50 protein-coding genes, 1 pseudogene and 1 riboswitch (2 of these 52 running past the window's edge) are annotated in these 56897 nt (G+C 73.2%); of the genes and pseudogenes, 34 read left to right on the top strand and 17 right to left on the bottom strand.

Features of this window, described 5'->3' with window-relative positions; all coding sequences use genetic code 11:
• The 20 genes from AB0M79_RS00840 to AB0M79_RS00745 form a co-directional block, all read left to right on the top strand.
• Positions 1-293, top strand: the end of a protein-coding gene (locus AB0M79_RS00840) for an ATP-grasp domain-containing protein (protein ID WP_364206458.1). The gene continues 850 nt to the left of window position 1, outside the view; the window shows 293 of its 1143 coding nt (coding positions 851-1143); the start codon falls outside the window, past its left edge; the stop codon is at positions 291-293.
• Positions 277-1179 (top strand): CoA-binding protein, encoded by a 903-nt coding sequence (locus AB0M79_RS00835; RefSeq protein ID WP_364206456.1) that lies wholly within the window; start codon positions 277-279, stop codon positions 1177-1179. The genes AB0M79_RS00840 and AB0M79_RS00835 overlap by 17 nt, the downstream gene beginning before the upstream one ends.
• Positions 1180-1202: 23 nt before the next feature.
• Complete coding sequence (locus tag AB0M79_RS00830) at positions 1203-2027, top strand: ABC transporter ATP-binding protein (RefSeq protein ID WP_364206454.1); 825 nt, start codon at positions 1203-1205, stop codon at positions 2025-2027.
• Entirely contained in the window at positions 2024-2866 is an 843-nt protein-coding gene (locus tag AB0M79_RS00825; RefSeq protein WP_364206453.1) for an ABC transporter permease, read from the top strand. Before AB0M79_RS00830 ends, AB0M79_RS00825 begins: the two co-directional genes overlap by 4 nt.
• A gap of 91 nt (positions 2867-2957) precedes the next feature.
• Positions 2958-4055, top strand: a complete 1098-nt coding sequence (locus AB0M79_RS00820; protein WP_364206451.1) for an ABC transporter substrate-binding protein — start codon at positions 2958-2960, stop codon at positions 4053-4055.
• Between the two features lie 87 nt (positions 4056-4142).
• Positions 4143-5342 (top strand): acyl-CoA dehydrogenase family protein, encoded by a 1200-nt coding sequence (locus AB0M79_RS00815; protein ID WP_364206449.1) that lies wholly within the window; start codon positions 4143-4145, stop codon positions 5340-5342.
• A complete protein-coding gene (locus AB0M79_RS00810; RefSeq protein ID WP_364206447.1) occupies positions 5339-6241 on the top strand; it encodes an SDR family NAD(P)-dependent oxidoreductase in 903 nt (300 codons plus the stop codon). The genes AB0M79_RS00815 and AB0M79_RS00810 overlap by 4 nt, the downstream gene beginning before the upstream one ends.
• A gap of 6 nt (positions 6242-6247) precedes the next feature.
• Complete coding sequence (locus AB0M79_RS00805) at positions 6248-7141, top strand: MaoC/PaaZ C-terminal domain-containing protein (RefSeq protein ID WP_364206445.1); 894 nt, start codon at positions 6248-6250, stop codon at positions 7139-7141.
• Positions 7138-7929 carry an enoyl-CoA hydratase-related protein gene (locus AB0M79_RS00800; protein ID WP_364206443.1) on the top strand — a complete coding sequence of 264 codons (792 nt, stop codon included), beginning with the start codon at positions 7138-7140 and terminating at the stop codon, positions 7927-7929. Before AB0M79_RS00805 ends, AB0M79_RS00800 begins: the two co-directional genes overlap by 4 nt.
• Positions 7930-8721 (top strand): enoyl-CoA hydratase-related protein, encoded by a 792-nt coding sequence (locus AB0M79_RS00795; RefSeq protein WP_364206441.1) that lies wholly within the window; start codon positions 7930-7932, stop codon positions 8719-8721. It abuts the gene before it with no gap.
• On the top strand, positions 8718-9914 hold the full coding sequence (locus tag AB0M79_RS00790) for a CoA transferase (RefSeq protein ID WP_364206439.1): 1197 nt from the start codon (positions 8718-8720) through the stop codon (positions 9912-9914). Before AB0M79_RS00795 ends, AB0M79_RS00790 begins: the two co-directional genes overlap by 4 nt.
• Positions 9911-11284, top strand: a complete 1374-nt coding sequence (locus AB0M79_RS00785; protein WP_364206437.1) for an OB-fold domain-containing protein — start codon at positions 9911-9913, stop codon at positions 11282-11284. Before AB0M79_RS00790 ends, AB0M79_RS00785 begins: the two co-directional genes overlap by 4 nt.
• Entirely contained in the window at positions 11277-12461 is a 1185-nt protein-coding gene (locus AB0M79_RS00780) for an acetyl-CoA acetyltransferase (RefSeq protein WP_364206435.1), read from the top strand. The genes AB0M79_RS00785 and AB0M79_RS00780 overlap by 8 nt, the downstream gene beginning before the upstream one ends.
• Positions 12458-13357 (top strand): SDR family NAD(P)-dependent oxidoreductase, encoded by a 900-nt coding sequence (locus AB0M79_RS00775; protein WP_357537435.1) that lies wholly within the window; start codon positions 12458-12460, stop codon positions 13355-13357. Before AB0M79_RS00780 ends, AB0M79_RS00775 begins: the two co-directional genes overlap by 4 nt.
• Entirely contained in the window at positions 13357-14547 is a 1191-nt protein-coding gene (locus tag AB0M79_RS00770; protein WP_364206433.1) for a thiolase, read from the top strand. The genes AB0M79_RS00775 and AB0M79_RS00770 overlap by 1 nt, the downstream gene beginning before the upstream one ends.
• Positions 14544-15059, top strand: a complete 516-nt coding sequence (locus AB0M79_RS00765) for an OB-fold domain-containing protein (protein WP_364206431.1) — start codon at positions 14544-14546, stop codon at positions 15057-15059. The genes AB0M79_RS00770 and AB0M79_RS00765 overlap by 4 nt, the downstream gene beginning before the upstream one ends.
• On the top strand, positions 15052-15909 hold the full coding sequence (locus AB0M79_RS00760; protein WP_364206429.1) for a MaoC family dehydratase N-terminal domain-containing protein: 858 nt from the start codon (positions 15052-15054) through the stop codon (positions 15907-15909). The genes AB0M79_RS00765 and AB0M79_RS00760 overlap by 8 nt, the downstream gene beginning before the upstream one ends.
• Entirely contained in the window at positions 15909-17069 is a 1161-nt protein-coding gene (locus tag AB0M79_RS00755) for an acyl-CoA dehydrogenase family protein (protein WP_364206427.1), read from the top strand. The genes AB0M79_RS00760 and AB0M79_RS00755 overlap by 1 nt, the downstream gene beginning before the upstream one ends.
• Positions 17066-18043 carry a hypothetical protein gene (locus AB0M79_RS00750; protein ID WP_357537425.1) on the top strand — a complete coding sequence of 326 codons (978 nt, stop codon included), beginning with the start codon at positions 17066-17068 and terminating at the stop codon, positions 18041-18043. The genes AB0M79_RS00755 and AB0M79_RS00750 overlap by 4 nt, the downstream gene beginning before the upstream one ends.
• Before the next feature lie 13 nt (positions 18044-18056).
• The gene (locus AB0M79_RS00745) at positions 18057-18869 is read left to right on the top strand and encodes an FCD domain-containing protein (RefSeq protein ID WP_364206424.1); all 813 of its coding nucleotides are present in this window, start codon (positions 18057-18059) and stop codon (positions 18867-18869) included.
• Positions 18870-19055: 186 nt separating this feature from the next.
• On the opposite strand, the gene AB0M79_RS00740 is transcribed toward AB0M79_RS00745, so the two are convergent.
• Positions 19056-22211: a hypothetical protein gene (locus tag AB0M79_RS00740; RefSeq protein ID WP_364206422.1), complete on the bottom strand. Its 3156-nt coding sequence runs from the start codon at positions 22209-22211 to the stop codon at positions 19056-19058.
• A gap of 165 nt (positions 22212-22376) precedes the next feature.
• On the opposite strand from AB0M79_RS00740, the gene AB0M79_RS00735 reads away from it, so the two are divergent.
• Positions 22377-22706, top strand: coding sequence for a PadR family transcriptional regulator (locus AB0M79_RS00735; RefSeq protein WP_364206420.1), 330 nt, complete (start codon positions 22377-22379; stop codon positions 22704-22706).
• 71 nt (positions 22707-22777) lie between these two features.
• Positions 22778-23764 carry a permease prefix domain 1-containing protein gene (locus AB0M79_RS00730; protein ID WP_364206418.1) on the top strand — a complete coding sequence of 329 codons (987 nt, stop codon included), beginning with the start codon at positions 22778-22780 and terminating at the stop codon, positions 23762-23764.
• 51 nt (positions 23765-23815) lie between these two features.
• Here the strand turns inward: AB0M79_RS00730 and AB0M79_RS00725 are convergent, their stop codons facing one another.
• From AB0M79_RS00725 to AB0M79_RS00715, 3 genes are all read right to left on the bottom strand, one after another.
• Complete coding sequence (locus AB0M79_RS00725; RefSeq protein ID WP_364207584.1) at positions 23816-25429, bottom strand: right-handed parallel beta-helix repeat-containing protein; 1614 nt, start codon at positions 25427-25429, stop codon at positions 23816-23818.
• Positions 25430-25521: 92 nt separating this feature from the next.
• Entirely contained in the window at positions 25522-26451 is a 930-nt protein-coding gene (locus tag AB0M79_RS00720; protein ID WP_364206416.1) for an LLM class F420-dependent oxidoreductase, read from the bottom strand.
• Between the two features lie 59 nt (positions 26452-26510).
• Positions 26511-26966, bottom strand: coding sequence for a PRC-barrel domain containing protein (locus tag AB0M79_RS00715; RefSeq protein WP_364206414.1), 456 nt, complete (start codon positions 26964-26966; stop codon positions 26511-26513).
• A 244-nt stretch (positions 26967-27210) separates the two neighbouring features.
• On the opposite strand from AB0M79_RS00715, the gene AB0M79_RS00710 reads away from it, so the two are divergent.
• The gene (locus AB0M79_RS00710; RefSeq protein WP_364206412.1) at positions 27211-28437 is read left to right on the top strand and encodes a HEAT repeat domain-containing protein; all 1227 of its coding nucleotides are present in this window, start codon (positions 27211-27213) and stop codon (positions 28435-28437) included.
• Positions 28438-28615: 178 nt separating this feature from the next.
• Here the strand turns inward: AB0M79_RS00710 and AB0M79_RS00705 are convergent, their stop codons facing one another.
• The gene (locus AB0M79_RS00705) at positions 28616-29665 is read right to left on the bottom strand and encodes a hypothetical protein (protein WP_364206410.1); all 1050 of its coding nucleotides are present in this window, start codon (positions 29663-29665) and stop codon (positions 28616-28618) included.
• Positions 29666-29938: 273 nt separating this feature from the next.
• Entirely contained in the window at positions 29939-30592 is a 654-nt protein-coding gene (locus AB0M79_RS00700) for a hypothetical protein (RefSeq protein WP_364206408.1), read from the bottom strand.
• A 206-nt stretch (positions 30593-30798) separates the two neighbouring features.
• Between AB0M79_RS00700 and AB0M79_RS00695 the strand changes: the two genes are divergently transcribed.
• Positions 30799-32142, top strand: a complete 1344-nt coding sequence (locus tag AB0M79_RS00695; RefSeq protein WP_364206406.1) for an FAD-dependent monooxygenase — start codon at positions 30799-30801, stop codon at positions 32140-32142.
• 58 nt (positions 32143-32200) lie between these two features.
• On the opposite strand, the gene AB0M79_RS00690 is transcribed toward AB0M79_RS00695, so the two are convergent.
• The 3 genes from AB0M79_RS00690 to AB0M79_RS00680 all read right to left on the bottom strand — a co-directional run bounded on the left by AB0M79_RS00690 (position 32201) and on the right by AB0M79_RS00680 (position 36804).
• Positions 32201-34171 carry a glycosyl hydrolase family 28-related protein gene (locus AB0M79_RS00690; protein WP_364206404.1) on the bottom strand — a complete coding sequence of 657 codons (1971 nt, stop codon included), beginning with the start codon at positions 34169-34171 and terminating at the stop codon, positions 32201-32203.
• A 508-nt stretch (positions 34172-34679) separates the two neighbouring features.
• A complete protein-coding gene (locus AB0M79_RS00685) occupies positions 34680-36119 on the bottom strand; it encodes a glycine hydroxymethyltransferase (protein WP_364206402.1) in 1440 nt (479 codons plus the stop codon).
• 16 nt (positions 36120-36135) lie between these two features.
• Positions 36136-36228, bottom strand: a riboswitch (ZMP/ZTP riboswitch).
• A gap of 138 nt (positions 36229-36366) precedes the next feature.
• Positions 36367-36804 (bottom strand): DoxX family protein, encoded by a 438-nt coding sequence (locus tag AB0M79_RS00680; protein WP_364206400.1) that lies wholly within the window; start codon positions 36802-36804, stop codon positions 36367-36369.
• Between the two features lie 204 nt (positions 36805-37008).
• On the opposite strand from AB0M79_RS00680, the gene AB0M79_RS00675 reads away from it, so the two are divergent.
• From AB0M79_RS00675 to AB0M79_RS00665, 3 genes are all read left to right on the top strand, one after another.
• Positions 37009-37923, top strand: a complete 915-nt coding sequence (locus tag AB0M79_RS00675; RefSeq protein WP_364206398.1) for a helix-turn-helix domain-containing protein — start codon at positions 37009-37011, stop codon at positions 37921-37923.
• Positions 37920-38702 carry a helix-turn-helix domain-containing protein gene (locus tag AB0M79_RS00670; RefSeq protein WP_364206395.1) on the top strand — a complete coding sequence of 261 codons (783 nt, stop codon included), beginning with the start codon at positions 37920-37922 and terminating at the stop codon, positions 38700-38702. Before AB0M79_RS00675 ends, AB0M79_RS00670 begins: the two co-directional genes overlap by 4 nt.
• Before the next feature lie 572 nt (positions 38703-39274).
• Positions 39275-39898, top strand: coding sequence for a helix-turn-helix domain-containing protein (locus AB0M79_RS00665; RefSeq protein WP_364206393.1), 624 nt, complete (start codon positions 39275-39277; stop codon positions 39896-39898).
• A gap of 13 nt (positions 39899-39911) precedes the next feature.
• On the opposite strand, the gene AB0M79_RS00660 is transcribed toward AB0M79_RS00665, so the two are convergent.
• The 7 genes from AB0M79_RS00660 to AB0M79_RS00630 are packed head-to-tail and all read right to left on the bottom strand — an operon-like array spanning position 39912 to position 46865.
• A complete protein-coding gene (locus tag AB0M79_RS00660; RefSeq protein WP_364206391.1) occupies positions 39912-40598 on the bottom strand; it encodes a S1 family peptidase in 687 nt (228 codons plus the stop codon).
• Positions 40599-40643: 45 nt separating this feature from the next.
• Positions 40644-41825, bottom strand: a complete 1182-nt coding sequence (locus AB0M79_RS00655) for an MFS transporter (RefSeq protein ID WP_364206389.1) — start codon at positions 41823-41825, stop codon at positions 40644-40646.
• A 9-nt stretch (positions 41826-41834) separates the two neighbouring features.
• On the bottom strand, positions 41835-42995 hold the full coding sequence (locus AB0M79_RS00650; RefSeq protein WP_364206387.1) for an MFS transporter: 1161 nt from the start codon (positions 42993-42995) through the stop codon (positions 41835-41837).
• On the bottom strand, positions 42992-43762 hold the full coding sequence (locus AB0M79_RS00645; protein ID WP_364206385.1) for an SDR family oxidoreductase: 771 nt from the start codon (positions 43760-43762) through the stop codon (positions 42992-42994). Before AB0M79_RS00645 ends, AB0M79_RS00650 begins: the two co-directional genes overlap by 4 nt.
• Positions 43747-44712, bottom strand: a complete 966-nt coding sequence (locus AB0M79_RS00640; RefSeq protein ID WP_364206383.1) for a sulfotransferase — start codon at positions 44710-44712, stop codon at positions 43747-43749. Before AB0M79_RS00640 ends, AB0M79_RS00645 begins: the two co-directional genes overlap by 16 nt.
• Positions 44709-45563 (bottom strand): family 3 encapsulin nanocompartment shell protein, encoded by an 855-nt coding sequence (locus AB0M79_RS00635; protein WP_364206381.1) that lies wholly within the window; start codon positions 45561-45563, stop codon positions 44709-44711. Before AB0M79_RS00635 ends, AB0M79_RS00640 begins: the two co-directional genes overlap by 4 nt.
• Before the next feature lie 12 nt (positions 45564-45575).
• Positions 45576-46865, bottom strand: a complete 1290-nt coding sequence (locus AB0M79_RS00630) for an aminotransferase class I/II-fold pyridoxal phosphate-dependent enzyme (protein WP_364206379.1) — start codon at positions 46863-46865, stop codon at positions 45576-45578.
• A 290-nt stretch (positions 46866-47155) separates the two neighbouring features.
• Between AB0M79_RS00630 and AB0M79_RS00625 the strand changes: the two genes are divergently transcribed.
• The 6 genes and pseudogenes from AB0M79_RS00625 (at position 47156) to AB0M79_RS00600 (ending at position 54466) form a co-directional block, all read left to right on the top strand.
• Positions 47156-48844: an AMP-binding protein gene (locus tag AB0M79_RS00625; protein WP_364206377.1), complete on the top strand. Its 1689-nt coding sequence runs from the start codon at positions 47156-47158 to the stop codon at positions 48842-48844.
• Positions 48841-49989, top strand: a complete 1149-nt coding sequence (locus tag AB0M79_RS00620; protein ID WP_364206375.1) for an acyl-CoA dehydrogenase family protein — start codon at positions 48841-48843, stop codon at positions 49987-49989. Before AB0M79_RS00625 ends, AB0M79_RS00620 begins: the two co-directional genes overlap by 4 nt.
• A gap of 72 nt (positions 49990-50061) precedes the next feature.
• Positions 50062-50597, top strand: a pseudogene (locus tag AB0M79_RS00615) (PadR family transcriptional regulator).
• Complete coding sequence (locus tag AB0M79_RS00610) at positions 50594-51292, top strand: ABC transporter ATP-binding protein (protein WP_364206373.1); 699 nt, start codon at positions 50594-50596, stop codon at positions 51290-51292. Before AB0M79_RS00615 ends, AB0M79_RS00610 begins: the two are co-directional and overlap by 4 nt.
• Positions 51289-52791, top strand: a complete 1503-nt coding sequence (locus tag AB0M79_RS00605; protein WP_364206371.1) for an FtsX-like permease family protein — start codon at positions 51289-51291, stop codon at positions 52789-52791. The genes AB0M79_RS00610 and AB0M79_RS00605 overlap by 4 nt, the downstream gene beginning before the upstream one ends.
• Positions 52792-53050: 259 nt before the next feature.
• Positions 53051-54466 (top strand): DUF1996 domain-containing protein, encoded by a 1416-nt coding sequence (locus AB0M79_RS00600; protein WP_364206369.1) that lies wholly within the window; start codon positions 53051-53053, stop codon positions 54464-54466.
• 130 nt (positions 54467-54596) lie between these two features.
• On the opposite strand, the gene AB0M79_RS00595 is transcribed toward AB0M79_RS00600, so the two are convergent.
• A complete protein-coding gene (locus AB0M79_RS00595) occupies positions 54597-55181 on the bottom strand; it encodes a DUF305 domain-containing protein (protein WP_364206367.1) in 585 nt (194 codons plus the stop codon).
• A gap of 256 nt (positions 55182-55437) precedes the next feature.
• Here AB0M79_RS00595 and AB0M79_RS00590 point away from each other — a divergent pair, with 256 nt between their 5' ends.
• Positions 55438-56897: the 5' portion of a discoidin domain-containing protein gene (locus AB0M79_RS00590; RefSeq protein WP_364206365.1), read on the top strand. Its footprint extends 1189 nt past the window's final position; only the first 1460 of its 2649 coding nucleotides appear in the window; the start codon lies at positions 55438-55440; its stop codon lies off the right edge, out of view.

The following is a 56897-nucleotide window of genomic DNA, read 5'->3' as shown; positions in this document are numbered from 1 at the left end:
TCGCGCTGCGGCCGGAGGGCATCCTCATCGTCACCGGGATCACCTCCAGCATCTCGGTGACCGGGTTCGCCGAGGCGATGGTGGCGGCGCTGGCGCCGCTGCGGGACCGCCCCGACGACGAGCGACCGGTGATCGTCGCCCGGATGGCCGGCCCGGACGAGGCGGACGCGGCGCGGATCATGGGCGCCCTCCCGCACTGCGTCGCCGTCGGCCGGGACACCGCCGTGGACAGTGCGGTCGCGCTGCTGGCCGACCGGATCGTGGCGAGGAGGGGCGATGGGAATCCTGCTTGACGCCGAAACCAGGGTCTGTGTCGTCGGCATCACCGGGGGACGGGCCCGCGCGGACACCGAGCGGAACCTCGCGTACGGCACCCGGATCGTGTGCGGGGTCGCGCCGGGCCGGCGCGGCCAGCGGGTCGCCGGGGTGCCGGTCTACGACAGTTGCGCCGAGGCCGCCGCCGACCACCGGATCGACGCGGTGATCGCCTACCTGCCGCCCCGGGTCTACCGGTCTGCGCTCGACGACATCCTGGCCGTCGGTCCGGCGTGGGTGCACGTGGTCACCGAGGGCATCCCGCTGCACGACAACGTGGCCGGGCTGGCCGCGGCCCGCGCGGCCGGGGTCCGGCTGATCGGGCCCAACACCAGCGGCATCATCACCCCGGGCCAGGCCAAGGTCGGCTTCCTCGGCCACGCCACCTGGCTGATGAGCCCCGGTCGGGTCGCCGTGCTGTCCCGCTCCGGCGGCTTCACCCACGACCTGGCCTACCTGGTCAGCCAGGCGGGCTACGGGGTGTCGACCGCGGTCGCGATCGGCGGTGACGCGGTCGTCGGACAGTCCTTCGCCGACCTGATCGAGCTGTGCGAGGCCGATCCCGGCACCGACGCCGTGGTGATGTACGGCGAGGCCGGCCCCGCACTGGAGCACCAGGTGGCCGACGCGATCGCCGCCGGCCGGTTCGGCAAACCCGTCGTCGCGCTGATCGCCGGCGACTTCCTCGACGACCACGAGCGGGGCAGCGTCTTCGGCCACGCCGGCGCCTTCCTGGAGGGACCGGACACCCGCGCCGCCGCGAAACGCGACGTGCTGCGCGCCGCCGGGGCGTACGTGGCCACGTCCGTCGACGACATCCCCGGCCTGCTGCGGGCAGCCGGAGTTCCGAGAAACCAGCAGTGACGACCGGAGGTGACGACATTCCCATGCATACAACGACCGCGTCCGACGCGGCTGCGCGCGGCTCCGCGCGGAGCGGCGATGACGCGCACATCTCGTTCCAGGACATCGGCATCGTCTTCCCGACCGGGACCCGGGCGCTGGCCGGCGTCACCCTCGACGTGTACGAGGGCGAGTTCCTGGCCATCGTCGGGCCCAGCGGCTGCGGCAAGTCCACCCTGCTCAACATGGCCGCCGGCCTGATGACGCCGACGGTGGGCCGGGTCGAGTACCGGGGCCGGCAGGTCCGCGGCCCGAACCGGCAGGTCGGCTACGTCACCCAGAAGGACCAGTTGCTGCCCTGGCGGACCGTCGAGAAGAACGTGATGCTGCCGCTGGAGTTCCGGGGTGTGACGGCGGCCGAGGCGAAGCGTCGGGCCGGTGCGGTCATCGAGCAGGTGGGCCTGCGCGGGTTCGAGAACAGCTATCCCGGCCAGCTCTCCGGCGGAATGCTCAAGCGGGCGTCGCTGGCCCGCACCATGGTCTACGCGCCGGACACCTACCTGATGGACGAGCCGTTCGCGAGCCTGGACGCCCAGCTGCGCATGGTGATGCAGGACGAGCTGTTGCGGATCTGGCGGGAGACGAAGAGCACCTTCGTCTTCGTCACCCACGACCTGGCCGAGGCGATCAGCCTGGCGGACCGGGTCGTGGTGATCAGTGCCCGGCCCGGCGTGGTCAAGATGACGGCGGAGGTCCACCTCGGCCGGCCGCGCAGCGCGATCACCGCGCACGAGTCTCCCGAGTTCGCCGGCCTGCTGTCGCGGCTGTGGAAGGCGCTCGACCAGCCGAGCGAGGAGGCCCGTTCATGACGACCGTCACCGAGGCCCGGCGTACCGGCGGCCTGGAGGCCGAGATCGCGGCGGTGGAGACCCGGGTCAAGCGCAACGCCCGGCGGCGCTCCCGGCTGATCCTGCTGATCCAGGTCGTGATCGTGGCGACCGGTCTGACCCTGTGGGAGGTGCTGTCCCGTGCCTTCGGGTGGGAGTTCTGGGTCTCCAGCCCGTCGGCGGTCTGGGAGCAGCTGACCACCTGGGCGCGCACCGACGAACTGTGGAGCGGCCTGCGGGCCACACTGCTGGTCACGGTGCTCGGCTTCGTTCCGGGGGCGTTGATCGGGGCGCTGACCGGCTTCCTGTTCGGTTGGTTCCGGACGCTCGGCCGGATCTGCGAGCCGTTCGTGCTGGCGCTGTACACGCTGCCGAAGATCGCGCTGGCGCCGCTGTTCGTCCTGTGGTTCGGCATCGACCTGCTGCCGAAGGTCGTCCTGGCCGCGGTGCTGGTGTTCTTCCTGGTCTTCTTCACCACCTTCCAGGGCGCCAAGAGCGTCGACCGGTCGCTGCTGGAGATGGGCTACCTGATGGGCGGCGGCAAGCTCGCCGTCTTTCGCAAGATCGTCATCCCGACCTCCGCGGTCTGGGTCTTCTCCGGCTTCAAGATCTCCCTGCCGTACGCGCTCATCGGGGCCGTGGTGGGTGAGTTCATCGCGGCCACCGAGGGCATCGGGTTCATGATCAAAAACGCGACGAACGAGTTCAACACCGCCGGCGTCTTCGCCGGACTGGTGATCCTCATGGTCGTCGCGACGGCGCTGACCCAGGCGCTCCGTCTCACCGAACACAAGCTCCTGCACTGGAACGAGGGGAGCTGAGCGCCACCCGCGATCCGCGGGCGGCGCACGGGGGCACCGATCTGTCTCACCATCACTCAGGCGACCGCAGCGTCGCCCGGGAGGCCGCTCCATGACACACACGACAACCACCGTTCCCGCCAGATCCCGTCGACTCCGGGCCGTCGCCCTGGCCGCGGCCGTACTGCTCGGCGCCGGCGGCCTCGCCGCCTGCGGCTCCGACGAGGCGGCCGGCCCGGACGGCAGCCTCAAGAAGCTCGACATGACCTTCACGATCTCGTCGACCAGTCTCGCCCACCAGCTCGTCTTCGCCGCGCGCGACGGCGGTTACCTGGAGAAGTACGGGATCGACGCCCGGTTCGTGACCGCCGAGTCGTCGTCGGTGGCGATCGCCGCGCTGGCCTCGAACTCCGCGCAGGTCGCGTTCGTCGGGCGTACCGACGCCCTGCTCACCACCGCTCAGGGCAAGCAGATGGTGTACGCGTACAAGCAGTCCACCGGCTTCCTCACCAACGTCACCGTCGCCAAGGCGTTCGCCGACCGTAACCCGGGCTGGGAGTCGAAGTCGGTCGAGGACCGGCTGCGCCTGCTCAACGGCGCGACGATGGCACAGGCCTCGGCGAACGGCGTACTGACCCGGGTCTTCGACGACGCCATGTCGTCCGTCGGCGGCAAGGTCACCAACACCTACATCGCCGTCAACACCATGCCGACCGCGCTGACCCGCGGCTCGGTCGACGCCTACATGGCCCCGTCGCCGTTCCAGGAGACCTCGGTGCAGCGGGGTGAGGGTGTCATGTTCATCAAGGGCACCGACCTGCCGGCCTCCGGTGGCGAGACGATCGTGCAGGGCGCCACCGTGGTCAGCAAGAGCTTCCTCGACTCCGACCGGGAGAGCGTCGTGCGGGTCATGGCGGCGTTGCAGGCCACCGCGGAGGCGATGAAGGCCGACCCGGACAGGGCCAAGCAACTGGCCAAGGAACGGCTCAACACCATCGACGCGTCGATCTTCGACGTCATGTGGCCGGACGCGTACAAGGTGATCATCGGCCCGCTGGAGCACCCGATCTCGGCCGAGGACATCACTTTCATGATCGAGCACGACGCCGCGGGCGTACCGGAGGCACAGAGTCTCGACCCGGCGGCGCAGATCGTGCCGGCGGACCTGCTTACCGACGCCAAGGCGCTGGTCAGCGAGGTCGGCTTCTAGGTCGTCGTCCGGCCGGAGCGGACCCGCGCCACCGCTGCGGCCGGACGCCCCGACGACCACCGACCCGCCCGACACCACAGGGGAACCATGAATCTCGATGACGCGCCCGCCCAGGCCGAGCTGCGGGCCCGGGCCCGCGCCTGGCTCGCCGCGCACGCGGCACCCCGTACCCCGGCCAGCGTCGACCGGGCCGACGACGACGCGGCGGTGGCCCGCGGCCGGGCCTGGCAACGGACCAAGTTCGAGGCCGGCTGGGCCGGCCTGACCTGGCCCCGGCCCTTCGGCGGGGCGGGTCGGCCGCTGATCGACCAGATCGTCTGGGACCAGGAGGCGGCCCGGTTCGACGTGCCCGAGGAGACGTTCATCGTCTCCACCATGCTGGCCGGCCCCACCATCATCGACGCCGGCACCGACGAACAGCGGGCCCGGCACCTCCCGCCGATGCTCGACGGCCGCGCCGTGTGGTGCCAGCTGTTCAGCGAGCCGGCGGCCGGCTCCGACCTGGCCGGGGTGACCACCCGGGCGGTCCGCGCCGGCGACGGCTGGGTGGTCACCGGGCAGAAGGTGTGGAACTCCGGCGCGCACTACGCCGACTGGGGACTGCTGCTGGTCCGCACCGATCCGGCCGCCCCCAAGCACGCCGGCATGAGCTACCTGCTGCTGGACATGCGCAGCCCTGGCATCACCGTCCGGCCGATCCGGCAGATCACCGGCGCCGAGCACTTCAACGAGGTGTTCCTCGACGAGGTGTACGTGCCGGACTCGGAACTGCTCGGCGCGCCCGGGGACGGCTGGCGGATCGCCCGGCTGACCCTCGCCCACGAACGCGAGGGGCTGGTCGTGCGGCGCCGGGTCGACGTCGACGCCTTCCTGGAACTCGTCCGCTCGGCCCGGATCGACGGCGAGCCGGCCGCCGGCCGCGCCGACGTCCGACAGCAGGTCGCCGAGATCTGGATGCGGGCCCAGGCCTTGGAACTGCTCAGCAACCGGGTCACGACCTCCATTGCCCGGGGTCGTGCACCGGGGGCCGAGGGCTCGGTGGGCAAGCTGCTCGGCGCCGCGCTCGTCAACCGGGTCGGCCGCCTCTCCCTGTCGTTGCAGGGCGCCGACGGTCTGCTCGACGGCCCGGAGGCCCTCGACGGCGGCAGGTGGCAGCACGCCTTCCTGGACGCCGCCGCCCGCCGGATCGCCGGCGGGAGCGACGAGATCCAGCGGGACATCATCAGCGAACGTGTGCTCGGCCTGCCCCGGGAGCCGCGTGTGACCAAGGATGCGAGGACGTCATGAAGGACTCCGTGGTACTCGTGACCGGAGCCGGCCGGGGCATCGGCCGGGGCGTCGCGGTCGAACTGGCCGCCGCCGGGGCCCGGGTCGTGGTCAACGACCTCGGCACCGACGCGGCCGGCGGCGGCAACGACGACACACCAGCGTCCTCCACAGTGGACGAGATAGTCGCCGCCGGCGGCGAGGCGGTCCTCAACGGTGCCGACGTGGGCGACTGGGCGGCCGCCCGGGCCGCCGTCGACCAGGCGATCAGCACGTACGGGCGGCTGGACGCGGTGGTCAACTGCGCCGGCTTCCTGCGCGACCGGATCTTCCACCGGATGAGCGAACAGGAGTGGGACGACGTCATCCGGGTCCACCTCAAGGGCTCGTTCAACATCAGCCGGGCCGCCGCCGAACGGTTCCGCGAACAGGGCTCGGGCGCGTTCGTGCACATGACGTCCACCGCCGGGCTGATCGGCAACTTCGGCCAGGCCAACTACTCGGCGGCGAAGATGGGCATCGTCGGGCTGTCCCGGTCGATCGCGCTGGACATGGCCCGCTTCGGCGTACGCTCCAACGCCATCGCGCCGTTCGCCTGGAGCCGGCTCATCGGCACCCTGCCCGAGGAGACGCCGGAGCAGCGGGTCCGGGTGGCGAAGTTCCGCGAGATGCGCGCCGAGATGGTCGCCCCGCTGGTGCACTTCCTGCTCAGCGCCGACGCCGCCGACGTGACCGGCCAGGTCTTCGTGGTACGGCGCAACGAGATCTTCCTGATGAGCCAGCCCCGCCCGATCCGGTCCATCCACCACGGCGACGGGTGGGACGTCGAATCGCTCCGCGAGCGCCTGGTGCCGTCGTTCCGCACCGGCTTCACCCCACTGGAGCGCTCGGGCGACGTCTTCTCCTGGGATCCGATCTAGGACGGGATGACCATGACCATCGACCTCGACACGCTCCTGGGCTGGCAGTTCCCGGTCATCGAGCAGTCGTACGACGAACGTGACGCGATCCTCTACGCGCTCGGCGTCGGGCTCGGCACGGACCCGACCGACGAACGGCAACTCCGCTTCCTCTACGAGGAGGGCATGGTCGCCTTCCCGACCCTGGCCCTGGTGCTCGGCCACCCCGGTCCCTGGTACAGCGACCCGGCCACCGGCATCGACTGGATCCGGGTGGTGCACGGCGAACAGGACCTGCGCATCCACCAGCCGCTGCGGCCCCGTGACGACATCGTCTGCCACACCCGGGTCACCGACGTGATCGACAAGGGCCCCGGGCGGCCCGCCCTGGTCTACTGGGAACGCCGGGTGAGCCGGCGGGACACCGGCGAGCCGCTGTGCACGCTCTCCTCCACCCTGGTCTGCCGCAACGACGGCGGGTTCGGTGGCCCGCCCGGACCGGCCCGGCCCCGTGCCGCCGTACCCGACCGGCCGGCCACCACCTGGTGCGACCTGCCGACCTCGCCGCGCGCCGGGTTGATCTACCGGCTCAGCGGCGACCGCAACCCGCTGCACGTCGACCCCAGGGTGGCCCGGGAGGCCGGCTTCGAACGGCCGATCCTGCACGGGCTGTGCACGCTCGGCGTGGCCGCCCACGCGATCCTGCGCAGCGTCCTCGACTACGAGGCCGGGCGGCTGGTCGGGCTCTCCGGGCGGTTCTCCGCGCCGATGCTGCCCGGTGAGACGGTCCGCACCCACCTGTGGCTGGAGGACGGGAACGTCGCTTTCCGGTGCGTCAGCCTGGACCGGGACCTGACCGTCATCGACGGCGGCCTGGCCGTCCTGGCCGGCGCCGCCGAGACCGTCGGGGCGACGGCATGACCGGCTACCGGCATATGCACTACACCGTCGCCGACGGGATCGCCCGGATCCGCCTCGACCGGCCGGGCCGGCTCAACGCGCTCACCTCGGTGATGGCCGACGTCGAACTGCCCGAGCTGTGCCGGCGGGCCAGCGCCGACCCGGCGGTGCGGGTGGTGGTGCTCACCGGTACGGGCCGCGGCTTCTGCTCCGGCGCCGACCTCGGCGAACGCATCGACGCGGTCACCACCGGCGCCGACCCGACCCGGCTCCAGCAGCCGCTGGGCAGCTTCGTCCGGGCGGTGTGGGACATCCCCAAGCCGGTCGTCGCCGCGGTGAACGGGGTCGCCGCCGGCGGCGGCATGTCCCTGGCGACCGCCGCCGACTTCCGCGTCGTCGCCGAGTCGGCCCGGTTCGAGCCCGCGTTCGTACGGCGGGGACTGATGCCCGACGGCGGTTTGACGTACACGCTGCCGGCGCTCGTCGGCCGGTCCCGGGCGCTGGAGATCCTGATGTTCGGCACCCGGGTCGACGCGGCGCGGGCGGCGGAGATCGGGCTGGCCGACCGGGTGGTCCCCGACGACCGGCTCGACGAGGCGGTGACGGAGTTCGCCGGCCGGCTCGCCACCGGCCCCGCGCTGGCGCTGTCGTTCACCAAACGCGCCGTGCAACGGGCCGACGGCGGCGACCTGGCCGGGGCGCTGGAGTTCGAGAGCTGGGGGCAGCGGGTCTGCCTCGGCTCGCGGGACTTCGCCGAGGGCCGGGCCGCGTTCGCCGAACACCGCACACCCGTCTTCGAGGGGCACTGAATGACGTACACCGACATCCTGGTCGGCCACGACGGCGGTACGACCACGATCACGATCAACCGTCCCGAGGTGCTCAACGCCCTGCGGACGGAGACCATCGGGGAACTGACCGACGCGTTCACCCGCGCCGACGCCGACCCGACCGTGGGCGTGGTGGTGCTGCGCGGCGCCGGCGAGCGGGCCTTCTGCGTCGGCGGCGACCAGAAGGTGATGGTGTCCGCCCTGGACCGGGCCGGCTGGCTGCGGCTGGCCGGCAGCCTGCGGGACCTGTTCGCCGCGGTCCGCCGCTGCGGCAAGCCGGTCATCGCCGCCGTGCAGGGCTGGTGCATCGGCGGCGGCCACGAACTGCACTGCTTCTGCGACCTGACGATCGCCTCCGCGTCGGCCCGGTTCGGGCAGGTCGGGGCCCGGGTCGGCGGCGCACCGATCTTCAACACGAGGCTGCTGCCACGGCTGGTGGGGGAGAAGCGGGCCCGGGAGATCCTGTTCCTCTGCGACACCTACACCGCCGACCAGGCCCGGGAGATCGGCCTGGTCAACAAGGTGGTGCCGGACGACCAGTTGGACGCCGCCGTCGACGCGATGTGCCGGGACCTGCTCGCCAAGAGCCCGACCGTGCTGCGGGCGCTGAAACTCGGCGTCAACGTCGACGACGTCCTCTCCGACGCGTACCTGCCGCTGATGGTCGACTCCCTCGCCGGGTTCTTCGGCTCGCCGGAGCAGCGCGAGGCGACCACCGCGTACGCCCAGAAACGGCAACCCGACTTCTCGCCCTACCGGAGTGCACCGTGACGACGACAGATCGCCCGCTCGACGGGGTCCGGGTACTTTCCTTCGAGCACGCCTGGGCCGCGCCCTACGGCACCATGATGCTCGCCGACATGGGCGCCGACGTGGTCAAGGTCGAACCGCCCGGCGTCGGCGACCACGTCCGCGCCTGGACCCGCAACGACCTGCAGGGGCTGAGCCCGCACTTTCTCGCCGTCAACCGCAACAAGCGGTCGGTCGTGCTGGACCTGAAGACCCCCGACGGGCTGGCCACCGCCCGCGGCCTGGCCGCCCGGGCCGACGTGGTCGTGGAGAACTTCTCCCCGGGCAGCCTGGACCGGCTCGGGCTGGACTACGCGACGCTGAGCGAGGCCGACCCGGCCCTGGTCTACTGCTCGGTCAGCGGCTTCGGCACGTCGGGGCCGTACCGCGACCGGCGGGCGTACGACCTGCTGATCCAGGCCGAGGGCGGGCTGATGTCGGTCACCGGGGAGGGGCCCGACCAGCTCGCCAAGGTCGGCGTACCGGTGGTCGACATCATGGCCGCGATGGTGGCCGCGTTCTCCGTGGTCTGCGCCGTCCGCGACCGCGAACGGCACGGCCGGGGCCGGCACATCGACGTCGCCATGCTCGACGTCGCCGCCTCGGTGATGGCGTTCAACGTGTTCAGCCACGGCATATCCGGTGTGGTGCCGCAGCCGCTGGGCACCGCGCACCCGCTGCTCGCCCCGTACGAGATCTACCCGACCCGGACCGGGCCGGTCGCGATCGCGATCCTCACCGAGGCGCACTGGGCCGTGTTCTGCACCCTGCTCGGCCGGCCGGACCTGCGCGATCAGCCCGAGTTCGCCACCGCGCCGATGCGGGTGGAGAACCGCGACCGGCTCAACGAACAGCTCCGGCCGCTCCTCGCCGACCGGGACCAGGGCGAACTGGTCGACACCCTGGCCCGGCACGGGCTGGCCTGCGCGCGGGTCAACGACGTACCGGCGCTGGTGGAACATCCGCAACTCGCGCACCGGAACTTCTTCTCCCAGTGGGAGATGGCCGGCCGGCAGATGGTGGCGCCCGGTGCCCCGTGGCGGGCCGTCGCCGAAGCCGGGGGCGGCCCGCCGGTGGCGCCGGTCGCCGACCGGTTGCCGGCCGAACGCCCCGGCCAGGACACCGACGCGGTGCTGCGGGACTGGCTGGCCCCGGCGGCGGAGGCGACGGCGTGAACGCCGGGATCGTGGCCTACGCGGCCTACCTGCCCCGGCACCGGCTGACCGCGTCCGACGTCGCGGCGGCCCGCACCGGCACCCCCGGCGGCCGGGGCGAGCGGCGGGTGGCGGCCTTCGACGAGGACGCGCTGACCATGGCCGTCGAGGCGGGCCGCCTGGTGCGCCGGCTCGGCGGCACACCCGCCTCGGTCGTCGTCAGCACCACCAACCCGCCGTACGCGGGCAAGAACAACGCCAGCGCCGCGCACGCCGCGCTCGCCCTGCCCGACGACGTACCCGCGTACGACCTCGGCGGCTCCTACCGGTCGGTCCCCGGGCTGCTCGGCACGGCCGCGCCCGGCACCCTGCTGCTGGCCGCCGACGTCACCGTCGGCCGCCCCGGCGGCACCGACGAACTGGACCGTGGCGACGCCGCCGCGGCGGTGCTTCTCGGCCCGGCCGAACAGGCCGCGGTACGGGTGGTCGAGCGGGCCACGGTCACCGAGGAGTTCCTGGACCACTGGCGGGCACCGGGCACGCCGTTCGCCAACCAGTGGGAGGAGCGGTTCGCCGTCGAGCGCTACCTGCCGCTGCTGGACCGGGTCCTGGCCCGGCTCACCACCGCCTCGGTCGACCACGTGGTGATCTCCTCGCCCGGGCCCCGGACGGCCCGTACGGCGGCGAAGCGGCTCGCCCCGTACGGCCCGGTCCGCGACCTGGCCGGGGTCGGGCACGCCGGCGCCGCCGACCCGCTGGTCCGCCTGGCCGCCACCCTCGACCGGGCCGAACCGGGGCAGACGATCCTGCTGCTCGTCCTGGCCGACGGCTGCGACGCCCTCGTGCTGCGCTGCACCGACCGGCTTCCCGCCGCCCGGGCCACCCCGACGGTCGACCGGCAGCTCGCGGCGGCCCGCCCCGTCCGCTACCTCGACTACCTGGCCTGGCGAGGGCTGCTTGACCGGGCCGGTCCGCGCCGGCCCGACCCGGCCGTCGCCAGCGGCCCGGCGAGCGCCCGCAACAGCCGCTGGAAGTTCGGCCTGGCCGCGTCGCGGTGCGGCTCCTGCGACGCGGTCCAGGCCCCGCCGCAGCGGGTCTGCGTGCGCTGCGGCGCGGTGGACGGCGCCACCCCGGTGCCGCTCAGCGAGGCCGGCGCGTCGATCCGCACCTTCAGCGTCGACCGGCTCGCGTTCAGCCTGAACCCGCCGGTGGTCGCCACGGTCGTCGACTTCGACGGCGGCGGCCGGCTGGAGATGGAACTGGCCGACCCGGACCCCGACCGGCTGCGGGTGGGGGGCCGGGTGCGGATGGTGTTCCGGCGCCGGCACGCGAGCGGCGGGGTGCACAACTACGCGTGGAAGGCGAGCCTGGAGGAGGAGACCGGTGACTAGCAGAGGTTTGCGGGACCGGGTCGCGATCGTCGGCATGGGCTGCACCCGCTTCGGCGAGCGGTGGGAGTCGTCCGCCGGTGACCTGCTGGTCGACGCGGCAACCGAGTGCCTGGCCTCGGCCGGGGTCACCGGCCCCGACGTCGACGCGTACTGGCTCGGCACGATGGACTCCGGCTACGCCGGGCTCACCCTGTCGACCGCGCTCAAGACCGACTACCGGCCGGTGACCCGGGTGGAGAACCTGTGCGCCACCGGCTCGGAGGCGTTCCGCAACGCCTGCTACGCCGTCGCGTCCGGGGCGTACGACGTGGTGATGGCCGTCGGCGTGGAGAAGCTGAAGGACTCCGGCTTCTCCGGCCTGGTCCGCCGGGATCCGCCCGACGACGGTTCGGCGGTGGAGAGTTCGGCGCCGGCCGCCTTCTCCTACCTGGTTCCGGCCTACGCCGCCGCGTACGGCGTCGACGACGCCACCATGCGCGAGGTGCTCACCCACATCGCGGTGAAGAACCACGCCAACGGGGCGCTGAACCCCAGGGCCCAGTTCCGGACGCCGGTGTCGGCCGAGACGGTGAACCGGGCCCCGCTGGTCGCCGGAGCCCTCGGCGTCTACGACTGCTCCGGGGTCGCCGACGGCGCCGCCGCCGCGCTGATCGTCCGCGCCGAGGACGCCCACCGCTACACCGACCGGCCGCTGTACGTCAAAGCGCTCGCCGTGGCCAGCGGCCGGGGCGACGGGGCGCTCGACGACCGGGTCTCCTTCACCAGCTTTCCCGAGGTGGTGCGCTGCGCGCAGGACGCGTACCGGCAGGCCGGTGTCACCGACCCGCGTAACCAGATCTCGCTGGCCGAGGTGCACGACTGCTTCACCCCGACCGAACTGGTCCTGATGGAGGACCTGGGCTTCTCCGAACGCGGGCAGGCGTGGCGGGACGTGCTGGACGGCGCGTTCGACCGCACCGGCCGGCTGCCGGTCAACGTCGACGGCGGGCTCAAGGCGTTCGGGCACCCGGTCGGGGCCAGCGGGCTGCGGATGCTGCTGGAGTGCTGGCTGCAGATGCGCGGCGAGGCGGGCCGGCGGCAACTCGACAACCCGACCCTCGGTCTGACCCACAACCTCGGCGGGCGGCCCGGAAAGTGTGTGTCCTTCATCGGCATCGTAGGGAGTGAACTGTCGTGAGCGAGACCCGACGGGTTGCGGTGGTGACCGGGGCCGGCGGTGGCATCGGCGCCGAGATCGCCAAGGCACTGGCGGCGGCCGGCTTCGCGGTCGTGGTCAACGACATCGGTGCCGACCTGGCCGGCACCACCTCGGACGCGGCCCCGGCGAACACGGTGATCGACGAGATCACCGCGGCCGGCGGCACGGCGGTGGCGAGCTTCGCCGACGTCGGTGACTTCGACCAGGCGGCGGGCATCATCGACACCGCCGTCGACGAGTTCGGCCGGATCGACGTCCTGATCAACGCGGCCGGCATCGTCCGGGACCGGATGATCTTCAACCTGGCCGAGGACGAGTGGGACGCGGTGATCCGGGTCCACCTGAAGGGCACCTTCAACACCACCCACCACGCCTCCCGCTGGTGGCGGCAGCACCGCGGCGGGGACTACCGGCTGCTCAACCTCATCTCCGGGGCCGGCCTCTTCGGCGCCCCCGGCCAGCCCAACTACGCGGCGGCCAAGATGGGCATCCTCGGCCTCACCCTGTCGTGCGGCAACGCGCTCAAGCGCTACGGCGTCACCTCGATCGCGGTGTCGCCGGGCGCGGCGACCCGGATGACCGAGGCGGTGCCCGGCGACCGGGCCGCGCAGGTCGGCATCCGGCACGACGACGAGATGGCACCGGCCAACGTGGCGCCCGGCGTGGTCTACCTGGCGCAGCCGGACCGGGCCTGGCTCAACGGGCAGACCGTCGGCATCCGCGGCTACCGGCTGATCCTCTACACCGGCCACGAGGTGAGCCGCGAGATCGTCGGCACCCGCCCGTGGAGCGTCGCCGAGGCCGGCGAGGCGATGGAACGCGTCTTCCGGCCCGCCCTGGAACGCCGGGGCATCTTCGACACGCAGGTCGCCTGATGGCCCGCGGAGCCGCCGTCGTCGGGATCCACGAGCACCCCGACCGGCTCAGCCCGTCGACCAGCGCCATGCAGTTGCAGGCGATCGCGGCGGCCGCGGCGCTGCGCGACGCCGGCCTGAAACCATCCGATGTGGACGGGCTGTTCAGCGCCCTGGACGGCGGCCTGACCAGCCGGCTGGCCATGGCCGAATACCTCGGGCTGGCACCGACGGTCGTCGACACCACCATGGTCGGCGGCGCCTCGTTCGAGTTCCACGTCGCACACGCCCGCAGCGCCATCCTGGCCGGCAAGTGCGAGGTCGCGCTGATCACGTACGGTGCGACCAACCGCAGCGCGGCCGTACGGATCGGCACCGGCGCCCCGCCGAGCTACGGCGACGACAACCCCGGCGAGAACATGGAGGCGCCGTGGGGGGCCACCCTCATCGCCAACTACGCCATGGTCGCCACCCGGCACATGCACGAGTACGGCACCACGCCGGCCCAGCTCGCCGAGATCGCCGTCGCCACCCGGCACCACGCCGTACGCAACCCCGACGCGGTCGCCGCGATGAAGGCGCTCGGCTTCCGGCACACCGGCCCGCTGACCGTCGACGACGTGCTCGCCTCCCCGGTGGTCGCCGACCCGCTGCGCAAGCTGGAGTGCTGCATGGTCTCCGACGGCGCGGGAGCGGTCGTGCTCGCCTCCGACCGGGTGGCGGCGGCGACCCGCAAACCGCCGGTCTGGGTGCTCGGCAGCGGCGAGGCGGTCAAGTACACCACCAACGGCGGCGACATCTGCCGAACCGCCGCCGCCCGGTCCGGGCCGATCGCGTTCGCCGAGGCGGGGGTGACCCCCGCCGACATCGACGTGGCGATGATCTACGACTCGTTCACCGTCACCGTGCTGACGGTCCTCGAGGACCTCGGCTTCTGCGCCAAGGGCGAGGGCGGTGCCTACGTCGAGGGCGGCCGGCTGCGGTTCGACCGGCCCGGCGGCCCGGCACTGAACACCGACGGGGGCGGCCTCTACTCCAACCACCCCGGCATGCGCGGGCTGTTCCTGCTGATCGAGGCGACCCGGCAACTGCGCGGCGAATCCACCGCCCAGGTTCCCGGCGCCCGGCTCGCCGTCGCCCACGGCAACGGCGGCATGCTCGGCAGCCGGCACGCCGGCGGCACCGTGATCCTCGGAAGTGAGCGGCCATGAGTGACCGGACGACCCCCACCGATCCACCGTCCTTCGCCGCCGGGCTGCTGCCGGCGGTCCTCGACCGGGACACCGCGCCGTTCTGGGCGGCCGCCCGGCAGCGGCGGCTGACGTACCAGACCTGCGACGCGTGCGCCGCCGTGGTCTTCTTCCCGCGCCGGCACTGCCCCGGCTGCCTGTCGGCGGCGCTGACCTGGCACGACTCCGCCGGGCTGGGCGAGGTCTACACCTACTCGGTGGTCCGCAACAGCCGCGATCCGCGCTTCGCCGACCGGGTGCCGTACTGCGTCGCCTGGATCGACCTCGACGAGGGCTTCCGGATGATGTCCAATGTGGTCGAGGTCGACCCGGACGCGATCACCGTCGGGCTGCGGGTCAGGGTCGACTGGCGGGCCTCCGGCGACCAACTGCTCCCGGTCTTCGTCCCGGCGGACCCCGCTCTCCCGGCGGACCCGGCCGTCCCCGCGGAGCCGGCGGACGGTGCACCGGCGGTTGGGTCCGGCGATGACTGACCCCACGACCCGGCCCCTGGGCACCCTCACCCTGCCGGTCGACCGGATCAAGGTCCGCGAGCTGGCCCGGGCACTGCGCGCCGACCCCGGGACCGTCCCGCCGACGTTCACCGTCGTCGCCGCGCACCACACGCCGGCCGGCGGCTCGCCGAACGAGCTGATCATCGCGGCGGCGGGCCTGGACCAGCCGCGGGTGCTGCTCGGCGAGCTGTCCTGGACCTACCGGCGCCCGCTCCGGACCGGGGAGACCCTGACCGGGACGGTACGGCTGGACGACCGCACCGTCCGACGGGGCCGGCGGGGCGGGGAGATGGTGCTGGCCACCGGCACCACGATCTGGTGCGACGAGGCCGGGGCCGAGGTGCAGCGCGGCCGGGTGGTCCTGATCCAGCCGGAGGCGCCGGCGACCGGTGGCAGCAGCACCGTCACCCGGGCGGCCGCCGACGGGCCGCCGGCGCCCGCCGACCCGGCCGCCGCCGACCCGGACACGCTCCGGCTGTCCCGGACCGACATCGTGCGCTACGCCGGTGCCGCCGGCGACTTCAACCCCGTACACCACGACGAGGGCCACGCCGTCCGGCTCGGGTTTCCGGGGGTCTTCGCGATGGGCCTGCTGCCCGGCGGGATCCTCGCCGCCGAGGCGGCCCGGGTCCTGCGTCCCCGGCCGCTTTCCGCCGTGGCGATCCGGTTCACCGGGCAGACCTGGCCCGACGTGACGTACCGGCGGCACCGTGACCCGCTGCCGGCGACCGACGACCGGGGCGGGGGAATCGAGCTGGGCCTGACCGGACCGGCCGGCGAACAGACCGTACGGGTACGCGCGTACCCCGGACCACAGGGCGGTGCGTGATGGACTTCGCCTACTCGACCGACCAGGAGGCGTGGCGGGACGTGGTCGCCGCCTTCCTCGACGACCGCGCCCCGCTGGCGAAGACCCGGGTACGCGCCGAGCGGGGCGACGGCCCCGACACCGACCTGTGGCGCCGGATGGCCGACCTCGGGCTGCACGGCCTCCACGTACCGGAACACCACGGCGGCCAGGGCTTCGGCGTGGAGGAACTGGCGATCGTGCAGGAGGAGATGGGCGCCCGGCTGGTCGGCACCCCCTACGTCGCCTCCACCGTGCTGGCCGCCACCCTGCTCGCCGCGCTCGCCGACGCCGAGCCGGCGGCGGCCGACCTGCTCGCCCGGGTCGCCACCGGGGACCTGACCGGCACCGTCGCGCTGTGGGGGCCGGGCACCGGATGGGTCGACGACGGCCCCGGCGTCCGCGCCGCCCCGGCCGGCGCCGGAACGGTCACCCTGACCGGAACCAGGACGCTCGTGCCGTACGGCGCGGACGCGGACCTGCTCCTGGTCACGGCCCGGCACGACGACCGCCCGGCGCTGGTCGCCGTGACCGGTGCCGCCGCCGGGCTGGACCGGCGGACCGTCAAGGGGCTGGACCTGACCACCCGGTACGCCACGGTGACCTTCACCGGCACCCACGGCGTCCTGCTCGCCGAGGGCGAGGCGGCCCGGGCCGCACTGGACCGCCTGGCCGACCACGCGTACGCGCTGCTCGCCGCCGAGATGGTCGGCGGTGCCCGGGCCTGCCTGGAGAACGCGGTGGAGTACGCCGGGCAGCGGCACCAGTTCGGCCGGCCGATCGGCTCGTTCCAGGCGGTCAAGCACCTCTGCGCCGACATGCTCGCCGAACTCGAACTGGCCCGTTCGGCGGTGCTGTTCGCCGTCTGGGCCGTCCGGACCGGCGATCCCCGGGCGGCGTCGGCCGCCAGCACGGCCAAGGCCCTGGCCGGCGACGCCTACCTGTTCATCGCCGATGCCGCCCTGCACATCCATGGCGGCATGGGCTTCACCTGGGAACACGACTCGCACCTCTACCTGCGCCGGGCGCGGGCGGCCAGCCTGCTGTTCGGCGACGCCGGCCACCACCGCGAGCGGTTCCTCCGGCACGCCGGCTTCGGTCCCGACCCTGTCCCCGCTTCCGTGACGAAAGGAACGCCATGAGCATCCTCACCCCGACCCAGCTCACCGCCGAACTCGAGGGCCAGTACTACAGCCCGAAGATGCAGTGGTGGTGCGCCCACGCCGACCTCGTCGACTCCGACGGCGTGTCCTGGTCGTTCTACTTCTGGCCGGCGCTGGGTTCCCTCGACGAGGCGTGGATCGCCACCCTGTACGTCGGCGACGAGGTGGTCGACCTCACGTCGCTGCACCTGCCGGTCGGCACCCTGAAGGCGTCCCGCGACGGCGTCGACGTCGCCTTCGGCGACCAGTACATCCGGGGTACGTATCCGGACTACGAAATCCATGTCGAAGGCGTCCACAATGGTGAGCGGGTATCGTTGACCCTGCGGATGTCGGCCCGGATGCCGGCGTTCGAGGCGCTGCCGAACCTGCGCGGCATCACCTGGCACTATGTGCCCCAGTTCAGCACCACCGGCACGGTGACCCGGGGCGACCGGGCCCGCGAGGTGACCGGCTCGGGCTACCTGGAGCGCCGGCGCGGCCGGTTCTGGGCACCGGGGGTGGCCCGGGGCATCTGGGAGAGCATCCCGGCGGCCTCCACCGGAGGTCTCAGCGTTCCGCTGTTCTACAAGGTGTGGCGCGACGACGGCACGGTCCAGCTGGAGACGCTGACCTTCACGGTGGACGGTAAGGACCTGGTCGATTTTGGAGACGTCGAAGTGGACATCCTGGAGACCGCGAAGCTGCCCGGCTTCGAGGACATCGACCACCCGATGCGGTTCCGGCTGCGGGCCGAGGGCGACGGCGGCCGGGCCGAGCTGGAGGTGATCCGGTCGCCGCACCGGCTTATGATGCGAGACTATTTCGTCGACCCCGACCGCGACGCCAAGTTCACCGGGTTCTATGGTCCGGGCGAGACCCGCGGGACGATCGAGTACGCGGGCGAAAAATACGCGGTCCAGAGCAGGAGCTTCGGAAGTGCTCTCTTCTTCACCCGCCGCAGTGCCTCCTGAGCGGCGCGCATCGGTGGCGCCCGGCCCGCACCGCGGGCCGGACGCCGGCGTACGCCTCAAGCGTGACCGGCGCCCGCCCAAGGCGTCGGTCATGCTCGCGGCCGACATCCGGGCGCACATCCTCGGGCACGCGCTGCCGGCGGGCAGTGTCCTGCCGTCCGAGGCACAGCTGGTCAGCGACAGCGGGCTGGGGCGGGCGACGGTGCGCGAGGCGCTGCGGCTGCTGGAGGCCGAGGGCCTGATCGCGATCAAGCGCGGGCCGCAGGGCGGGGTGACGGTGCAACGGCCCGACCTGTCCCGGCTCAGCCGGTCGCTGGCACCGTTCCTCACTCTCTCCGAGGCGCCGCTGCGGGACCTGTTCGTCTTCCGCAAGGCGGTGGAGCCGACGGCGGCGTCGCTCGCGGCGGTCCACGCCACCGACGAGCAGCGGGACCGGTTGCTGCGGCTGGCCGACCACGATCCGCACTCCGGCTACTCCAACGAGATCGCGTTCCACGAACTGGTCGCCGAGTCGGCCGGTAACGAGCTGATGCGGGTGCTGCTGCTGGTGCCGTACGACCTGCTGCGGCTGCACCTGGACGTCGAGGACATCACGGCCGACGACGTCGGGGAGGCCAACGCGGCGCACAAGGCGATCGCGACCTTCATCGCCGACGGCGACCAGCAGCGGGCCGGCCGGGCGATGCTCAAGCACGTGGAGAGCTTCGAGGAGATGATGCAGCGGCACAACCGGCTGGACCAGCCGATCGTGCCCCGGGAACGCTGGCTGCGGGAGTGGCGGACGGCCAACGGCGGCCTCGGTGACGGCGGTGACCTGGGCGACTGACACCGGCGCCCACGACCACCGGGCCGGCGAGCGGACCACGCCCGCCGGCCCGTCCGTGTGACCGGTTCGCCCGGTCGGGCGGGTCGGTCACGGAAAGAGGGACCGGCCACCGCGGGAGGAGGATCCACGGTGGCCGGTCCGTACGGCCCCCGCCCGGACCGGCGGGGGCCGCACCTGTGGGGTTGCCTATCGGCGGGTGGGCTTGTCGCTGGTCACGTGTCCGGTGAGCCGTCCGACCACGTTCAGGTGGACGAGACCTTCCTCGATCTCCGGAAGGCCCTCGACGTACACGCCGGTGGCGAGGTACGTCGACTGCCGCTGGTATTCCTGGGCGAGCGCGTCGGTCCGCAGGTAGCCCTGCGTCGCGATGCAGTTGCCGACCGGGTCACCGGCGAGGGTCGCGGGCAGCGGCCCGGTGGGGCAGTTCGCGCCGTACTGGGGGATGGTGTCCGGCCGCGGGTCGATCCAGGGCGTGCACGGCACCCCGCCGTCGGGGCACCGGTCGTACTTCTTGAGCGCGCCCAGGAACGTCGACATCAGGTGGTCCGACCCGGTGCTTCCGAGCAGGAACTTGCCCGGAAGGTGCTCCTCACCGAAGAGCAGCCCGTTGAGCCGGTCGTTGGTGCGCAGCGCCTTCGGGAACCCGGCCTCGGTGTACGCCTGGAGGAGCATCAGCCGCTCGTTGAGCTTGTCGGCCGCCTTGGCCAGGTCGCTGGTCGGGTCGGCGAGGGCGGTCACCACGTTCTGGTAGTAGACCTTCTGCTTGCCGTGCAGCAGGCCGACGACCGAGAGCCAGGTCGCGTCCTGGGCGCCGGACACGGTGGCGAGCCGGGTGCTCCGCTCCACCTGGGGCTTCATGGTCGACCACTTGTTGTAGACCATCTGGTTCGGTTCGACCTTGCTGTGGTGGCCGGTCCGGTTGTTGGTGAACTCGACCTTGCCGGCGGGGCCGGTGTACCGCACGGTCCGGACGTCCTGCCAGGCCGCTCCCGGCCACCGCTCCTTGGTCCGTACCCGGATCGTCAGGTCGATGTCGGCGGTGAAACCCGTCTCCATCTGCGTCTCGTACCACTCGTGGTTGACGTACGAGGCGTCGTAGCAGGCAGTCAGGATCGGGCGGTCCTCCTCCGGCAGCATGCTGTACGCGGTGTGGTAGGCGTGCGGCAGCCCCTGGAGCAGGGCGCCCTCCGGGGTCGGCACGCTGGGGCCGGTCCCCGAGCAGGGCAGCACCCTCGGAACGGCCGCGGTGGTGATCCGGTCCGGCGGCGCCTGGTCGCCCGGGCCGAACGGGTCGACCTTGTTGTCGCCGGCGGTGGCCCGCAGCGCGGCCAGCTCGTGGCTGACCCCGTCGAGCGCGGTCCGGTACTCCTTGATGAGGTTGGTGTAGAGCTCGTTGGTCCTGCCGTCCTGCGGGTTGCTGAACGACCGGACCACACCCGTGATCTCGGTGCCCCGGCCGCTGAGCGCCGCGAGGAGGTTCCTGACGTCGGGGGTGGTCCGGCTGAACTCCTCGCTCTGGTGTGCCATGCCGTTGAAGGCCCGGGCCGCGGACAGCCACATTCCGGCGTTCGGTACGCCCTGGTGGACGGTGTCCACCCGGGGGAGGGGGAGCCCCGGTGCCCATCCCTTGCCGCGGGCCAGATCCGCCAGCAGGTAGAGCGATCCGTGGGTGGAGTAGTTCAGCAGCGTGTTGCGCAGGTTCGCGGCGGCCGGCCCCGACTCGAGCTGGGTCAGGGTGAGCGGGGACATGCGGGCGTTGTTCTCGCCGTAGTAGTAGAACGTCGTCAGGGCGTCCCAGTACTTCTCGTACGTCAGCTCCCGCTGGGTCCGCTGTTCGTAGCGCAGGTTCTGCACGCCCGTGACACCGAAGTCCTGCAGGATGACCTGGCTCAGTGCGAGGTGGGTCGAGTTGGCGGCCGCGTCCATCTTCGCGTCCAGCGTCAGCAGGGTGTTCTGGATGTCGGTGAGCTGCCGGCGGATCTCCTCGATGTCGCCCTGCATCCGGCCGAGCTGCGTCACGATGTCCTCGTGGATGGCGACCAGCGCCTTCTCGATGCGGTCGAACCGTGTGTTCATCTGGTCGCGCAGCTCGGTGATGTCCTGCCGGACCCGGGCGACCTCCTCGAGGATGAGGGTGGTCGGGTCCGGCCCGGGGAGGAACACCTCGGTCAGCGACATCACCGCGCCGAGGATGTTGCCGGTCAGGGCCATGGTGCTCAGTGACGTCAGCGCGCCGACGACGCTCTTGCCCACGATCTTGGGAAGGTACTCGCTGATCGCGGTGGCGATCGTCACGCCGGCCTTGCCGACCGCGGAGACCTTCTTGCCGACGGCCTTGTCCTTGAAACCGATGAGATGGGCCAGGGCCTCGATGCCCTTGCCGAGGTCGTCGATGACCGCCTTGCGTTCCTTGGCCGCGTCCAGGGCGAGGGCGAGTTCCCGCTTGGCCCGCTCCTCGTCGGTGGGAGCGGTCGGCGGGTTCTTCGCCGCCTCCGCGGCCGCCTTCTTGGTGGCGTCGTCGGTCGCGGCCGTCAGGGCGTCGAGCTGGTTCTTGAGCTGGGCGTTGGCCCGGGCCTCGTACTCCACCGGGTTGTTGCGGGCCGACTCGAGTTCGGCGAGGTCGAGGCCGGGCACCTTGGCGGCCAGCGTCTCGACGTCGTCGTCGACGGCCACTCCGGCGGCCGCGCCGATCCGCGCGTCCCAGGCGTCCCCGAGGGCGCCGTCGGTCCGGCCGGCCCGGGCGGTCTCGATGAAGACCCGGTTCTGCTCCTCGTAGAGGTGCGCCTGGTAGGCGTAGTTCTGGTACGAGCCGCTCACCTGGTGCCGCCGGATGAGTTCGGCGTCGAGGCCGGCGCCCCAGGTGCTGGCCACCACCTTCGAGACCTGCGGGGTGGCGATCTTGGACATGGCCGGTACGGCGAGCACCGCGTCGGCGCCGTTGACCATGAAGCCGTAGCTCGATCCGATGGTGGCGATGCGGTCGTGCCGTGCGGTGACCGCGGCGTCGAGCTGGTCGATCAGCGCCGTGATCTGCTCGGTGGTGGCGTCCGGGTTCGCCGCCCGCCAGTCGAGCACCGCCGCCGACACCACCATGCGCCGGACGCTGGTCGGGTCACCGCCGTGGTTGCTGAGCTGGACCGCGAAGAGCTTGTCGCGCAGGTCGGCCTCGTCCCAGGCGACGGTGGAGCCGTGGGCGACCGAGGCGCTGCCGGTGACGAGGGCGGTGACGACGGCGCCGGTGGTGACGGCCCGCTGCCACCACCGGCGCCTTGAGGCTCTGGTCGGTGGCCGCAGGTCCGGCGGATCGTGTGCGGCGGTGCCGGCGGACAAGGATGTTGACACGCGGGTTCCCCAATCTTTCGACGGATCACGCTGGATCCGGATCGGCTCAGGGTGCCGTCCGGCACTGGAAACCCGGTTAAAAGTCACTGGTACGGATGATCACGATGTCCTTCCAGCGACCAATACGTCAGCCTGTTGCAATAGTGTGTGTCGCACAGTATCGTGTTGGGCATGGACGAAGTAACGGCCGGACACCTGCAAGAGCTGCGACGCGGCACCGTCGTGCTCGCCTGCCTGGTGCTCCTGGAAACCCCCGGCTACGGCTACGGCCTGCTCGAACGCCTCAACGAGGCCGGGTTCGCCGTCGACGCCAACACCCTTTATCCGTTGCTGCGCCGGCTCGAGAAGCAGGGCCTGCTCACCAGCCTGTGGAACACCGACGAACCCCGTCCCCGCAAGTACTACCGGGTCAGCGACGACGGCCGCCGCGTCGCCGAGACGCTGCGCGCCGACTGGGACGCCCTGCGCGCCTCGATCGACGCCCTGCAGGTATGACGCCACAACACCCGACCCGACCGCCGCGCGGCCGCGCGACCCGCGACCACACCCCGCCGAAGAGGATCGTCATGACCGACACCAACACCCTCACCGACCGATACGTCGCGGCCGCGCTGCACTCCGTGCCGACCGCCGAGCGCGACGACCTCGAGCGCGAGTTGCGCGCTTCCATCGCCGACGCCGTCGACGGACGCGTCGAGGCCGGCGAGACCCCGCCGGCCGCCGAGCGCGCGACCCTCGAGGACCTCGGCGATCCCGCCCACCTCGCCGCCCGCTACCTCGACCGGCCCACCTTCCTGCTCGGGCCCGCCTACTACTTCACCTGGCTGCGCCTGCTCAAGACGCTCCTGCTGATCGTGCTGCCGATCGGCGCGATCGCGGCCGTCGCCGTCGACCTGCTCGACGGGATGCCGCCGCAGCGGATCGTCGGCACGGTCGTCACGTCGGTGCTCGCCATCGGCGTGCACCTGACCTTCTGGACCACGCTCGTCTTCGTCGTCCTCGAACGCAGCGGCGCGAAGAATGCCCGGCCGGCCGGTGCCAAGGGCGTCCCGTCCTGGTCGCTGGACATGCTGCCGGACGTCGCCCGGCGTACGACCGGCGTCGCCGAACTCGTCGTCATGATCGTCGGCACCGTCCTGTTCGCCTTCGTCGTCATCTGGCAGCAGCAGGTCGGCTTCGTCCGGGACGACGCCGGTGACCCGGTGCCGTTCCTGCGGCCGGAGCTGTGGGGCTTCTGGATCCCGGCGCTGTTCGTCCTGCTGGCCGTGTCCGTCGCCCTCGCCGTCGCCCGCTACCGGGCCGGGCGCCCGACCGGGACGCTCGTGCTCGCCGGCGCCGCGCTCAACGTGGTCGGCTGGACGGCCGCCCTGGTCCTGCTGCTGCGCGGCGAACTCGTCGACACCCGGTTCTTCGACCGGCTCGACGTCACCGCGGCGACCGGCGACTGGAACGTGGTCTACCAGGTCACCGCCGTCATCATCGCGGCCACGGTGCTCTGGTCGATCGTCGACGACGTGGTCAAGTGGCGCCGCGCGGCGCGCGACGCCGGCTGACCCGGACACCCGCGACGGCCGGCCGCACCACGGGGCCGGCCGCCGGCGCGTTCAGCCGTGGCGCCCGTCCCCGGGCGGGTCGTCCGCGCGCGTCGGCGCGACGGAGTTGCCGGTGAGGTCGTTGTCCCACATCCGGCCGGCCGACCGGGTGCCGGCCCCGGTCACCCACAGGCCGTGCGTCTGGGTGGCGTGCGCCGGGTCGTCCCAGATCCGGTTCCGGCTGACCGTCGACCGCACCAGCGGCGCGGCGACGGCGATGCCGGCCCGGACCGTCGGCGGGTCGGGCAGCCGGTACGCGGTACCGGCCGCCGGCACGGGGCCGTGCCACCCGTGGCGGGCCCCGTGCGGCCGGGCCAGGACGAGCGTCGTCGCCGAGTTGGCGGCGACGAACGCGGTCACCGAACCGGCGGTCACCGTCTTGCCCCGGTGGCCGTCGACCGGCCAGTGGGCCGCCGTGTCGGTCAGCGACGCCGGCCCGTACGTCACCGTGGCCCCCGAGCCGGCACCGGCCGGCGCGGTCTGCATCCCGTTGTGACGTATCCGGTTGTTCGTCACCACCGCGTCGGTGAGCGCGCAGTCGAACCGGATCCCGTCCAGGCCGTTGGCCCAGATGTCGTTGCCGTCGATGACGATGCCGCCCGCCGGCCCGATCGAGCGGGACAGGTTGTGTTCGCGGTAGCCGTGCCGGCCGTTGCCGCTGATCCGGTTGCCGCGCACCGTGTACGGGCCGGGCGTGTTGCCGATGCTGACCCCGTCGAGGGTGTTGCCGTCGATGAGACAGTCGCTGACGATCCCGCCCCGGCCGCCGACGCCGACGGTGCCCTCCCCGGAGACGTCGAATCCGGCCTCCGCGTTGCCGACCAGGGTGCAGCCGGAGAGCAGCAGCCCGTCGGCGCCCCAGTCGGAGATGCCGAACCGGTTGCCCTCGGCGTGGCAGCCCGACACGTGGATGCCGCGCGGCCGGTCCCAGGCCGCGTCCTGGAGTTCGAAGAAGATGCCGCTCTGGCCGTTGCCGACGGTGGTGCAGTTGGTGATCGTCAACCGCTCGACGTCACCCCACCCGCCGATCCCGACACCGATGCCCGCGCCACCCTTCTCGTGGTGGATGTCGAGCCGGCCGCAGTCGATCGCGATCACCCCGTCGATCACGCAGTCCTGGAGAAAATCGCAGCCGAGCCCGGTCGCCGCCGTGCCGTGGATGTACAGGTCACGGAAGCGGCCGCGCAGCACGTACTGCAACCCCAGGCCCTTGGCCTGTACGTCGTACTCGGACAGCTCCACGCCGGTGCCGTCGATCTCGAAACCGGCGAACGTGCAGTCGACGATCGGGTTGCCGCGCCCGGCGCCGTGCCACAGCGTGGTGAAGAACGCCAGCGGCGTCGGGTCGGCGCGGTTGCCGGGATTGGCCAGCACGAACCGGGTCAGCCCGATCCCGGCGCCGATCAGCGACACGCCACTTCGCCACACCGTGCCGGCGTCGCGGATCGAATAGACCCCCGGCGGGCAGCGCAGCACCCGCGGCCGCCCGTCGGCGGCGTACCCGGCGCCCAACTCGTCCACGGCGCGCGCGAACGCGGGCTGGTCGTTGGTGACCCCGTCACCGGTCAGCCCCCGCTCGTGGGCGTCGTACGTCAGCGGAACGTCGATCGTGCGCCCTCCCGTCACCCGTCGCCGCGGCGGCGACCCGGGGAGTTCCCGGCGACCCGGGACGCACACCTGCGGGGTGCCGGCGACCCGCGCCGGCACCCCGGGCGCCGTCACAACTGCGGCGCCACCTCGGCGGCGACCAGCTCGATGTGGGCCAGGTCGTCGAGGTCCAGCACCTGCAGGTAGACCCGCTCGGTGCCGACCTCGGCGTACCGGCCGATCTTCTCCACGATCTCGGCCGGCGAGCCGGCCAGCCCGTTGGCGCGCAACTCGTCCGGTTCCCGGCCGATCGCCGCCGCGCGCCGGTTCACCTCCTCGTCCGTACGCCCGCAGCACAGCACCAGCGCGTTCGACAGCCGCAGGCTGCCCGGATCTCGGCCGCCCTCGGCGCAGGCGGCCCGGACCCGCTCGAACCGCGTCCGGGTGTCGTCGACACCGGCGAACGGCACGTTGAACTCGTCGGCGTACCGGGCGGTCAACTGCGGGGTGCGCTTCGCGCCGTGGCCGCCGAGCAGCACCGGCGGGCGCGGCGACTGCGCCGGCTTCGGCAGGGCGGGGGAGTCCGACAACTGGTAGTACTTACCGCTGAAGTCGAACGTGTGCCCGACCGGCGTGTCCCACAGCCCGGTGATGATCGCGAGCTGCTCCTCCAACCGGTCGAACCGCTCCCGAAGGGGCGGGAACGGGATGCCGTACGCGGTGTGCTCGGTCTCGAACCACCCGCTGCCGATCCCGAACTCGACCCGGCCACCGCTCATCCGGTCGACCTGCGCGACCGCGATCGCCAGCGGCCCCGGCAGCCGGAACGTCGCCGCGGTCATCAGCGTCCCGAGCCGGATCCGGCTGGTGTCGCGGGCCAGCCCGGCGAGCGTCACCCAGGCGTCGGTCGGGCCGGGCAGGCCGTCGGCGTCGCCCATCATCATGTAGTGGTCGGAGCGGAAGAAGGCGCCGTACCCGGCGTCCTCGGCGAGCCGGGCGACGGCGAGCAGCTGGTCGTAGGAGGCACCCTGCTGAGGTTCGGTGAAGATCCGCAGTTCCATACGGCGAGCATACGAACCGGGCCGGGACGCCGCCCCGCACGCGCCGCGACGGTGACCGGTCATCCTCCGCCAACCGGCCCACCGTCGCGGTAGCTGGCCGTGTAGTAGTCGCCGACCTGCTTGCGGAAGTCGACGGCCTTACCGGTGTCGGGGTCGAACTGGGGGGCCTCCTTCACCTGGTCCCTGGTCCGGTCTAGATACACGGTCCGGTTCAGGTGGTCGACGTGGTTCACGGTGCCGACCGGCAGCATCACCCGCCGGCCGAAGATCCACGGCCCGGTGTCGACGATCAGGTGCCCGGCGTCCGGCGGTGCCTCCTCGACCGAGCCGATGCCGCCGTCGGTCGCCTCCACCTCGTAGCCGACCAGGTCGACCTCGGTCCCCGGCCCGCCCTCGTCGGTCTCCGCCTCACGGCGCTGCTCGGTCGGCCCCTCGTCCGCCGCCGCGCCGCGGTAGCCGCCGGCGAGGATGGCCTGGTCGCGCCACAGCCACGGATCGAAGATGAACGGCTGCATGGTCGCCTCCGGATCGGCTCGTCGTTCCCCGCGTCCTACCCGCCCGCCGCCCCGATCATGCCGGCCGGGTGGGTCCGGACCGGTCCGGCACCGCCCGCCGGCCCGGTCCGGCGCCGTGATCTCGACCTGGTCCGGCGCCGCGACACCCGACCGGACCCGCCGCCACGCCGTGACCCCTGACCCGTCGGCGGGGCATCGGGCACTACGCTCTCGTCGGCGGATCGGCCCGACGGGGGAGGCGCGCGTGAAGGACCTGAAGGCACTCGACGAGATCGACTGGACCGGGCTCGAACACGCCTACGGCCCCGCCGGTGACGTCCCCGACCAGCTGCGGGCGCTGGCGGCCACCGATCCATCCGAAGTGGACAAGTCCCTGCACGCCCTGTACGGCAACATCTTCCACCAGGGATCGCGCTACCAGGCGACGGCGTACGCGGTGCCGTTCCTCACCGGACTCGCCGCCGACCCGGCCACCACCGGCCGGGACGAGATCCTCAGCCTGCTGGCGAGCATCGCGATCGGCTACGACGAGTCGTGGCTGCCCGACGGCCTGCCGATCCTCGAACACCGGGCCGAACTCGACCGGCTGCGCGCCACCGACCCGGAGACCGAACGGGCCAGGGTCGCCGCCTGGGTCGAGGCCGCCGCCGACGAGAGCGAACGCACCTCCCGCGAGTTCGAGGCGTCGCTGTTCGACCCGCAACTCGTCACCGCCAACCAGCAGTGGGCGGTCGACGCCTACGACGCCGTCCGCGCCGACCTGCCCCACCTGCTGCCGCTGCTCGGCGACGCCGACGCCGACGTCCGCACCGCCTGCGCCTACCTGCTCGGCTGGTTCCCCGAGGACTCCGCGACGCTGGGCCCGGCGCTGCTGGACCGGATCCGCGAGGACACCTCACCGGTGGTCCGGGGCACCGCCCTGATCGCGTACGGGCTGCTGGCCGGCCCCGCCGCCGCCGACGTGGTGGCGGCCCTGGACGACCCGGCCCCGGTCGTACGCGCCGCCGCCGCGATCGCCGCCGCCCGGCTCGGCGCGGTTGACAGCGACCGGGTGGTGGCGGTGCTGGTCGAGACGATGACCGCCGAGGCGACGACCCGTCGCAACCGGCTGCCGTTCCTCGACGGCAACCTGCCGGGCTACGCCGCGCTCGCCCTCGCCCAACCCGCGCAGCACGTCGACCGGGCCGTCGACGCGGTGCTGACCGTGTTGCCGACCACCGCGCCCTACCCGGCCGTACCGCTGGTGTCGGCGCTGCTCGGCGCCGTGTTCCCGGACGGGCGGGTGGCGCCCGGCACCCCGTTCGGCGGGTTGACCGACCGGCAGCGGCGGGCGGTCGCCGGTCTGGCCGCGGCCGACTTCGCCTGGCACGGCGGCCAGCCCGGCACCACCTACGTCAACCTGAACGAGGTGGTCCGCGCCTACGGCCTCCCCGACCAACTCGAGGCCCTGAAGACCTACACCGCATCCTGACCCACCCCGTCCGCCCTGACCCACCCCGTCCGCCCTGGGCCGCCGCGCCCGCCCTGGGCCGCCGCGCTGATCAAGGGCTAGTCGTGGCCGTCCCGGGGTGGAATGCCCGGGACATCCCCTTGATCAGCGCGGGTGGCGGTCGCGCGGGGTGGGGATCGCGCGGGTGGATGTGGGGCGGTCAGGGGGTGAGGTCGTGGCCGTCGATGGCGGACTGCTCGGTGGACCGCCATGCGTCGCGGTCGAGTGGGACGGTGCGCTCCGCCAGCCGGCGCAGTGCGGCCGTGGCGGCGTCGTCCCAGTTGGCGCCGCTGTAGAGGACGTAGCCGACCAGGCCCGGAACCGGTTCCCAGGCGATGGCCGCGTTGCCGCCGAGCAGTCCGGTGAACACCCGCGCCGGCCGGCCCGCGACCAGGCCGGCGTCCACCGTGTTCGTCACGTACATCTGGTCCTCGAGCCCGCCGCCGGTGCGCAGGCCGACGACGACCAGGCCGCTGCCGAGCGCCGCCTGCTCGTCCAGGGTGGCCGCGCCGTAGCGGACCTGCCGGATGGTCGGCGACGCGTACGGTCCGGTGTGGACGACCCGGAACCCGGCCGGCGCGGTCACCACCGGCCGGCCGCCGGTGGCCGTGGTGGCCGCCGCGATCCGGGCGAGGTCCGCCTCGGGCAGGTCGCCGCGGATCCGCGCGTGCCCGTCGCCGAGCGGCCACACCAGCCAGCCGGGGCCGGCGTCGGCGTCGACCCCGCCGACCGGCACGGTCCGGGCCGGGGTCGGGGCGCGGTCGACCGGGTACGTCACGACCGCGCCGCCCCGGCCGAGCACGCCGGAGGTACGACGGACGACCGCGGTCCACGGGCCGTCCTGCGCGCCCGGGGTGCAGCGTTCCACGCCGTGCACCGGGATGCCGGGGTCACCGATGGCGAGCGCGGCGACCGGGGGGCCGGCGGTGGTGGCCGGCCCGGCGAGGTCTACGGGGCACGGCGCGGCCCGGGGTGTGGCCGCCGGGGCGGCGGTCCCGGGGGATGCCGTGGCCGGGCCGGGGCTCGCGGTGGGGTGCCCGGCGGCGCCCGGCGTGTCCGGGCCGGAAGCGGCCGGTGTGTCCGGGCCGGAGCCGCGCAGGCCGAGGAAGCCGGCCACGATCACCGCCGCCACCAGCGTCACGGCGATCGTGGCGAGCCAGCCCGGCGGTGTCCATCTCGGCTCCGGCGGGCCGTTCTCGATGACGTCCACCCGTCCCACCCCTCTTCCGGCTGCCGGGATTATCCCCGGAGCGGGGGCCGGCCGCATCACCGGATCCCGGCGGGTGGTGCCGGTGGACCGTTCCGGACGGGTGGGGAAACAGTTTCCGCGATCGGAATCCGCGGTCACGCACGCATTTCAATTTTCGCCTGGCCGGATCGATTTCGCCCGGCCGAGTCGATTTCCACCTGGCCGGATCGATTTTAGTCAGGCCAAGTCAATTCCATCCGGCGGCATCGCGAATGGACGGTACGGGCGGATTGGTCAGCCCTGTTCCGTACGCCGTCGCCCGACCCAGATCAGCGTCGCCACCCCGGTTCCGAGCAGTGCCGTACCGGCCAGCAGGAAGGGCGTGACCCCCATTCCGGTGCCGGTGGTCGGCAGGCTCTTGGTCGACGCGCTCGGGGTCTGGTCCTGCGGTGCCTCGGTGGCCTCGGTCGCCTCGTCGGCCCAGGGGTCGCCCTCCCACTGCGACTCCTCCGCCCAGGGGTCCGCCTCCCCGGGGGTCGGCCGGTCCTCCTCGACGGCCGGCGTCGGCTGGTCGGGCTGGTTGGGATCGGGTGGCGTGATGACGATGCCGGCGACCGACGAGCTGGTCGCGGAGTGGTCGGGGTGCACCTCGAGGGCGTCGAAGCGCCAGGTGCCGGGCGGGATCGGGTTCATGAAGGTGCAGGCCCACTCGCTGCTGGCGGGCACCAGCACCGAGCAGCCGAAGACCTGGTCGCTGGCCTGCTTGGCGTAGACGGTGACGGTGCTTCCGGGCGTGGCGCGGCCGCTGACCTCCGGGTGCTCGACGGCGCGCGTGGAGCCCGAGGGCGGATAGTTGATTTCCGCCCAGGCGGGGCCGGAAAAGGCGATCGCGCCGGTGGCGATGGCAGCGCCTATTGTGATCCGCAGGGTTGATCGAGAACCATTCATCGGTGCCTCCTTGGCCGGGCCGCTTCGTTTCGGACATTACTTCCGGAAGGGTCTGGATTTCGGAGAAGGAATTGACTCGCGCGGGACATACAGCGGTCGACGTAGCAGGGCGACATTCCCGGCAATAGGTGTATTTTGCTACGGGGTCTGGCGGCCGGGGAACATGTTCGGTCGATCCGCGGCCCCGGCGCCCGTAGGCTCCCGCCATGACACACGCGGAGCGGGCCGTCGTGGTCGGCGCCAGCATCGCGGGCCTGCTGGCCGCCCGCGCTCTCAGTGAGACGTACGCCCACGTCACCGTCGTCGACCGTGACCCGCTGCCCGACGCCTCGGCCGCCCGCCGGGGCGTACCGCAGGGCCGGCAACTGCACGTCCTGCTCGCCCGGGGCCGGGAAGTGCTCGAGGAACTCTTCCCCGGACTGTCCGAAGAGGTCGCCGCGCTCGGCGGTGCCATGGTCGACCTCCAGGACGACGTCCACTGGTACAACGACGGGTTCCGGATGCGCCGCGCTCCGTCGCCGATGACCGCGTTCGGGGTGAGCCGGCCGCTGCTCGAACACGTCGTCCGGACCCGGGTCCGCGCACTGTCCAACGTGACCCTGCTGCCGGACACCGAGGTGCTCGGCCCCACCGCGACGCCGGACGCCCGCCGGGTCACCGGGGTGCGGGTACGGGTACGTACCGCCGACGCGCCGGAGTCCACGATCGACGCCGACCTGGTCGTCGACGCAGGCGGGCGCGGCTCCCGCAGCCCGGTCTGGCTCGACCGGCTGGGCTACGCGCCCGCTCCCGAGGAGCGGGTACGGGTCGACGTCACCTACGTCACCCGCACCTACCGCCGCGAACCCGACCAGTTGGAGGGGCTGCTCGGCGCGCTGACCAACGCCACCCCCGCGCTGCCGCGCGGCGGGATCGTCGCCGTGCAGGAGGGGGACAGGTTCGCCGTCGCCATCTGCGGCATGCTCGGCGAGGAACCGCCGCACGACGACGAGGACCTGGTCCGCTACGCCGAGACCCTCGCCGCCCCGCAGATCGGCGCCCTGCTCCGGTCGGCGGTTCCGGCGTCCCCGCCGGTCCGGATGCGCTTCCCGGCCAGCCTGCGCCGCCGCTACGAACGGCTGCGCCGGTTTCCCGACGGCTACCTGGTCATCGGCGACGCGCTGTGCAGCTTCAACCCGATCTACGGGCAGGGGATGACGGTCGCCGCGCTCGAGGCGCTGCTGCTGCGCGACCTGCTCGCCGCCGGCGGCACCCGGCTCGCCCGACGGTTCTTCCAGGGCGCCGCCAGGGTCGTCGACGGCCCGTGGGCGATCTCGGTCGGCACCGACCTGCGCTTCCCGGCGGTGCCCGGTCGGCGTACGCCGAAGGTGCGGTTCGTCAACGCGTACGTGGAACGGGTGCACGCCGGGGCGGTCGCCGACCCGGAGTTGGGGGCGGCGTTCCTGCGGGTGCTGAACCTGATCGACCCGCCGACCCGGCTGCTCGCGCCGCGTACGGTCTGGCGGGTGCTACGGGCCGGCCGGCGCCGCCCGACCGTGCCGGTCGCCTGAACGCCACCGCCGGCCCGGACCGGCCGGTCCGTCCCCGGGGACGGACCGGCCGGTGCTGTCACGCGCAGTTGGTCGGCGGGGCGACCGGTCGCGCGGTGTCCATCGGCCAGTTCCAGCGGATGTCGTTCTGCCAGCCGGAGTTGCCGCCGCCGTCGGTGATCTCGAACGGGTCGCCGCGCCAGGTGCCCCCGACGCCGAGGTTGCGGGCCTCCACGCCGGTGAAGCTGCCCGCGCCGGCCACCTGGAGTTGCAGCGCGTACGTGCCGGCGCCGTCGATGCAGGCCCCGTCGACGTGGATGTTGCTGACCGAGTGCGCCTCCGGGTGCCCCTTCACCGCCATGATCGCCGAGTAGGTGCTGTCCAGGAACGAGTTGTCGACGACGTCGATCCGGGCGTCCATCGGACCGTCCAGCGAGTAGAACCACAGCGCCCCCACGCCGAAGTTCCAGTTCAGGTCGAGCACGCCGGCCCGTACGGTGGTGTTGCGGGCGAACGTGAGCGTGCCGGAGAACCGGGTCGACCCGTGCCGGTAGCCGGCGTGCAGGCCGCCGCCCTCGCGCACGGTCTCGGCGACGACGTTGTCGGACACCACGTTGTCCCGGCCGCCGTAGATCGCGATTCCGTTGGCCAGCACCGGCGCGATCACGGTGTTGTGGTCGTAGACGTTGTCGTGGTCCTGGTCGGCCTCCTCCGACGTCTCCGGGGTCCCGTCCGGGTTCTTGACGAAGTGCGACCACATGGCCAGCCCGTCGTCGCCGAGGTTGCGCAGGAAGTTGTTGGTGACCCGTACGCCGGAGATGCCGCGCCGCAGGTTCAGCCCGTCGGCCATCTGGTCGACGATCATGTTGTCCCGCACGGTGAGCCCGTGGAACGGGCCGTCGAACCACATCCCGACCTTGGTCCGCTGGATGTAGAGCCGCTCCACGGTGGACCCGCCGCCGAGCGCCCCGCCGATCCCGTTGACCTGGAGGTCGTCGCGGCGTTCCCGGATGTTGCCGATGATCGCGAAGTCGGACAGGTGCACGTCGTGGCTGCCGCCGTCGGCGGCCCACTTCCCGTAGAACCCGACGCCGTCGCCGCGTACGACGCTGTGCCAGTTGCCGGCCCCGGTGACGGTCACGTCGTCGACGACGACGTGCCGGTTCACCTGGTACGTCCCCTGTGGGATGAACACCGTACGGCCGCTCGCCCGGCCGGCGGCCACCGCGGCGTCGAACGCGTCGGCGGATTCCCGTACGCCGGTCGGGTCGGCGCCGAAGTCGATCACCGACAGCGCCCCGCGCGGCATCTTCTTCGGCTTGGCGACCATCTCGAAGTCGACCAGGTCGATCACCGCCCACGGCAGCGTCGAGTCGTGCGGCAGCTTCAGCTTGATCTTCTGCCCGGCGTGCAGGGTCTTGCCGAGCAGGAGCCGCTGCTCGGCGTAGAAGTGGTGCGGCCGGAACGGGGTCTTGACCGGGCGCGGCTCCGGAATCCACCAGTCGTCCGGCGGGACCGCTCTCGGGTCGTTGGAGAACGGGTACGTGCTGTAGAGCCAGGAGAACTCCGACGTCAGCGTGATCGTGTGCCGGCGCTGGTTGTTGAGGTAGACGTCCAGCGGGCCGGTGATGCCGCCGCCCTGTTCGGCGTCCGGGACGGCGTACCGGACGTTGAGCGAGTTGGTGTCGCGGGTCAGGGTGAACTCCACCCACTCGCCGGGGGCGTCGAGTTTGACCGCCCGGCGCCCGGACGCCTCCGACGGCAGCGTGTAGGCGTTGCGGTCCGGGCCGATGATCTCCCCGGTGGTGGCGGCGTTCTCCGCCTCCTGCTCGACGAACGGCACGGTGGCGCCGCGGCCGGCGGTCAGGTGCGGTGGCAGCCCGGCGACGGTCTCGACGCCGGCCGGGCCGGGCGGGTCGGCGGTGGCCAGCGCGGGGTGCGCGCCCAGCGTGCCGGCGCCGAGGGCGACCACGAACGATCCGGCCACGACGGCCCGGATCCGGCGCCGCCGGGCGGGCCGGCGGGGGTGTTGCGAATGCTGGTCAGACATCGATGGCGACTCGATTCTCGCGGGGCCGGCCGGCGCGCACTGGGGGACGGGCGGCGCCGATCGGCGGCGGTGGTTGCGATGACGTTAAATCTCGACGCAACGTCAGACAAGACCCGATCGGACAGTGAAAGTTCCTGGCGTCGCCGTGCAAGAACGGGACGCTCGCGGCTCGACCCGCTGACCTGTCCGGTCGAAGGGCCGCCGGGCGGGGCGGGCCGGTCGGCCGGCCGGCCGGCGCGCGGATGTGGGCGGTGGGCGCGCGGGTGTGGGCGGTGTAGGTGCGCCGGCCCACAGCGAAGTCGGTGTGGAAACAGCGAATTCGCTGTGGGCCGCGACAGCGATACCCGGGGCGGCGCGGCCCACCCGGCAGCGGCCGCCGGGCCAGAGAGTGCCGCCGGGCCAGAGGCGGCCGTCGGGCAGCAGACAGCCGCCGGGCAGGGACAGCCGGCGGAAGGAGCTCCGCCCGGCTCGGGCGGGCCGAACCGGGCGGATCAGGTCGGGGTCGGGCTCAGCCGAGGTCGACCGAGGGGTAGAGCGGGAACCCGGCGAGCAGTTCGTCGGCCTGCTTGGCGATCCGGTCGGCGACGGCGGGGTCGAGGACGTACTTCGCCTTGGAGGGCGCGCCGTCCGGGCCGACGCCCGGCTTGGTCTGGCCGAGCACGGTGTTGATCAGGTCGGCGGTCTCGTCCATCTGGGCGGTGCCGAGCCCACGCGTGGTCAGGGCCGGGGTGCCGATCCGGATGCCGGAGGTGTACCAGGCGCCGTTCGGGTCCTGCGGGATCGAGTTGCGGTTGGTGACGATGCCGGCGTCGAGCAGCGCCTGCTCGGCCTGCCGGCCGGTGAGCCCGAAGCCGGTCGTGTCGATGAGCACGAGGTGGTTGTCGGTGCCGCCGGTGACCAGCCGTACGCCCCGGCGCAGCAGGCCCTCGGCGAGAGCCTGGGCGTTGTCGACGATCCGCTGGGCGTAGTCGGCGAAGGCGGGCTGGCGGGCCTCGGCGAGCGCGACCGCCTTCGCCGCCATGACGTGCGGCAGCGGGCCGCCGAGCACCATCGGGCAGCCGCGGTCGACCTGGTCGGCGAGTTCGGGCTGGCAGAGCACCAGGCCGCCGCGCGGGCCGCGCAGCGACTTGTGGGTGGTGGTGGTGACGATGTGGGCGTGCGGCACCGGGTCGAAGTCGCCGGTGAAGACCTTGCCGGCGACCAGTCCGGCGAAGTGGGCCATGTCAACCATGAAGGTGGCGCCGACCTCGTCGGCGATCTCCCGCAGGATGCGGAAGTTGACCTTGCGCGGGTAGGCCGAGTAGCCGCCGACGAGGACCAGCGGCTTGAACTCCTTGGCGGTCTGCCGCAGGGCGGCGTAGTCGATGAGCCCGGTGGCCGGGTCGGTGCCGTAGCTGCGCTGGTCGAACATCTTGCCGGAGATGTTCGGGCGGAAGCCGTGGGTGAGGTGGCCGCCGGCGTCGAGCGACATGCCGAGCATGCGCTGGTTGCCCAGCTCGCGGCGCAGCGCGAACCAGTCCTCCTCGGTCAGGTCGTTGACCTGCCGGACCTGGGCCTTGCGCAGGGCCGGTGCCTCGACCCGGTCGGCGAGGATCGCCCAGAACGCGACCAGGTTGGCGTCGATGCCGGAGTGCGGCTGCACGTACGCGTGCGGGGCGCCGAAGAGCTCACGGGCGTGCTCGGCGGCGATCGCCTCGACGGTGTCGACGTTGCGGCAGCCGGCGTAGAAGCGGCGGCCGATGGTGCCCTCGGCGTACTTGTCGCTGAACCAGTTGCCCATGGCGAGCAGGACGGCGGGGGAGGCGTAGTTCTCGCTGGCGATGAGTTTGAGGGACGCCCGCTGGTCGGCGAGTTCGGCGGCGATCGCGTCGGCGACCCGGGGTTCGACCGTGCGGACGACGTCCAGCGCGCTGCGGTAGGCGGTGGACTCGGCGTTGAGCGACGACATGGCACCTCCGGTTGCGGTTGAGGGCCCAGGCGCTCGGCATTCGTCGTGGTGACGGGGCCGCTCCCCGATGGTTTGTGCCCATCCCAGCGCGCCAGTCACGGCCCAGGGAAGACCTTACCGAATCGTGGTCGGCGGTCGTCGCGGTGTCCGGCGGGGTGTCGGGGCCGCCGCCCGTGGGCGGGGGTCCGGTGGCTGTCGGGGTCCGGGGGTACGGCCGGGTTGGTCAGGCCCGGCCGGTGTGGGGTGGTCAGCCGTTGGCCGGTACGGGTTGTGCCCCGGCCCGGTTGCCGCGCCGGCTCAGCAGCGCGTCCAGGGACCACGGCCCGGCACCGAGTACGGCGATGACCAGGAACGCCCACGCGTAGAGGGCGGAGGTGACGCCGCCGTTCTCGATGGGGAACAGGTTGGTCGGCTGGTGTACGACGAAGTAGGCGTACGCCATCGAACCCGAGCTGAGCACGGCGGCCGGCCGGGTGGCGAACCCGACGAGCACCAGCAGCCCGCAGACGAGCTGGATCAGGCCGGCCCACCAGGCGGGCCAGGCGCCCACCTCGACGGCCTGCCCGGTGCCCCGGGCCCCGCCGAAGAGGCCGAGCACGGTGGCGGCCCCGTGGCAGGCGAAGAGCAGGCCGACCACGGCGCGGAACAGCGACCACACGGGCGCTGCGATGCGGTTTGACGTCATTCGTGACCCTTTCGTGAGGCGGACCGTGAAGAGCAGGATGGCCTGTCCACCTGCCTCTTCCGTGTCCGGGACGTAAACATCTATCGATATATTGCCCGGCCGGCACCGCCCCCCGCACGACCGTCCCATCGGGCACACTTTGCGTGGCGACGCGAGCACGTGTTCATGGGCTGACGCCGGCCCCGGCCTGTGGTGGTGAATGAGGTGGCGAGTGCGCCGGTCAGCGGGGCCGACCAGGACCGGGTCGAACTGCTCAGATCATTTCTCCGGGCCCGCCGGCTGCGGCTCGACCGGCCCGACGCCGGCCTGCTGCCCCGGGTCGGCGGCCGGCCGGGGCTGAGCCAGGACGACCTCGCCGAGGCGACCGGCTACTCCGTTCGCATCATCAGCCAGCTCGAGCAGGGCCGGCTGCGCTCGCCGTCGGCGCAGCTTCTCCAGGCCGTCGCCACCGCGCTGCGGCTCGACCCGGACGAGCGGCACGTCCTGTGGATGCTGGCGACCCGCTCGGCCCCGCCCGCCCAGCGCTACGCCACCGCCGCCGATCCCGTGCTGACCCGGCTCGCCGACCAGCTCGATCCCCATCCGGCGCTGGTGACCGACGTGGCGTGGCGGGTGCTCGCCGCGAACCGCGCGGTCGCGCGGTGGTTCGTCGACTTCGACCGCATCGAGCCGGACCGGCGCAACTTCGCCCGGTGGTTGTTCTGCGACCCGCACGCCCGGCACGCGATGGTCGACTGGGAGTGCGACTTCGCCGCCGACCTTCTCGACGACCTGCGGGCCACGTGGGCCCGCTGGCCGGACGATCCGGCGCTGCGGTCGCTGGTCTCCGGCCTGCGCGCGCAGAGCCCGCTCGTCGACCGGGCCTGGCGGGACGGGGCCGGGATCCACCCCCGGCGGCCGGGCCGTACCCGCGCCCTGCGCCGCCCCGGGCACACCGATCCGGCCCGGGCCGGCGACGCCGGACACCACGTACGGGTCGAGATGACGACGCTCGCCCCCGGCCGCCCGGACGACGAGCGGCGGCTGCTCGTGTTCCTGCTGCCCGAGGGTGAGGAGCCCGCCGGCACGTTCTCCCGCGACGCCTGCTCCGCGTGCAAGCCGTCCGGGGGTGGGCGATGACGCTTTCCGAGGTCGGGCCGCCGGCCGTCGATCCCCGGCTGGGGCACTGGCTGCGCCGGCTCCGCCGGACCACCGACCGGGCCGGGCTGGGCCTGCCGCCCGGTCCACGGTCGAGGGGAAACTGGCTGACCCAGGTGGAGGTGGCCCGGCTCGCCGGCTGCACCCCGCGCGCCTACCAACTCGTCGAACAGGGCGTACGGGTGCCCGGGCCGCGGCTGGCCGAGGGGATCGTACGGGCGCTGCGACTCGATCCCCAGCAGCAGGCCTACCTCAACAGCCTGCTCAACCCGGTCACCGATCCGCCGACGCTGCTCGACCGGGCGGTGCTGCAACGGCTGGTCGACGCGAGCGCGGCGCCCGCCATGGTCTTCGACCGGTACTGGACGGTGGTGGTCGTCAACGCGGCGATGGCGCCGGTGTCGCCCTACGTCGTACCCGGGGCCAACCTGGGCGCGTGGCTGTTCAGCCGGGTGGGCCGGTCGATCGTCGGCTGGGAGCGGGAGACCGAGGAGTTCGTCGCCCGCTACCGGCTGGCGCAGGCGGCGTATCCGGCCGCCGGGCTGACCGACCCGGTGATGGAGCGGCTGTGCCGGGTCAGCGAGCGGGCCCGGCTGCTGTGGGCCGGCGCCGGCGTCGCCGCCGACCCGGTCGGCAAGCGGTGGCAGGTGCGTATGCCCTCGGGGCAGTTGCGGACCTACGAGGTGACCGTGGCGCAGTTGGCGTCGTACGCCCCGGGGCTGCGGCTCGCGTTCTGCCTGCCGGTGTCCGACCCGGCCTGAACCGTGATCGCGCCGACGGCGCCGTACGCGAAATGCTGTTTCTACCAGTGGTTGGTGCTGGCTCCAATGGATCGTCGCATCGGACACTTTGGGTCGCCGTGGGAGCACTTGCAGTGAGACGTTCGTCTTGCGGTGTCCTGTGGTGCAAAACCCCTTTGCTGCGGGCGACGGTCGTACGTCAGGCGACCGGCCGCCCGTTTGCGTCCCCCGGGTGTCTCGTCACGCGGTGGGACGCCCCGTGCAGACCCGCCGAGGTCGGCGCCGGTTCGGCGTCCGGCGGGGTCCCGCGAGAGCGCACGCCGCAGCACGCCCCGCAGGGGGCGTGACGGGGGGCGGCGGGCGCGTACCGGCGGGCGAGCGGGGTGGCCGGCACGCCGTGGCGGACGCCGGCCGCCCGCCCGCGCGGCCGTGGGAGCACGACGCTCGCGCTGGGCGCCCGACGCACGGGGCGCCCAGCGTGGGCGGGGCGTCGCCGGCCGTACGATCCGATCTTCCCGCTGATCCGTACGTCAGGCTTTGCCGAACCGGTTCGTGTTCTTGACGACAAGATTTGTCGGTGGGACGGTGGTGCCATGTTCGACGTCGCAGTGATCGCCGACCCGGCCGCCGCCGAGGTGTCGTTGGACCCGGTCCGGGCCCGCCTGCTGGCCGCGCTGGCCGAGCCAGGCTCGGCCAGCAGCCTGGCGCCGCACGTCGGGCTCACCCGGCAGAAGGTCAACTACCATCTGCGGGCGCTGGAGCGGCACGGCCTGATCGAGCTGGTCGAGGAACGCCGCAAGGGCAACTGCACCGAGCGGGTGATGCGGGCGACCGCCGCGTCCTACGTGATCTCGCCGACCGCGCTGGCGGCCGTCGCGCCCGATCCCGGCCGGGCCCCCGACCGGCTCTCCGCGCAGTGGATGCTCGCCCTCGCCGCCCGGCTGGTGCGCGAGGTCGGCGAACTGATCACCGGAGCCGCCGCGGCGAAGAAGCGGCTGGCGACCTTCGCCATCGACAGCGAGGTCCGGTTCGCCTCGGCCGCCGACCGGGCCGCCTTCGCCGAGGAGTTGACCGGGGCCGTCACCCACCTGCTCGCCAAATACCACGCGCGCGACGCCGAGGGCGGGCGCGAGCACCGCCTCATCCTCGCCCTGCACCCCAGCCTCCGGCCGGCCGTGCCGGACGGCGTCGACACCCGCGCCGGCGAGGAGAGCTAGGAAAGGCGCGCGGTCAGGCGGTCAGCAGCGCGACGCCGTACGCGGCCAGGGCCGGTCGGACCGGCAGGAAGTAGCTGGTCCCGGCGGCCGGGCAGGTGCCCGACCCGCCGACGTGGACGCCCTGCGCCTGCCCGCTCGCCGTCAGGTAGGGCGTGCCGACCTCGCCCGCCTCGGCGCAGATGTTCGCCCGGGTCAGCCCGGGGACGGCGCCGCCGGGGAAGTTGACCGTCTGGTTGAGTCCGGTGACCGGGCCGCACCGCCAGCCGGAGGTCGGCCCGGAGCGGCAGACGAGCGCGCCGACCGGTGCGGGGTTCGCGCCCTTCACCGCGACGGTCCCGCCGGCCACCCGTACCTGGCCGACCGGCACCCAGCCCGGGTTCAGGTCGACGAGGACGTAGCCGACCTGCGGGTAGGCCGAGGCGACGATCTGGCCGACGGCCACCCCGCCGGTGGTGGTGATGGTCGTGCCGGCCGGCCCGCAGACGCTGCTGGCCAGGAAACCGTCGGGCACGGTGAAGCCGACGACGCAGCGGCCGCCCGCGCCGATCAGCGTGTCGCCGCCGCGGATCTGGCCGCTCAGCGTGGTCGGTGGTGCCGCCCCGGCGGTGGCCGCCGACGCGGCGGTCGCCGGCGGAACGGCGGCCGACAGGCCGGCGGCGAGCAGGGCGGCGGCGAGGATGCGCGGGAGTCGGCGGGCCATGCCCACCAGGCTAAGCGACGATCCTCGATGTCTCCACCCGGCGGGTCAGGTTCGGGGCCGGTGCCGTGGCGTCCAGCGGTGGAGGGCCGCGGCACCGGCGAAGCCGACCAGGCCCATCCCGGCGATCCCCGCGCCGAGCGCGCCGAGCGTACCGAGCACGCCGACCAGCAGCGGCCCGGCGCTGCCGCCGAGGTCGTTGCAGAGCCGCCACGCGCCGAGGAAGGTGGCGCGGTGCTCCGCCGGTGCGATGTCGGCGCCGATCGTCATCATCACCCCGCTGCCGATGCCGTTGCCGAGACCCATCAGCAACGCCACCACGGTCAGCGTCGGCACCGTCGAGGTCAGCGGCAACGCCAGATGGGTGACGCCGAGGACGAGCATCGACGGCACGCCGATCCAGCGCCGTCCGTACGTGTCCATCACCTTGCCGGCCGGGTAGAACAGCAGCATGTCCATCGCCGCGGCCGCGCCGTAGATCAGGCTCGCCGTCGTCGGATCCAGACCGAGGTGGTCGGCCCACAGCGGCAACGCCACCTGGCGGGCCCCACGGACCGCGCCGACCAGGACCGCCGCCACGCCCAGGGTGCGCAGCAGCGGCAGGCTGGTGCGCAGGATCGCCAGCAGGCCGGCGTCCGGCGGGCCGCCGGGCACCCGCCCGGTGCCGACGTCGGGCAGCGTCAGCACCGCCGCGCCGGCGGCGGCGACCGCGACGACGAACACCCAGTACGCCCCGTCGGTGCCGGTCCACCCCATCACCGCGGCCCCGACGAACGGGCCGAGGAAGTAGCCGATCCGGTTGGCCCCGCCGAGGGTCGACATGGCCCGGGCCCGCGCCACGTACGGCACCGTCTCGGACAGGTAGGTCTGCCGGGCCAGCCCCCACACCGAACCCGCCACGCCGATCACGACGACCCCGGCGGTCAACACCCACAGCGCCGGCGCCAGCGCGCAGGCCAGCGCACCGGCCACCGACACCACCGCGGCCCAGATCATCGCCGACCGCTCACCGATCCGGGTGATGATCCGCCCGGACGGCAGGTTGCCGACCACCTGGCTGACCCCGAGCAGCGCGGCGACCAGCCCGGCGACACCGATCGACGCGCCCAGGTCGCGGGCGCTGAACACGATCACCGGGGTGATCGCGCCGACCCCGACCCCGTACAGCGCGGTGGGCAGCAGGACCGGCAGCGCGATCGTGCGCAGGATGGAGCTGATCTCTGACGACACGGCTCCCGGTTATACCCGCTGCGGCGCGGGCGCGCGCATCGCTGTGGCGAACGCCCCGATCGCCGCCGCGGTCGCGGCCAGCCCGGCGGCCAGCACGAACACCCAGCCGTACCCGATCAGCGCGACCGCGCCGGTGACCAGGCCGGCGACGCCGAGCCCCAGGTCCCAGAACGAGGTGTACGCGCCGAGCGCCGTACCCCGGTCCCGCTCCGCCGACCGGCGGATCACCAGCAGCGCGAGCGCCGGATAGAGCAGCGTGAACCCGCCGCCCATGACCAGCGCGCCGACCGCGGCGACCCAGAACGTCGGGGCGAGGGCGATCAGCAGCAGGCCGGCCGCCTCGGCGAGCCCGCAGAAGACGACGACGGGGCGCGGCCCGACCCGGTCCGGCAGCCGGCCGAAGACCAGCCGGACCAGCACGTACGCGGCGCCGAAGAGGCTGAGCAGCACCGCGCCGTGGCCGATGCCCCGGTCGGCCAGGTGCAGGGCGACGAAGCCGGTGAGCGCGGCGTACCCGAACGCCGACAGGGCCAGTGCGGTCCCGGGCAGGACGACCGGCCGGGGGAGCAGCCGGGCCGGCCCGGCCTCGCCGGGCACCGTACCGGGCAGGGCGGCGACGACCGCGACGGCGGCCAGCGGCGCCAGCGCGGCCAGGGTCCACACCGCCGGGTAGCCGACCCCGGTACGCAGCAGGTGCCCGACCATCGGGCCGAGGGTCCAGCCGCCCCACATCGCCAGCCCGTAGTAGCCGACGATCTCGGCGCGGCGGTGCGCCGGGGCGAGCGCCACCACCCACACCGAGCCGGCGGTGAAGACGACCGCCTCGGCCAGCCCCATCAGTACCCGGGTGGCCAGCAGCCCGGGCAGTCCGGCCGGCACCGCGTAGGCGGCGCCGACCAGGGCGGCGAGGACGCAGCCGGCGACCATCACCGGACGGCTGCCGTGGCGCTGGGCCAGCCGGCCGGCGTACGGGCGGCCGAGCAGCGCGGCGATGCCGGACAGCGCGAACGCCAGCCCGACGGTGAACTGCGAGCCGGCGAGCCGGTCGAGCACCAGCGGCGGGAGCACCGGCACCACGGCGCCGAACGCGACGAAGACGATCAGCAGGGTGACCAGCAGCCCGCCGACGACGACGCCCCAGCGCGGCCCGGTGGTCGGTACGGCGGTCACCCGATTCCCCGGGTCGCGCCGCCGTCGACCAGCAGGCAGGTGCCGGTGACGAAAGCGGCCGGCCGCCCGGCGAGGAAGGCGACGACGGCGCCGAAGTCGGCGGCGTCGCCGACCCGGCCGAGCGGGATGCCGGCGCCGATGTCGGCGAGCCGGGCGTCGGCGTCGGCGCCGAACTGGCGCCGTAGCCCCGGCGTGTCGTGGTAGCCCGGCGCCAGCACGTTGACGGTGATCCCGCCGGGGCCGAGCGAGGTGACCAGCGAGCGGGCGAAGCCGAGCAGGCCGGGCCGTACGGTGCTGGACAGGCCGTAGTGCGGGATCGGCTGGCGGACGGTCTCCGAGGCGACCAGCAGGATCCGGCCCCAGCCGGCGGCCCGCAGGTGCGGCAGGGCGGCCAGGGCGAGCCCGATGTGCGGCAGCAGCGCCGTCTCCACCGCGGTGCGGTAGCCGTCGAGACCGAACGCGTCGACGGGGCCGGGCGGTGGGCCGCCGCCGTTGCTGACCACGATGTGCACCGCGCCGAAGTCGCGGGCGGTGGCCGCAACCCAGCCGGCGACGGCGGCCTCGTCGCCGATGTCGACGGCGTACGCGCCGACCTTGCCGGCCCCGGCGGCGGTCAGTTCCGCCGCGGTGGCGGCCAGCCGGTCGGGGTCGCGGGCGCAGATCGACAGGGCGCAGCCCTCGGCGGCCAGGGCGTGGGCGGCGGCCCGGCCGAGCCCGCTGGTGGCGCCGGCGACCAGCGCGACCCGGCCGGCTATTCCGAGATCCATGGGTGGCCTCCCTGGCGGCGGAAGGGGTAGCCGTACCGGCTCAGCACCGGACTGGCGATCAGGGTGGCGAGCAGCCCCGGCCCGGCCGGCAGCCGCGCCTTCCAGCCGTCGTCGGGCCGGATCCGCACCGGCCCGTGCACCAGCCGGTCGGGGTTGCCGGTGACGGTGTGGTTGACGCCGAGCACCGCCTCGCCGTCGGCGGTCACCGGCGGCGGGTCGGGCAGCCCGGCCAGGGCCAGCACCCGGGCCAGCGCCGCCCGCGGGTCGCGGGTGAAGTCCTCGTAGCGCAGCCGCAGGTAGCGGTCGGGGGCGGCCCGGCCGATCCGGTCGGAGGCGACGTTCGCGGCGGTCCAGTAGCCGGTGCTGCGGGTGACGCCCATCGCCGGAATGTACGCCTTGGGCCGCCGCCAGGAGTGTGCGCTGGCCCGCGGGTCGCGGATCAGGTGCAGGATCCGCAGGTCGAGGTCCTCGCGGCGGAGCAGGGCGGCGGCCTCGGCCGGGTATTTCGAGCCGTCGACGACGAGCCGGGCGCCGGTCTGGGCGGTGATCGCCCGGTAGCAGCCCACCATCCGGTCGAGGGCGGCGGTCACCGCCGGCGCGCCGTCGGCCGGCGCGGTCCGGTGCGCGACCGACTCGCGCAGCCGGGCGCCGGTGTGCCGGGTACGCAGGTAGCCGCGCTGGACGTCGAGCATCCGGCGGGCGACCCGCGCCGGATCGGGGGTGGCGACGGTGGCCAGCACCTTGCTCCACAGTGGGCAGTCGGCGACCTGTTCCCCGCAGCCGCAGGAGGTGTTGGTGCCCTGCCGCAGCACGCCGTTGCGCCACAGGTAGTGCAGCTCGCCGACGTGCACCACACCGGTGAGCTCGCCGAGCAGGTTGCCGAGCACGGTCGAACCGCTGCGGCACCAGCCGGTGACGTACAGGACCCGGGGCGGCCCGGCCGCCGTCACTGCCGCTCCAGCAGCAGGAAGTGCTGTGGCAGGTGCACGGCCAGCCCGACCGGCAGCGCGGCGGTCACCAGGTCGGCGCCGTCCGGCCCGGCGCCGGGCCGCAGCGACAGCGTCGACACGCCCGGCTCGACCAGGGTCACGGCGGCCCGGAAGTCGCCGAACAGCATCAGGTCGGGCGCGATCATCCGGGTGCGGCTGACCCGTACGCCGGCCTCGGCGAGGCGGCCGAGCAGCCCGTCGTGGACCAGCTCCCAGTAGCGGTCGGGGTGCACCACGATCCCGTCGCAGGAGCCGCCCATCTCCTCCACCCGCGCGGCGGCCCGGACCACCTCGGCACCCAGCGGTCCGGGCGCCGCCCGGCGGTGCAGCCCCGGCAGGTGGAGCAGGCCGGTGATCGCGCCGTCGGCGCTGCCGTGCAGGAAGACCTCGTTCTCCACCGTGCACAGCCGCACCACGACCCGGTGGTCGACGAAGGCGGCGAGCAGGGCGGGATCGTCGGTCAGGCCGGCCGGCAGCGGCACAGCGGCGGCGAGTTCGGTCAGCTTCGTCTGCGCCAGCCGCGGGCGGAACCGGGCCTCCGGGGTGGCGCCGTAGCGGTCCCCGGACGACTGCGGGCCGTCCGGGGCCGGGGGTTCGGCGACGAACCGTACGGTCTCGTCGACGACGGTCGCGGTCTTCAGCAGGTGCCGTACGGTGTAGCGCGGCCGGTGCGCGGCCAGCGGGAACGTGGTCGGCAGCGACACCGCGAGCCGGACGGTGACCGGCCCGCCCCGGTCGGCGGCGACGGCGCGGGCGAACTCCTCACCGGGGCCGCGGTGGGTCAGGTTCGGGTCGGCGAGCAGATAGCGCATCGTGGTCCCCGTTCAGCCGGGCGGGAGGGCGGGCAGCACCCGGGTCACCGCCGCGACGAGCTGGTCGCAGTCGTCGGCGGTGAGGTTGGCCGACAGCGGGATGTCGATGGCCTCGTCGAGGTGCCGGGCGGTCCTGGGCCAGCGGGCCCGGGCGGCGGCCGGGTCGGGGCCGACCAGGAACCGCCAGTTCCAGAAGACCCGTACGTTGGTGTCGCCCGGGTCGGCCAGGGCGCGGGCGTCGATCCCCTCGGCGCGGATCGCGGCGGCGAACCACGCGGACTGGGCCGCCGTGGCGCCCGGCAGCCGGAAGACCAGCGCCTCGCCGAGGTAGGCGCCCGGGGCCACCGGCCGGCGCAGCGCCACCCCGGGCAGGTCGGCCAGGCCGGCGGCCACGTGGGCGTAGTTGCGGTGGTGGGCGGTGAGCTTGGCGGGCAGCCCGGTGAGCAGCGCGCCGGCCAGGGCGGCCCGGATCTCGTCCATCCGTACGCCGAAGATGGGGTGGGCCAGGTCGTCGACGGGCGGGCGGTCGCCGCCGAAGTGCCGGGCCAGCCGCCCCTCGTACGCCCCGCTGAACACCACCGCGCGGGCGTAGAGTTCCGGGTCGTCGGTGAGCAGGAAGCCGCCCTCGCCGGTGTTGAGGGCCTTGTCGGACTGGGTGGAGAAGGCACCGGCCCGGCCGAACGTCCCCAGTGGACGGCCGTCGAGCGCGGCGCCGAGCGCGGGCACCGCGTCCTCGATCACGGGTACGCCGTATTCGGCGGCCAGGGCGCAGATGGCGGGCATGTCGCCGGCGAAGCCGCGCATGTGCACCACGACGATGGCGGCGACCCCCTCGGCGAGCGCCCGGCGCAGGTCATCGAGGTCGAGGTGCAGGTCCTCGTCGCACTCCACGACGACCGGCCGGTGGCCGGCGAGCAGGATCGCGCTGGGCGTGGCGGCGAAGGTGAACGCCGGGCAGGCGACGGGGGAGCCGGCCGGCAGGCCCAGGCCGAGCAGGCCCAGCGCGATCGCGGTGGTGCCGCTGGCGCAGGCCAGTGCGTGCCGTACGCCGAAGTAGTCGCACAGGCCCTGTTCGAACCGTCCGGTGTGGGTCTCGGCGTGCGGGCGGGTGTCGTAGCGGAAGTAGCGCCGCTCGCGGATGGCGCCGATGGCCGCCTGCTCGTCGGCCTCGCTGATCCAGACGTCGCCCTTGTCGTACGTCGGCCAGGGGCGGGTCCGGATGGGGGTGCCGCCGAGGACGGCCGGTGGGCCGGGCGGACCGATGGTCGGGGGACTGGTGGCGCTGTCGCCGTGGGTCAACATCGGAACCTTCTCCTGGTCAGAGTCGGGCCCTGCTCCGCGTGGTGGGCGGGATACGCTCGGCGACGTTACGCGGGGTCGTTAACAATTGCCAGTCCGCAAGTTTCCTGTTGATTGCAGATCTTGCATTGATGCTGGTCGTTGCAGGCAATCTTTTTTGCGAAAGTCCTTGATCGCGGTCGGCTCTTGCTTGATCACGCTGTGTTGGTCAGGATGGGCGGGCGGTCCACTGGCGACACCCCCACCGCCGCGAGGTGGCACCGCCGACGCTCCACGTCAGGAGGCGACCCCCGATGACGACCCCCCTGCCCGACCACAGCCCGCCGGCCTACCGGGCGGCCGGCTGGTGGCGCGACCGGACCATCCTCGACGACCTGCGCGACGGCGCCCGCCGCCACCCCGACAAGCCGGCCGTCGTCTGCTACCACGCCGACGGGGCACCCACCGAGACCGTCACCTACGCCGAACTGCTCGCCCACACCGGCCGGTTCGCCGCCGCACTGCGCGACCTCGGCGTCGGCCCCGGCGACGTCGTCACCCTCCAGATGCCCAACTCCTGGCAGTTCGTCGCCCTGTGCCTGGCCACCTTCCGGCTCGGCGCGGTCGTCAACCCGGTCATCCCGATCATGCGGCGCCGCGAGGTCGAGCACATGGTCGGCCTCACCGGCAGCCCTGTCTACGTCGCTCCCGCCCGGCTGCGCGACTTCTCGTACGCCGACCTGGCCGCCGAGGTGGCCCGGGCCGTACCGGGCCTGCGCCACCGGGTGCTGCTCGACGCCCCCGCCACCCCGCCCGGGACCGGCGGCGACCCCGCGGTGGTCGACTTCGCCGCCGCCTTCCTGCGCGCCGACCTGCCGGCCGACGCCGACCACCCGGAGGCTCTCCCGGACGACCTCGCCCAGATCATGTTCACCTCCGGCACCACCGGCGAGCCCAAGGGCGTGATGCACACCCACAACACGCTGCACGCCCTGGTCCGCACCGAATACGAGGCACTCGGCCTGACCGGCGACGACGTGATCGCGATGGGCTCGCCCCTGACCCACCAGGCCGGATTCGCCTACTGCTTCCTCATGCCGCTCACCCTCGGCGCCACCGCCGTGCAACTCGACGCCTGGCGGCCAGACCTGATGCTGCGGGTGATCGAGGAGCGGCGGGTCACCTTCTCGATGGGCGCGCCGACCTTCCTGGTCGACCTGATCGACGCCCAGCGCCGCGCGCCGCGCGACCTTTCGTCGCTGCGCAGTTTCGCCTGCGGCAGCGCCCCGATCGCCCCGGTCGTCGCCGAACGGGCCGCGGAGGTGCTCGGCACCCGGGTCTACGCGCTGTGGGGGATGACCGAGAACGGCACGGTCACCATCACCCGGCCCGCCGACCCGCCCGACCTGGCCACCCGCAGCGACGGCTCGCCGCCGCCGTGGATGGAGGTCCGCATCGCCGACGACGCCGGCGACCCGGTGCCCGCCGGGCAGACCGGCCGGTTGCTCGTCCGCGGCGCCAACCAGTGCCTGGGCTACTACCGGCGCCCCGAACTGTACGAGTCGTGTGTGGACGCCGACGGGTGGTTCGACACCGGCGACCTGGCCCGCGACGACGGCCACGGCGGCATCCGCATCGCCGGCCGGGTCAAGGACGTCATCTCCCGCGGCGGCGAGAAGATCCCGGTGGTCGAGGTCGAGGCGGCCCTGCTGCGCCACCCGGCCGTACGCGACGTGGCCCTGATCGGCTATCCCGACGAGCGGCTCGGCGAACGCGCCTGCGCGGTCCTGGTCGCCGACGCGCCGCTGACCGTGGCCGACCTCCAGGCACACCTCGGCGCGCTGGACATGGCCCGGCAGTACTGGCCGGAACGGGTCGAGGTCGTCGACGCCCTGCCGCGCACCCCGTCCGGCAAAATCCAGAAGTTCATCCTCAGTGGACGGTACGCGGCCGGCCCGGCCCGGGCCGACGGCGCCCCGGACGGACCGGCGGTGGCCGCGTGAACTTCGACCTCACCCCCGAGCAGGAAGAGTTGCGCGCCCGGATCCGGGCCTTCGCCGCCACCCACGTCGCACCCGACTACCAGGCCGCCGACGCCCGCGGCGCCCCCCGCCCCGGCCTCTACGCCGACCTGGCCGGCGCCGGCCTGCTCGGGCTGCGGATCGCCACCGGGTACGGCGGGCTCGGCCGCGACGCGGTCAGCACCGGCGTCGCCCTGGAGGAGTTGGCCCGCGCCGACTTCAACGCCTGCTACCCGGCGCTGAACGCCGCCCTCATCGCCGACGTGCTGGCCGCCAACGGCGACCAGGCCCAGCGCGACCGCTGGCTGTCCCCGATCGCCGACGGCTCGGCGATCGTCGCCCTGTGCCTGACCGAACCCGACCACGGCACCGACGCCGCCGCCGTCGAGATGCGCGCCGAACCCGACGGCGACAAGGGCTGGCGGCTGTCCGGCGTCAAGAGCTCCATCATGCTCGGCGGCTACGCCACCCACGGCCTGGTCTTCGCCCGCACCGGCGCGGCCGGCCCGCACGGCATCACCGCCTTCTACGCCAAGCTCGACGACGCCCACGTCGCCCGGCGTACGACAACCGACGTCGGCAACCGCTCGGCCGGCCGGGCCGAACTCACCTTCGACGCCCTGCCGGTCGACGCCGACGACGTCGTGGCCGGCCCCGGCCTCGGCTTCGTGCAGGTGATGCGCGGCTTCGACTACTCCCGCGCCCTGATCAGCCTGATCTGCGTCGGCGCCGCCTCCGCCTCCCTCGACGAGGCGTTCGACCACGCCCGCGAGCGGCACGCCTTCGGCCAGCCGATCGGCCGGTTCCAGGGCCTGTCGTTCCCGCTGGTCGAACACGCCACCTACCTGCACGCCGCCCGGCTGCTGGCGTACGAGGCACTGTGGCGCAAGGACGCCGGGCAGGACCACCGGCTGGCCGCCAACATGGCCAAGTGGTGGGCGCCCCGTGCCGCGTTCGAGGCGGCCCACCAGGCGCTGCTCACCTTCGGCCAGCACGGCTGGGGCGACGAGAGCCCGCTCGGCCAGCGGATGCGCGACGTGATGGGGCTGGAGATCGGCGACGGCACGGCCCAGGTCACCAAGCTCGTGGTCGCCCGCCTGCTGCTCGGCCGCGACAGCGCGCCCTGACCCGCCGACCACACCCGCCGGCCGCTGGCCCGCGCTTGACGTCAGCTATTCATTCAGTGAATAGTGGCCCGCATGTCGACGGCACACGTGCTGCTGGGCCTGCTCGCCGGGGCCCGCAGCACGGATACGAGCTGAAGCGGTCCCACGACGAACGGCTGCCCCGGGTCAAACCGGTGGCCTACGGCCAGGTATACGCCACCCTCGGCCGGCTCGAACGTGACGGCCTCGTCGAACCGGCCGGCCAGGACCGCGACGGTGGACCCGACCGCACGTCGTACCGGCTGACCGAGGGCGGCGAGGTCGCGCTGTCCGACTGGCTCGCCACCGTCGAGCGGCCGGCGCCGTTCGTCACCGGCGCCCTGTTCGTCAAGGTCGTCGTCGCGATCCTGGTCTCCGGCGCCGACCGGGCGCGGGCCTACCTGGTCGCCCAGCGCCAGGCGCACGTCGACCGGCTGCGCGAACTCACCGCGGTCAAGACCGATCCCGGGGCGAGCCTCGGCGAGGTCGTCGCCGCCGACTACGCGATCGTCCATCTCGACGCGGACCTGCGCTGGGTGCAGAACACCCTCGACCGCGTCACCGAACTGCACCGGGAGATACGGGGATGACTTTCCTGCGGGCACGAGGAGTGGTTAAGTCGTACGGGCACACACCCGCTCTGCGCGGCGTGAGCGTCGACGTCGACGAGGGTGAGATCGTGGCGGTGACCGGGCCGAGCGGGTGTGGCAAGTCCACGCTGCTGCACTGTCTGGCCGGAATCCTGCGCCCCGACGCCGGCGAGATCCGCTACCGCGACCAGCGCGTCGACGCCCTGCCCGAGGCGACCCGCTCCCGGCTGCGCCGTACCGAGTTCGGCGTGCTCTTCCAGTTCGGTCAGCTCGTCGCCGAACTGACCGCCGCCGAGAACGTGGCCCTGCCACTGCTGTTCGCCGGCACCGGCCGGCGCGAGGCCCGCGTCGCCGCGCTCACCTGGCTCGACCGGCTCGGCGTCGCCGACCTGGCCGACACCCGGCCCGGCGAGATGTCCGGCGGCCAGCAGCAACGGTGCGCGGTCGCCCGTGCCCTGGTCACCGAGCCACGGGTGCTCTTCGCCGACGAACCCACCGGTGCCCTCGACTCGCTCACCGGCGAGCAGGTGCTCATCCAACTGGTCCGGCTCGCCCGCGAGCAGCGCACGACGGTCGTCCTGGTCACCCACGACGTCCAGGTGGCCGGCTACGCCACCCGGGAGGTGACCATGCGCGACGGCGGCATCGACCCGACCGGCCTCGGCCTGGCCACGTCCGTCCGGTACCCGCGATGAGGCCGTCGGTCCTGCTCCGGCTCTCCCTGGCCGGCACCCGTACGGACCTCATGCGGGTCGTGCTCACCGCCGTCAGCATGCTGCTCGCGACGCTCGCCGTACTTGCCGCGCTGAACGTCCTGGCGATCTCGACGCCCCTCGCGGTGGCCGACGAGACCGGTGCGCGGCTGTCGACGCAGTATTCCAACGCGTTGCTGCGCGAGCCCGGGCTACGGGGCGGCACCGCGCTGGCCCTGGTGCTGCTGACCATCCCGATCCTGGCCCTTGCCGGGCAGTGCTTCCGGGTGGGCGCGCCGGCCCGTGAGCGGCGGCTGGCCGGCTTCCGGCTGGCCGGTGCCTCGCCCCGGCAGGCGGTGCTGGTCGCGGTCGCCGAGACCGGGATCGCAGCCCTGCTCGGCACCCTCGCCGGACTCGGCGTCTTCCTCGCCGGCCACGAACTGCTGCACCGACCGGACAGGCGGGGGCAGCTGCCGCTGCCGACCGACGTGCTGCCCGCCGGGCCCGGGGTCGTCGCCACCGTGGTGGGGCTGCCGTTGCTCGCCGCCCTGGTCACCGCACTGCTGATGCGCCGGGTCGTGGTCGGCCCGCTCGGGGTCGTCCGGCGGTCGGGGCGTACCGGCGCACCCGCGCCCTGGCCCGGCATCCTCATCGCGGTCGGCGCCGCCCCGTTCGTCACCCTGATGCCGCTGAGCCGCTGGCTCGCCGAGCAGGACGTGCCGAACTGGCTGGCACCCCTGGCGCTCTTCCTCGGCGCACTCTTCGCCGCCGCCGGCGTGATTCTCGGGACCGGATGGCTCTCGTACACCGCCGGGCGGCTGCTGCTCCGGATCGGCCGGGGACCGGCGACGCTGCTCGCCGCGCGGCGGCTCGTCGCCGACCCGTGGACCGGCAGCCGTACCCTGGCCGCGCTACTGGCCTGCATGCTCTTCGCCGGCGGCGCGGCCGGCGTGCGGGCCTGGATCACCACCGGCCGCGACGTGCAGGAGGAGGCCAGCCGGGCGGACGCCGCCGCGCAGGGCTACCCGTACGACCCGAGCGGCTCGGACTTCTACTCCCGAACCCTCGACCTGGTCGACCTGGCTGTCGGGGTGGGGGTGGTGATCGCGGCCGGTGGCCTGCTCGTCGCGCTCGCCGAGAGCATCGTGGCCCGGCGCCGCGCCTACGCCATGCTCGTCGCCACCGGTGTGCCCCGCCGGACCCTGGCCGCCTCGATCGTCTGGCAGGTGGCGGCCCCGGCCGTACCGGCGGTCGGGCTCGCGCTGGTCGTCGGCGCGCTGCTGCCCCGCGGGATCGCGACCGAGGTCGGCGTCGTCCGGATGGAGGGCTGTGTCGACGGTGTGTGCGCCCGGTCCGAGGAGTCCGTGCGCGCGATTCCGGTGCTGTGGGACCACCTGCTCGTGTTCGGTGCCGGCGGGGTGGCGACGGTGCTGTTCATGACCGCGGTCGGGCTGCTCTTCCTGCGGGCGAGTACGGCTGTCGAGGAGTTGCGCGTCGGCTGACCCGCCCCGGTTCTCGCTCGGGGGTCCTTCCTCGGCAAACCGCCAGGGAACCCGTGATCATCAGCTGTCCGGCAGCTCGACACGCCGTACCTGTGCCGGCGGAACGACTAACGATCACCACGCACCCCCGGCCCATCGCCGCGAATCGGCGCGGATACGGCAGAGATCGATGTATTGACGTCTCGCAACATGGGCGTAACCTTCTTTGGAGAGCGCTCTCCAAACACATCGCCTCCCATCACACCCCGCAGGAGATCTGATGTCATCCACCCCCATCGCGGCACGCCCGCGGTATCCAGGGCTCAGGCGGCTCGTCGCGCCGCTGGCCGTCACCGCGCTCGTCGCCTCGGCACTCGTCGCCGGCCCGCTCAACTCCGCCGACGCCGCGGCCGCCCTGCTCTCCCACGGGCGCCCGGCCGCATCCTCGTCCAACCAGGGCGCCGGAACCCCCGCCTCGGCGGCGTTCGACGCCGACGTCCACACCCGCTGGTCCAGCGCCGCCGCCGATCCGCAGTGGATCCGCGTCGACCTCGGCTCGCGGTCCACGATCAGCCGGGTCGAGTTGCAGTGGGAGGCCGCGTACGCGACGGCGTACCAGATCCAGACCTCCGACGACACGTTCACCTGGAGCACGATCTACTCGACCACGACCGGTACCGGCGGCAACCAGACCCTGGACGTCACCGGCACCGGCCGCTACGTACGGCTGCTCGGCACCGCCCGGGGCACCATGCACGGCTACTCCCTGTGGGAGTTCCGGGTCTTCGGTACGACGGGTGGCGCCCCGCCGACCACCCCGCCGCCCGGCAACGGGTACGTGCCGGCCAACCCGCCGGTGACCGGTGTGGTGCCGTCGACGCACCGCCCGCCGAACAAGGAGCACCGCGAGTTCCAGGCGAACTGCGCCCCGACCCATCACCTGCCGGACGACCCGATCGTCTTCCCCAACCTGGCGGGCGCCTCGCACTACCACACCTTCATGGGCAGCCCGACGACCAACGCCTACAGCACGCTGGCGTCGCTCCAGGCCGGCGGCACCTCGTGCCGGGTGCCGGCGGACCGGTCCGGCTACTGGATGCCGACCATGTACAACGGCAACCAGCTCATCTCACCCGCCGGCCACCAGGTCATCTACTACAAGTCGGGGGTCATCGACTACACCAGCGTCCGGCCGTTCCCGCCCGGCCTGCGGTACGTCGTCGGCAGCCCGACCGCCACCGCCGCCGACTTCATCGCCGGCTCGGTCGAGGGCTGGGAGTGCGGGGACAGCTACGACAACGCGGACTTCCCGGCGTGGTGCCCGCCCGGCACCCAGCTCAACGTGCGCTACCAGTCGCCGAGCTGCTGGGACGGGCGCTGGCTGGACACCCCTGACCACAAGAGCCACATGGCCTACCCGGTCAACGGGATCTGCCCGACCAGCCACCCGGTTGCCGTGCCGATGATCGAGTTCAAGATGGCGTTCCCGGTCAGCGGGGACATGTCCCAGGTGCGGCTGTCGAGTGGACGCGGCTACTCGTTCCACTACGACTTCTTCAACGCCTGGGAGCCCCCGACCCTGGCCGCCCTGGTCAACCACTGCATCCGCGGCGGCCTCCAGTGCGACGCCCGTGGCTTCGACCTGTACAACCCGCAGGCCGGCGCCGCCCTGAACGAGGACTACGAACTCCCGTAACCCCCTCGATGATCCGCGTGATCAGGGAGTAGGTCCGGCGTGTCGCCGGCGTGCCGGGCCGCAAACTCCCTGATCACGCGGATCTTGCGCGGGGGCGCGCCCGGCGCGCGCCGGCGCGCTGCGGGGTGGGTCAGGGAGCGGTGAGCTGGTCCAGGCGGGTGAGGTAGGTGGTGCGGGCCCGGGTCATCTCCCCGGCCAGCGCGACGGTCGCGGCGTCGGCGCCGGACTCCTGCTCGCCGCGCGAGACCCGGGCCGACTGGTCGACGTGTTCGCGCAGGCGGTCGTGGAACAGCCGGTCGAACTCGGCGCCGGTGGCGGCCCGTAGGGCGTCGAGCTGCACGGCGGTCACCATGCCCGGCATGTCATGACCCTCGTGCGGGTTGGTCCCGTCCAGCCCGGCGAGGGTACGCAGGTGCCGCAGCCGGGTCAGCTCGGCCAGGTGGGCGGCGTGGATCTCACCGGCGAGCCGGCGCAGGTCCGGATCGGTGCCCCGGGCGACGGCCAGTTCGAGCAGCGGCAGGGTCCGCTCGTTCATCGGGATCATCAGTTGCACCCAGGCGAGGTCGGTGCCGTTGAAGCTGGTCGAGGGCGTGGCCGCGGCGGGCGGTCCGGGGTCCGCGCCGGGTGCGCCGCCGTTCGTCGTGGCGCAGCCGCCGGCGAGCAGCGCGGCCAGGCAGGCGACCGCGACGACGGGGGGAGTGGTCGACCGGTGCATCACGATCACCTTCTCGGTGCGCTGATGGGAGAGCGCTCTCGCCCGCCAGTCTCCGAGTCTTGGCGACGGGTGTCAATGTCCGGGGCGCGGCCGGCGCCGACCTGGGAGAGCGCGGCCGGAAGGTCGGACACGTATTGACGTGGGCCGTGGTCCGGCGCAACACTCGGGTTCTGTTGGAGAGCGCTCTCCAATCTTGTTCCCGTCCCCGTCCGGCGGATCCCGACCGGATGCCCCTCGTCACGACAGGTAGGAAGACATGAGAACAGGAGCACTCCCCGTACCCAATGCCCGACGCCGCCGCCGACGCCCCGGTGCCGTGCTGGCGGCGGCCCTTGCCGCCGTGCTGGCCGCGGTCGGCGTCGTCGGCTCGGTCACCGCGGCCAGTGCCGCGGATACGTTGTTGTCGTTGGATCGGCCGGCGTTGGCGTCGTCGGTGCAGGGTGTGGATCTGGCGGCGTCGAATGCGTTCGATGGTGATCCGGGTTCGCGGTGGGGTTCGGTGTGGGCTGATCCGCAGTGGGTTCGGGTTGATCTGGGATCGTCGGCGTCGGTGTCGCGGGTGGTGTTGCGGTGGGAGGGTGCGTTCGCGCGGTCGTTCCAGGTTCAGACGTCGGATGACGGCAACAGTTGGACGTCGATCTACTCGACGACGTCGGGTGTGGGTGGTGTGCAGTCGCTTGATGTCAGCGGCACGGGTCGGTATGTGCGGATGTATGGCACGGTGCGGTCGTCGGGGTACGGCTACTCGCTTTACGAGTTCGAGGTGTACGGCACGTTCGGCGGCGGCCCGACCCCGACCCCGACCCCGACGCCCGGCGCGTGCGGCACGACGAACGCCGCCCAGGGCCGCCCCGCCACCGCCTCGTCGGCCGAGAGCGCCGGCATGGCCGCGTCGGCGGCGGTGGACGGCAACACCGGCACCCGCTGGTCGAGCCAGTTCACCGACCCGCAGTGGCTGCGCGTCGACCTCGGCCAGACCCGCACCATCTGCCAGGTCGTGCTCGCGTGGGAGGGGGCGTACGGCCGGGCCTTCCAGATCCAGACGTCGAATGACGGCAACACCTGGACGAGCATCTATTCCACGACGACCGGTGCCGGCGGTACGCAGACGTTGAACGTGACCGGTTCCGGGCGTTACGTTCGGATGTACGGCACCGCGCGGGGCACCGGATACGGCTATTCACTGTGGGAGTTCAGGGTGTTCACGACAGGCGGTGGCGGTGATCCGGTCGAGCCGACCGACCCGCGCAACCCCAACTTCGGCCCCAACACGTTCGTGTTCGACCCGTCGACGCCGACGTCGACCATCCAGAGCCGGCTCGACACGATCTTCACCGGCCAGGAGACCAACCAGTTCGGGCCGCAGCGCTACGCGGTGCTGTTCAAGCCCGGCAACTACACCGCCGACGTCAACCTCGGCTTCTTCACCCAGGTCGCCGGCCTCGGCTTTTCACCCGACGACGTCAACCTCAACGGCCACGTACGCGTCGAGGCGGACTGGTTCGGTGGCAACGCAACCCAGAACTTCTGGCGGGCGGCCGAGAACCTGTCGGTGACCCTGCCGTCCAATGTGCAGGTCGAGCGGTGGGCGGTGTCGCAGGCGGCGCCGTACCGGCGGATGCACCTGCGCGGCAGCCAGAACCAGATCCAGCTCTGGAACGGCGGCGACGGCTGGTCGAGCGGTGGCCTGATGGCCGACACCAAGATCGACGGCCT

This window comes from Polymorphospora sp. NPDC051019, from assembly GCF_040683055.1.
In the GTDB taxonomy this organism is placed as follows: Bacteria; Actinomycetota; Actinomycetes; order Mycobacteriales; family Micromonosporaceae; genus Polymorphospora; species Polymorphospora lycopeni.
This window is presented reverse-complemented; position numbering and strand designations above follow the sequence as displayed.

Bases quoted from the DNA above. Each gene is read 5' to 3' on its own strand.
- AB0M79_RS00835 (WP_364206456.1), top strand. From the start codon at position 277: ATGGGAATCCTGCTTGACGCCGAAACCAGGGTCTGTGTCGTCGGCATC.
- AB0M79_RS00830 (WP_364206454.1), top strand. From the start codon at position 1,203: ATGCATACAACGACCGCGTCCGACGCGGCTGCGCGCGGCTCCGCGCGG.
- AB0M79_RS00825 (WP_364206453.1), top strand. From the start codon at position 2,024: ATGACGACCGTCACCGAGGCCCGGCGTACCGGCGGCCTGGAGGCCGAG.
- AB0M79_RS00820 (WP_364206451.1), top strand. From the start codon at position 2,958: ATGACACACACGACAACCACCGTTCCCGCCAGATCCCGTCGACTCCGG.
- AB0M79_RS00815 (WP_364206449.1), top strand. From the start codon at position 4,143: ATGAATCTCGATGACGCGCCCGCCCAGGCCGAGCTGCGGGCCCGGGCC.
- AB0M79_RS00810 (WP_364206447.1), top strand. From the start codon at position 5,339: ATGAAGGACTCCGTGGTACTCGTGACCGGAGCCGGCCGGGGCATCGGC.
- AB0M79_RS00805 (WP_364206445.1), top strand. From the start codon at position 6,248: ATGACCATGACCATCGACCTCGACACGCTCCTGGGCTGGCAGTTCCCG.
- AB0M79_RS00800 (WP_364206443.1), top strand. From the start codon at position 7,138: ATGACCGGCTACCGGCATATGCACTACACCGTCGCCGACGGGATCGCC.
- AB0M79_RS00795 (WP_364206441.1), top strand. From the start codon at position 7,930: ATGACGTACACCGACATCCTGGTCGGCCACGACGGCGGTACGACCACG.
- AB0M79_RS00770 (WP_364206433.1), top strand. From the start codon at position 13,357: ATGGCCCGCGGAGCCGCCGTCGTCGGGATCCACGAGCACCCCGACCGG.
- AB0M79_RS00765 (WP_364206431.1), top strand. From the start codon at position 14,544: ATGAGTGACCGGACGACCCCCACCGATCCACCGTCCTTCGCCGCCGGG.
- AB0M79_RS00760 (WP_364206429.1), top strand. From the start codon at position 15,052: ATGACTGACCCCACGACCCGGCCCCTGGGCACCCTCACCCTGCCGGTC.
- AB0M79_RS00755 (WP_364206427.1), top strand. From the start codon at position 15,909: ATGGACTTCGCCTACTCGACCGACCAGGAGGCGTGGCGGGACGTGGTC.
- AB0M79_RS00750 (WP_357537425.1), top strand. From the start codon at position 17,066: ATGAGCATCCTCACCCCGACCCAGCTCACCGCCGAACTCGAGGGCCAG.
- AB0M79_RS00730 (WP_364206418.1), top strand. From the start codon at position 22,778: ATGACCGACACCAACACCCTCACCGACCGATACGTCGCGGCCGCGCTG.
- AB0M79_RS00720 (WP_364206416.1), bottom strand. From the start codon at position 26,451: ATGGAACTGCGGATCTTCACCGAACCTCAGCAGGGTGCCTCCTACGAC.
- AB0M79_RS00715 (WP_364206414.1), bottom strand. From the start codon at position 26,966: ATGCAGCCGTTCATCTTCGATCCGTGGCTGTGGCGCGACCAGGCCATC.
- AB0M79_RS00700 (WP_364206408.1), bottom strand. From the start codon at position 30,592: ATGAATGGTTCTCGATCAACCCTGCGGATCACAATAGGCGCTGCCATC.
- AB0M79_RS00695 (WP_364206406.1), top strand. From the start codon at position 30,799: ATGACACACGCGGAGCGGGCCGTCGTGGTCGGCGCCAGCATCGCGGGC.
- AB0M79_RS00690 (WP_364206404.1), bottom strand. From the start codon at position 34,171: ATGTCTGACCAGCATTCGCAACACCCCCGCCGGCCCGCCCGGCGGCGC.
- AB0M79_RS00685 (WP_364206402.1), bottom strand. From the start codon at position 36,119: ATGTCGTCGCTCAACGCCGAGTCCACCGCCTACCGCAGCGCGCTGGAC.
- AB0M79_RS00680 (WP_364206400.1), bottom strand. From the start codon at position 36,804: ATGACGTCAAACCGCATCGCAGCGCCCGTGTGGTCGCTGTTCCGCGCC.
- AB0M79_RS00670 (WP_364206395.1), top strand. From the start codon at position 37,920: ATGACGCTTTCCGAGGTCGGGCCGCCGGCCGTCGATCCCCGGCTGGGG.
- AB0M79_RS00665 (WP_364206393.1), top strand. From the start codon at position 39,275: ATGTTCGACGTCGCAGTGATCGCCGACCCGGCCGCCGCCGAGGTGTCG.
- AB0M79_RS00660 (WP_364206391.1), bottom strand. From the start codon at position 40,598: ATGGCCCGCCGACTCCCGCGCATCCTCGCCGCCGCCCTGCTCGCCGCC.
- AB0M79_RS00645 (WP_364206385.1), bottom strand. From the start codon at position 43,762: ATGGATCTCGGAATAGCCGGCCGGGTCGCGCTGGTCGCCGGCGCCACC.
- AB0M79_RS00635 (WP_364206381.1), bottom strand. From the start codon at position 45,563: ATGCGCTATCTGCTCGCCGACCCGAACCTGACCCACCGCGGCCCCGGT.
- AB0M79_RS00630 (WP_364206379.1), bottom strand. From the start codon at position 46,865: ATGTTGACCCACGGCGACAGCGCCACCAGTCCCCCGACCATCGGTCCG.
- AB0M79_RS00625 (WP_364206377.1), top strand. From the start codon at position 47,156: ATGACGACCCCCCTGCCCGACCACAGCCCGCCGGCCTACCGGGCGGCC.
- AB0M79_RS00610 (WP_364206373.1), top strand. From the start codon at position 50,594: ATGACTTTCCTGCGGGCACGAGGAGTGGTTAAGTCGTACGGGCACACA.
- AB0M79_RS00605 (WP_364206371.1), top strand. From the start codon at position 51,289: ATGAGGCCGTCGGTCCTGCTCCGGCTCTCCCTGGCCGGCACCCGTACG.
- AB0M79_RS00600 (WP_364206369.1), top strand. From the start codon at position 53,051: ATGTCATCCACCCCCATCGCGGCACGCCCGCGGTATCCAGGGCTCAGG.
- AB0M79_RS00595 (WP_364206367.1), bottom strand. From the start codon at position 55,181: ATGCACCGGTCGACCACTCCCCCCGTCGTCGCGGTCGCCTGCCTGGCC.